Origin of the sequence: Aquimarina celericrescens, assembly GCF_042682765.1 — a bacterium.
GTDB lineage: Bacteria > Bacteroidota > Bacteroidia > Flavobacteriales > Flavobacteriaceae > Aquimarina > Aquimarina celericrescens.
This window is the reverse complement of record NZ_JBHUHY010000003.1, coordinates 346,028-403,698: the sequence shown is the minus strand read 5'-3', so window position 1 is coordinate 403,698 and position 57,671 is coordinate 346,028. Positions and strand designations below refer to the sequence as shown.

Sequence of the window (57,671 nt, the reverse complement as noted above, 5' to 3'; positions counted from 1 at the left end):
AAAGATTTAGATATTTCGAACTTGTCCTCAGGACTTTACATTGCGAAAGTGTCATATGGAAAAGATGAATATACTGCTAAATTTGTAAAACAATAATAAAAAAAAGTAAATTAGCCACTTGTTTTTATATAACAAGTGGTTTTTTATTCATTTAAAAAACATAAGAACAACCTCATTTTTTAAGAGAGTATTTCCAGTTTTTTAAAGGATATTTTGTGTATATTCTTACACTTTATCGAATAAATTTGCCATTTTTAGGTCTTTTGTTACCAGCTATTAATGCATAAATATCCATAATTTCGATAATTCTTATCGATTTGAATATCTTTTTTAGACAGAATCAAGGGGGAGATTTTAGTCTCTTAGGATAGGGGAATAAACTTTTTTACACCCTTACAAACCATTGATTAACAAAATTTTATGTATATTAAGATGCTTTTATGAACTAAAATTGAACCGGTGTAAAGACGTTAATAAACTAAAAGTCAGAAAATTATTACAAAAAAATAGTAAATTTTAGTTTGATATAAACATTTAATTTATAATTTTATGACTTGGTAAAAAATATATTAACAATATTATTAACAAGCGTCCCAAATCGCTGAGTTAGTATAAGCATATCCACCATTAATTTAAGTGTGATATCATGAGAAAAAAACTTAACCTAATATCGTCAATTGTCTGCTTGACCATTTTCCTCTTTTCTTCCATAAAGGCGAACGGTCAGTTTACTATACAAGGTCCAGAATTTTATCCATGTAATACACCCACTACTTGTAATAGTGATAATTCAAACAAGAACGCCTGTGTAAATCAAAATTCACCTAATCGAGCAGCGATCGTACGAGATATTACAAGGACTTTTCCGATTGACACAGAATTTATTTTAGAATTGTCTGATGCTGATGGTACTTTTTCGGATACTCCCTTAATACTTACGAGGTTTACGACACCTGTGGCGATTTCTCAAAATAGTGATATAGATTTTAATACTCCATTTCCAATTCCTACTAATCTTTCCAGTGATAATTATAGTATGCGTGTGCGTGCTATTATTCCGGGAGAAGACGATATTTTTAGTGGAGAAAGTACAGAAATGAGTATTGCTTATTTTGACTCTTCAAATCCCATAACGGTGAATGGAGTTAGTGCTATTGGATTGTGCTCAGGGGAAACAGTAACATTAACAGCCACCCCTTCAGACTTTCCTGAGTATCAATGGGCAATCGATACGGATTTAACCGATAATTTTGTTGTTATTCCAGGAGAAACAGGACCTACGTTATCAGATGTAAATCAAACAGGGAGATATCGGGTAAGAATTCCCTTACCAACACTCTGCGATGGTTTGGTAGATGGCAATGAAGGTTTTATAACGCTTTATGATTTTGATGAAACGACAGTGCAAATTAACGAGGGTCCAAGGGTAGAATATTGCCCTAACGACATTAAAATATTAACCGCAAGCATTATTGATAACGATTTTACATATGAGTGGTTCAAAGATGATGTATTACAACCCCAATACGCTGGAGGAGTTATCAACTTGCCTCAAAGTAATTTTGGTGGCACCTATACATTAACTATTACAGGTAGTGAAACGTGCTCTATTCCTACAGCTCCCGTAGAGGTCATTAACCTGGGATCTGATATTTTGACAAGACCCCCTCCAGAAATAATGTTATTACCTACAGAACCTACGCTCATTTTGGAGATTACGACCAACGCTCCACCAGGCAGTACCGTAGAGTGGTTTAGAAATGGCATAAGTTTTCAATCAGCGCTTCCGACAGACGTACCGGAAGCTTTGTCTATTGAAGTAACCGACACAGGGGTGTATACCGCCAGCGTTTTTGCAAATGATTCTTGCCCAGAGCCTCTTGAAGCCACTACAGAGGTTTTCGAACCTGTTCGTTTTAGAACAGAAATTGCAACCCTTTTAGATTGTGACCAAGATGCAGATACTGGTACCATTGGATTGGACAACCTTTTTGGTGTTACCAGTACAGGAAAGGAAGTTCCTATAACTGTCGATCAACTATCACTTTTTGATTTTGAATGGTTTAGGGCAGGTGTGTCTACAGGTGATACAGAAACGACAATTAGTATAACACAAGACGATGCAGGCCAAGTGTATGTGCTTGATGCCACATTACGGAATGCCACTTTTGAGACTGCAAGATCAAATGAACTTATCGCAGAAATTATTGCGCAGAACTTAGAGATTACAGCATCTTCAACCAGTATTCCACCAGGAGGTACTGTATTATTAACTGCGCCACAGAGTGGAAGTTATACTTATGAATGGTTCGTTATAGTAAATGGTGAAAATCAACTCTTGGTTGATGGTGATACCATAGTTAGAGGACAAGGTACCAGTGAAATCGAAGTAAGTATACCAGGGCAATATTTTGTAATAATTTCATTTGCCGATTGTAATATAGAGTCAAACATTCTAACGATAGGAGATATCGCAGGAGAAACAGAAATTATACCAAATATAGTTACCCCAAATAACGATGGCATTAATGATAATTGGTTGCTTCCAGAATCACTGTTTAACCAGCAGGATGTAGAGGTTACAATATTTGATGCCAGAGGCCAGGTGGATTTTATAGGAGCTAGTTATCAAAATAATTGGCCAATAGAGAATTCAAGATCATCGGGCCAAAATCCGATATATTATTATATAATCACAAGAAATAATTCCGTGATAAGAAAAGGCTCAATCACGGTAATGAGATAGTTTTATGGTCAGAAAATTACTTTTATTAACGCTGTTGTTGTCTCTTAGTCAAGTTAAGGGACAAGACGAAAACACCACAAATTTTGGTGTGCTTCCGACAGATATACCTACTCATAACCTTGTAAAATATAATCGCTTTTACTTTAATCCTACTTTTTCTCTGGTTCGCGAGAATAAAAGGTCAATTAACGTATACAACAAAACGCAATGGGCAGGATTTAACGACAATCCTCAGACATATCTAATAAACTATACTGCCAATTTTGATGAAAAAACAGGTGTTGGTATTGGTCTATACCAACAAAATGAAGGGATTTATAGGTATTTTGGGGGGGTAGCGAATTTTGCTTATAACCTAGAACTAGATGATGATATGAATTTTACCTTTGGGTTAAACCTAGGATTTTCTCAAAGTGGAATAAAATCTAATATAGATGCTGCAACCAGTACGATACTAAATAACGGAGTAGAAGTAAATGATCCTGTCATTCTTAATTTCGAAAACAGCTCTGTTTTTGTATTAACTCCTGGTGTTAATTTTAATTATGCCGAATTTGATGTTGGGGTGTCTGTGGTCAACCTGGCAGCCTATAACCTCAGTGCGAGCGAATTGCTTACTGATAATATGGCGTTTACAGGCCATCTTATGTATACTACGAGCCTAGAAAGACGATCAGACAAAACAATTAGAGGTATGGTTTATGCCAATATGCTTCCGGATTTAGGCCCGGAAGATGTTGATTCTGGCTCAAACTTAAGATATGGAGGTAACGTCATTGTTGAGTTACCGGCATTAGGTTGGGCCCAAGCAGGATATAATAGCTTCTATGGCGCATCTGTCGGAATTGGTGGTAATATAACCGAAAATGTTTCAGTAGGATACACTTATGAGATGGGAATGGGTGACACCAGCGAGTTTGGAGCTACACACGAGGTTGGATTAGCTTACAATTTTGCTACGGAAAAACCTAGAGGAAGAAGAAATACCACCAAATCAAGTACTCAAAAAGCATATGAAGAACGAGATTCTGAAATTAGAAGGCTGAAAAAAGAAATACTTGAACAAAACAAAATCATAAGAGATCTTCAAGATGAAAATGGAGAAGTTCAGAGCCAGGAACAAAGAGCAATGAGCGAATTGGAGAAATCTATTGCAGAAGCTAAAGCAAAAGAAGCCAGAGCAGCAAGCGAATTAGAGTTACAGCGAGAAGAAGAAGTAAAACTACTTAATAAAGAAGCAGAAGAGCTGGCAGCTCAGAAAGATCTTGAGCGTCAAGTCGCAGAACAAAAAGCCGAGGAAGAAAGATTAGCCGCCCAAAGAGAATTAGAACGTGAAGTAGTAGAGCAAAGAACTGAAGAAGAAAGACTTGCGGCTCAGAAACTACTAGAACGCGAAGTAACCGAGGAAGAATCTGAGGAATCTCAGATTGCTGCTGAAGAAGCTGCCAGAGAAGCCGAAGCAGCAAAACAACAGGAAGAGGAAGAAAGGTTAGCGGCTCAAAAAGAATTGGAGCGCCAGGTAGCAGAGCAAAAAGCTGAAGAAGAAAGATTGGCTGCTCAGAAGCAGTTAGAGCGCGAAGTAGCCCAGCAGAAAGCTGAAGAAGATAGAATTGCTACAGAAGCAGAAGCTGCACGTTTAGCGGAAGAACAACGCCAAATAGGAGAGCTGATTGCGGCCACCAAAGAGGTTGTCGCAAATGGAGATTTAGAAGCTCTTAGAAATCAGTCTGAAATAGTACGTGCAAGTACGATTCTTCCTGAAGCAGATACTCAAGGATTGTTAGCAGAGCTTACTACAGCGATTCAAGCCAAAGAGGCTGAGGCTGCACGCTTGGCCGAGGAGCAAAGATTAGCTGCTGAAGCAGAAGCTGCACGTCTGGCAGAGGAAGAAAGGTTGCGTCAGGAGGCAGAGGCCGCACGATTGGCCGAGGAGCAACGCCAGATACAAGAATTAATTACAACAACCAGACAAATAATAGCTACCGGAACGGTTAATGAGCTTAGAAGTCAGGCTGAAGTGGTAAGATCAAGTGAGATTCTTCCACAGGCAGATCAGCAAAGTTTATTATCAGAAATCGAGGTTGCCATAAGTGCTAAAGAAGCTGAAGCTGCCGAAGCTGCACGCTTGGCCGAGGAGCAACGCCAGATACAAGAATTAATTACAGCAACCAGACAAATAATAGCTACCGGAACGGTTAACGAGCTTAGAAGTCAGGCTGAAGTGGTAAGATCAAGTGAGATTCTTCCACAGGCAGATCAGCAAAGTTTGTTATCAGAAATCGAGGTTGCCATAAGTGCTAAAGAAGCTGAAGCTGCCGAAGCTGCACGCTTGGCCGAGGAGCAAAGATTAGCTGCCGAAGCAGAAGCTGCACGTCTGGCAGAAGAAGAAAGAAAACGTCAAGAAGCAGCCGCAGCAGTAGTGCCTGAACAAAATGAAGAAGGATTAGAAGAGATTAAGAAAGAACTGGATAATAATACCAGAGTATCAAGTAAAATATTTGCACGCAGGGATTCATTATTGACCACTACCCTTAATGTTGATAAGAGAGGGTTTAATCAGCTTTTAGAATCTCTTGTTAATATGGGTGATGATGCTAGTGAAGCGAAAAATTCTGATCCCACAAGTTCTAAACGACTTACAGCAAGCAATAGATTTGTAAAATTTGCCGATGCAACGAGGCCAGAAGCTCAATTCGCTACCAAATATATACCCGGTTATCCAGAGGGATATTATCTCATAGGTAATGTATTTAAAGGTGGTGAGTACGCTAATAAATTTACCAGTACCCTAAAAGATTTAGGATTTAATGACTCTCAAATCATAATAAATCCAGAGAATCAGTTTCAGTATGTAGCCATAGAGAGTTATACCGATAAGGATGAGGCTGCAAGAAAGTACTTAAGCAATATCGACAACCGATATTTTGGAGATATGTGGATACTTCATATTGCTAAGAGTAGAGTAGAATCATTTAAGAGATTACTACAAGAAACTAAATTAATTACGGATACTGTAAAAGACGACACAGTATTAACGGAAAGCTTATCGTATATCGGGGGTCACAATATTGAAAACGGATATTATTTGATTACTAATATTTTCAAGAGGGAGAACTATTTCGAAAGAGGGATGGAAAGACTTAAAGAACAAGGCTTACAGCCTCAATATTTTAGAAACCCTAAGGATAATTATATATATGTTTACTTAAAGAAATTTGATAGTTTGGATGAAGCAAAACAAAGTTTATTCTCTAATGTAAACAACTCATATAGCGGTGATTTATATATCTTAAAAATAGAGTAATATAATAGCCCCGAACGATGATTAGAACGACCCAAAATAAAACACTAAATACTCAGCTTATGAAACCAATGATATACCCCAGATGCATATTGGTATTATTTGCCATGCTACTACTTGGTTTTGGTGAAGTATATTCTCAGAATATAGCGACGCCAGACCCAATAGCTGTAGTTTTTGATACAGTGCCCGGTAGTGTTCAAAGAATACGTGGTGAACTTAAAATGATAGCTAACGCTATCGTCGGACCCAATGATAGGTTAGAAAATGAGTTCGGAAATGATCAAAATTACACTCCGAACGATGATTATAATGGCCCTGAAACCAACAACCGAAAGACGTTTGGGTATATCGATATTGATGGGGATCCGTCTACTTTTAGTTCGAGTAGTGCAGATTTAACCGTTAGTGACGCTAATTGTGCCGAAGTAGTATATGCGGGATTATACTGGGCGGCATCATATTATGTGGATAGAACAAACAGTACTGGCTCTCAAAGTACTGGAAGTTATCCTAGATATCGCAATCTTCCATTCCCTGACAACCGACCTGATTTCCGAACTTTAAAATTTAAACCGGCCTGGAGCGCTTCATATATAGATATCTTACCTTCCAGAACTGAAGTATTATACGATGGGTACCGTAATACTGCAACTAATCCTAGTGATATTGCTATTCGAGATATTCCTTATGCGTGTTATGCTGATGTGACCGATATATTCAATTCAAAACCTGCTGCTGCGAGTGTTGATGGCACCTATACTATCGCTGATATGAGGGCTTCAACCGGAACGGCAGGACGAAATTCTGCGGGTATCTCTGGAGGATGGGTGTTAGTGGTGATTTACGAAGACCCTGCGTTGTCGAGTAAGTTCATTAGTACAAATAAAGGATTTTTAGAAGTTTCAGCAGACAACAGTGCTCAAAGCAATAAAACATTTACATATACTGGGTTTCAAACACTACCTCCACCATTAGATGTACGTGCACGTTATGGATTAGCGACCTTAGAGGGTGACTTCGATCTTAGAGGAGATCAACTTCTTTTAAGAAGACCTAATAATGCTGAATATGCTTTACGTACTACACCGGCTAATCCATTTAATAACTTTTTCGATAGTTCGATATCGGTTGATGGAAATTATGTAGATCGCCCAGAAAGGATTCCTGCATCCAGGAACACTCTAGGTTTTGATTCAGACATATTTGATATTCCTAATCAGACTAATGGCCAAAACTGGTTGATAGGTAACGACCAAACAGAAGTTAACTTTAGAGTAACTACTAGTAGTGATAGATTTAGAATCTTTATGAATTCTTTCCAGGTAGAAATTATAGAACCTGAGCTGCGCGTCACTAAAAGAGTAATAGATCGAGCTACCGGAAACGATATTACAGAACCGCCAAATAACTCTGTTAATTTGGGGCAAGAGCTTTTTTACGAACTGACCATACAAAATATAGGAAATGAAGATATTATCAATGCCTCTATTCGTGATGTGCTTCCAGATAATATTAACTTTACAGATTTTGCTTTAATAACAGCTGATCCAGGTGTTACTTGGAATTACGATAGTACAGCTCGAGAATTCACTATTACTTTAGACGATAATGTAGTACAGCGCTTTGACGGGCCTGTTTCTATGCGTTTTGGGGTCGAAGTGGTTGCTAATTGTGCTGAATTAAGAGACGCTTGTTCTGATCAAATTTCTAATGTTGCTTTTGCCACATATACAGGTGATGAATCAGGCATAACACGTTCAGGAGAACCAAGTGGTTTGGGTCCTGATGCCTGTAATTTTGATATAGCAGAAGCTACTCTAGTACTTGCAGATTTAGGTTCTTGTACTGGAGATTTTGATCGATTTTTATGTACTGGAGATTTACCGCTTACTGCAGGTGGTGGATTTGATACATATGAGTGGAGAGATATTACATCAGGACTTCCGGGAACGGTAATCGGAACGACACAAACGATTAATGTCACCAGTGCAGGAAGATACCAGGTGACCAAGGTGTCTTCGATTTGCGCCGATGGCGTAGAAACTTATAACGTAAGTACTTTGGGTGAAATCAATCATCCGATTGTAACCGGAATCAATAATGGAAGCATACCTAACGGTCAGGTAGAGACTTGCTCTATTACAGGCGATGCTTTTCCAGAGATCTATTTATGTGGTGCATCAGCTTCAGTATTGTTAGATTCTAATTTTGGAGATAATGTCGTGTGGGAACGATTAGATCCCGCAGCTTGTCCATCGGTAACCAGAGTAGATAGTTGTCCTACTACAAACTCTGGTTGTGATTCTAGTTGGGTGCAAGTAGGAGCAGGACAAACGTTCACACTGGATCAAGCAGGTGAATATAGATTGACCGCCATTTTTGACAACAACTGTCCCAGAACGTTTTATTTTAATGCATTTCAAAATAATTTTGATCCGCAACTTCAGATTGTTCGAGAGATTATTTGTGGTACTCCAGGTACATTAACGGTGCAGAATTCATCTAGTCAATATGAATATCAATTAGTAGTTCCGGGTGGCACCATTTTACCATCAGCAGGTAACTATCAGGCCTCCCCAACATTTACTGGGCTTACAGTACAAGGAAATTATACGGTAAATGTACGTCAAAACAATGGAGAGCCTACAGCCTGTGTATTTCAGGCAAGTCAATTTATGGAAGATCAACAATCCGACATTAGAGTTGAGAAAACAGATCCGGTATGTGCTGATGACGAAGGCGAAATACGTATCACTATCATAGATGCTGAACCCACGTATATCTATAATATTTCAAGTGCTGATGCGGGAAATTCTTTTAGTGACTCATTTGGCCCCACTACTGATGTTAATCACGAATTTACGGGCTTAAATCCTGGATTATACGATATAGAAGTATTATCCTACGACGAAGATGGTGTAGGTGCAGCAGTAGGGTGTATCGATACCGATCAGATTCGAATCGAAGAGCCAGCTGATTTTGAGGCCGCAGCAGTATTGAATAGAGATTTAGCTTGTAACCCAAGGTACCAGCCAGATCCATCGTTACCATTCTTTGATGATAACGAATTCATTGCTCTTGTAGAGATCAATATCATTACAGGAGGTTCGGGTAGCTATGGCTATAGTGCTTCTTCTGATGGTGGTACTACATTTGTACCATTAGATCTTGATCCACAAACACCACCGGTAACAAATATATTTAGACTTTATGCTGCAGGAACCTATATTATACAGGTAACCGATACAAATACTGGATGTATTGTTGATGCAGGTACAGTTATTGTCACCCCTTTTGAACAATTAGACGGTAGTGCCACACCTTCAACACTCAATTGCCCCAATGATCCCGGATCTATTACAGTAAACCTTACTGCTGGTGAAGGTCCGTTTACTTATGTATTAAATGGTACTGATACCATAGGGCCAAGTAATAACACCACAGAAATATTTAATGGCGTAGATACTACCATAACCCATGAGGTAGTGGTAACCGATAACTTTGGTTGTGATATTACATTTAGCAACATACAATTCACAGCGCCTACCCCCATAACAGCTACAGCTACTCCTACTGAGGATCTTCGCTGTGATGCAGCAGGAACGGCGGTTATTTTGGGTCAAATTACAGTTACAGGTGCAGCCAATGGTAATGGTAGTTATGAATATAGTATCGATGGGTTTACCACCTTTAATACTACAGGAGTATTTAACAACCTTACTGCGGGCACATATACCGTAGAAATTCGAGATACGAATACTGCCGCATGTCCGGTTAATCTTGGTGATATTACCATTGATCCGCTACAAGAAGTAAACGGTTTAAGCTTTACAGAAGGGCCAATTACTTGTCCTTCATTAACTTCGGCCATCACCGTAGCTGCAACAGGAACTAATGGCGCTACAAGTTTTGAATATCGTGTAGCGACCCTACCACCAGCCCAACCGGGTTACGACGTGTTTAGTTCAAATGACACGTATACATTACCACAAGGGGGTACGTACACTTTTGAAGCAAGAACCACAGTTGATGGTTGTGTATATTCAGACACATACACTGTAAGTACGATTCAAAATATAGCAGTAACCGGTAATATGGTTTCACAACCTATTTGTAATGGTGACACCAACGGATCTTTACAATTTACAGTAAGTAATATCGATCTAGCCGGAGGCGATACCTATTCATACAATATTGATGGTGGAACAGAAATCACAGGTCAATCAGCCCCATCGATTACAGAAACAGGACTTGGAGCAGGAACATATCGCATTAATGTAACAGACGAGACGACCAATTGTACGAATTTTGTTGATATAGAGATTACACAACCAGACCCTCTTGGTTTTACGTTTGCAACAAGTATTGCAGACTGTAATGCAGCTAATGGTACCATTACAGTTAATGCTACTGGAGGTAGAGGTGGATATCAGTATCGATTATTAGATGATACTGGGGTAGAGTTAGTTGCTTTCCAAAATAACAATATATTTACAGGATTAGCAGGAGGAACACCGCCAACACCGATCACGTATCGCGTAGAGGTTAGAGACTCTAATGATCCTGCAACGGCTTGTGTAACTCCTTTTCAAAATGTTGATCTTTTCCAGGCACCCCCTATTGTAATTACGGCTGTGTCAGGCGGAGACCAATGTTACACCAGTGCAGATCCGGCAACGCAATGGATTGAAATTGCAGGAGGTGTAGGGCCATTCACCTATAGCCTTGATGGAGGAGCACCACAAGCAGTAACGTTATTAGGAGCGCCGCCTAATACATTCGAAATCCCTAATTTGACTCCAAGAAACGCAGGAACCGTACCACCTAATTATAGCGTAACGGTATCCGATACTAATGGTTGTAGTTCGAATACAGTTACTTTTGAGGTACAAGAAGAGTTAATTGTTACCGCCACTCGTTTAAAAAATCTTACTTGTGATGTTGGAAACGAAGCAGCAAGAATAGATTTGGCAGTTACAGGGGGTAACGGAGTTACATCGTTAGAGGTTAGTTTTAACGCTGGAATTTTTACTTCGTACACCGGACCAATTCCTTTTACTACCTTGAATCCGGGAACATATCAATTTAGAGTAACAGATTCTGCTTCACCAACAGCCTGTACAGATCTTTCAGAAATTATAACAATAGATCCAGCACCTGCACCAGCAGTATTGGCACCTACGGTTACGAATGTGTCGTGTCCAGGTCTTACTGATGGTTCTGTGACCGTAAACGTAGATACTTCTGTAGGAACGCCACCATTTCTAATATCTTTTAATGGTTCTGCCTTTACTTCTCAAACTACCTATGGTAATTTGGCAGGTTCTCCAGCGGGAACAACATATAATTATATCGTTAGAGATGATAAAAATTGTGAAGCTAACTTTAGTGCTACAGTTTTTGCTCCAGAACCCTTTAATTTCTCAAAACAAGAATTTGATATCAGTTGTAACTCTGGAGTAGGTAATATTCCAGGACGAGTTGAATATACTGCTATATCTGGTGGTACGCCTCCTTACACATATAGTTTAAGAAATTTAGATAACACATTAGCGACAACTACTTCTACCAACCCAGATGGTCCAACTGCATCAACTGCAGTTACCTTTGATGGTCTTGAATTTGGAGATTATATTTTTAGAATCGTAGATGCTAATGGATGTATTTTTGAGGATACTGTAGATATTGCCAATCCTGCAAGTTTTACAGTAACTCCTACTGCTTCACCTACTGATTGTGTGGGCGGAGTAACAATAAGCATTAATATTTCGGGAGGTACCGGGCCATTCTTTATCAGAGAAGTTACTCCAGGAGGAACCGAACCTTTTGTTGCCGTTAATACACCACCAAGAGATCATATTTTGCTTAATCAGCCATACGACACTCCGTTTACTTTTGAGATTTTGGATCAAACTACAAATTGTACAGAAATCGGGGTAATACCTATTGTTTCAAATCCATCTGGCTTGGCTATAACCGGAACCGAAACCGATGTACAATGTTTTGGTGCAAATGATGGTACTTTTCCTTATACAGTCACAGGATATTCCGGAAACGAGTTAACCTATGCTATATATAGGACTAATGACTTAACCACAGAGATTACAGGATCTTATACTTTCAATAATCCTCCTTTCAACTCTAATGTAGAGACTGGATTAACAGGAGCACCTTCAAATGGAATTGTAGAAGATTTTGGTCCAGGAGAATATTTACTACGAGTAACAGAAACAGATGGAGGTGTCGTAGGACCTTGTAATGCTGCGATTGTATTTACAATAGATGAACCTTCAGAGCTACAATTCAATGTGGGAACACCAACTATAGCTAATTGTAATGCACCTTCCCAAGTAACTGTAAGTGGAAGTGGAGGAACACCACCATATCGATATGCGGCAGTAGTCGATGGTACAGCCCCAGTCGCTGGGGACTATGGTACCAGTAATGTCCTTACATTAGATCCGGGAGCTGGCCCTGCATTCGATCTGGATTGGGATATTTATATTTTGGATGCTAATGATTGTACTGTACCTTTGATTGATGTTACTATTACTAGAACAGCAGATCCATTGTTCGAAGTACCTTTCCCAACACTGGTAGATAATTCGTGTACCACTAATAATTCACTTACCGTTCTAGCAACAGGTTCTAGCCAACTTACGTTCGGAAGAGATGACGGGGACACCAGTACTGCTGATAGTCCGGTAACAGGATTGGGTACGCCCACAGGAAATCCTAATGAATATACATTTACATATACCTTCCCTGGACCAAGTGTAGATCAATACACACTTACAGTAACTGATGTTAATGGGTGTGATGATACACAGACTATTATCGTTTATCCAGAACTAAGAATTGACGCAAACTTTATAGCACCAGATCCAACATGTCTTGACGCAGATGGTACAATTGAAGTTACCGTAACAGGAGGTTCCGATTTTAGCGCTAACCCAGGTAACTTTACATTTACCCTTACAGGTACTGATAGTAATGGAAACCCTGTAAATAGAACTCAAGGGGGTCTGGCAACTGACAATATTTTTACATTAGTGTCTGCCGGAAACTATACCGTAGAAGTACGTGATAGTGCTATTGGACCAGCGATACCTGCACCGGGAGGATGTGCTGTAACCGATGATGTGTCCAGACCAGTACCAATTGAACCAATATTAGATCCACCTATAATCTCTGGAGTACAGTGTGTAGGTGATAGTAATGGTTCTATTTTGGTGAATATACAACCAGGTACCGATACTGATGGACCATTTACATATGAATTGTGGCAAGGTCCAACGGGTACAGGTACATTGCTTTTCTCACAACCTGGTGATCCTTTGTTTGATAATCTTGCAGATATTTCTGCAGTAGCACCACCAAACAACGTGTATGGTATTAGAGTCGTATCAGATTCAGGTTGTGAAGATGCAATCGAAAACATTACTGTACCAAGTCCACCAGCTTTCACAGCATCACGAATACCGAGCAATTATAGTTGTGATCCTTCGAATAATGACGTATTTCCTGATATCACGGTAGATATCGTAGGAGGGACATCACCATATACGATTACATACACAGGTCCTGTGCCACTTGCCGGTACAAATTTACCGGTAGTAGATGCTTCAGGCACACCAACCAATCAGTTTATTATTGACGCTGATCAGCCGGGCACCTATGTAATAAGCGTGTTTGATAACAATGGTTGTAGGTTTGATTTACCCGATGTTATTATCGATCCTTTCCCGATCATGACGAATCCAACTATAGTAGAGGATACTGCGATCACATGTCCAACAGGTACAGAAATTATTACTGTATCGATTACAGGAGGTACAGACGGAGGTAGCTTCTTATTTGAAGAAGTAAACGGTGCCGTTGCTTCACAAATAGTGACTTACGAAAATGGAAATACGGCTGGCAGCACTATAACGAGTTTTGATTTTAATCTTCCTGGGGTAGGTAATTACACCTTTAGGATAACAGATCAAACCACTACGTGTTCAATAGCTACTCCTTCTTATAATGTGGCGCCATTCGATCTGATCGAGGCAGACGCCAGGGTAACTCAAAACGTTGCTTGTTTTGGTGATACCACAGGAGAGATTACCGTAGATATTACGAACTATACCTATACTGATGGTACTACGGGTATTGGTGGTTATGACTATACAGTTACTAACACCAGTACTTCTACGGTATTTACAACAGGATCAGACACAGGTTCACCATTAGTCATTCCTAATGTACCAGCGGGTACATACGTTATTAATATTGTTGAAACCGATATAAATTCTACGTTGTGTGATGATGATTCACAAGAGGTACGAATTCTTCAACCGGCTACACCAGTAACTATAGATAGCTTAACCGAAAGACGTAGTGAAACCTGTAATCCTGGTGATGATGCAGAGATTGAAGTGGTTGCTATCGGAGGAACACCACCATATCAATATCAGCTCGAAAGCGAAGATAGTGGAGGTATTATTACAGTATTAGTTCCATTCCAAACGACGACGACAGTTTTCAGCGGTTTGGATGCCAATAATGGTACTACAAGTGCACTTTACAGAGTACGTGTGTTAGATGCCAATAGCTGTCCTGTAGATCAAACGATTGTGATTAATCCACCTACACCGATAAGTGTTGCGGCACCTAGTCCGATATTATTACAGTGTGCAGATAGTAGAGATGGTAGTATCACAGCGACAGTGACAGGAGGACAAGGTCCTGGATTATATCAATTCAGAATTACATTACCAGACGGCACGCAATCAGGACCAGTAACAAGTGATCCTGCAACACCAACCGTGTATACATGGAATGATCTTGGACCTGGAAATTACATCATTACGGTTTCAGATAATCTAAATTGTGAAGACACTGCGAATGTAACTATCAACGCTCCAACACCAGTGCTGGTCAATGTTGATCCTTCGGGAGAAAGTTGCTTTACTGCAAATCCAAATCGAATTGAAGTTACAGGAAGTGGAGGAACACCAGGATATACATATTTCTATGTTAATACGAGTGGAGTAGAGATATTTGAACCTACAGGTATTTTTACAAATCTTCCACAAGGTGATTATCAGTTCTTTGCTAGGGATGCTAATGGTTGTGATTCACCAGCATCTAATAATATTCAAGTTCGAGATGTCATGCCATTAACTGTTGTGTTAGATGAAGGTAATTTTAACATAGTATGTTTTAGCGAGGCTACCGCATCTGTAGATGCTATAGTAACCGGAGGCTTAGGTGGCTATACCTATCGTGTAGAGGGAACAGATTATCTAGGAATCTTAGTAAATCTACCTGGGCCGTTAAATACAAATACACAAGACGTGAGTTTCTTTGATGGTCTTTCGGAGGGTAACTACGAATATATTGTTACTAGTGGAGATTGTAATGAAGTAAGAACACCATTTACTATTGTACAACCACCAGAGTTTTTGGCTGAAGCTTTTGAAGAGCCGATCTCTTGTAGTGGCGAAACAGATGGTAGAATTAGAGTGACGGCTACTGGTGGAACAGCACCATACTTCTATTCGCTGTATGACGGTAACGATGATCAGGTATTTTTATTTATTGAAGATGACGTAGATGGCACGCCAGGAGAGCATATTTTTGAGAATCTTGCTGCAGATAGCTATCGAGTTGAGGTTGAAGATTCATTTGGATGTCCTGTGACAATTCAACCTATAGAAATTTTAGAGCCTGATCCAATTGATGTTCTTGAGCCAATCAATACGACACCAGAAGAGTGTGCAGGAGATATGAACGGTACAGCAACTATTGCAATTATTGGAGGATTACCACCAGTTGATCCGGCAGATCCAGCATATTTCTGGAGTCGCGATGGTATATCGTATTTGCCAGTAACAAATCCTACGAATCTGTTTATAGATAACTTAGCAGGAGGAACTACTACAATCTTTATAAGAGATTCTCGTAACAATCCTGATTGTGAGTTACCTTATAATATAGAAATTGAACCAGGGCCTTTATTAGACGCTGAATTGGTAGCAAGTCTTGAGTGTCCGGTATACGATTATAGTGATCCGATGAACCCGGTGCTGACCCAGGATGAACGTTATTTTATAGATTTCAATATAGTTCCCGAATCAGAAACTCTGGATATCATTTATACATTAAATGGTATTAACGGAACACCAAATCCACCTAACAACTCAAATCTTACTGGACGCTTTGAAGTGTCACCAGGAGAATATGAAGGGGTGATGGAGTCTGCTTTATGTATTAGAACTGTAGATACCATTCAAGTAGAAGAGTATACACCATTAGATATACCTGTTTTACTGATGACCAATAATCCCCAGGATCCTAACGAATATGAGATTATAGTAACTGGTGGTACTAGATTAGATAGAGAGCCATTCTATATTTTTGAGGTCGGAAGATTAGAAGATGGACAAAGTATTACTGATGTTGTATACGATATTAATGTAGATGGCAACATATTTGTAATTCGTGAAACTGCAACCTATGTCGTTAGAGTAACAGATGCTAATGGATGTCAGGCAATAACTGTTCAGGAGCTAACCTATATTAATATTCGTATTCCGAATTACTTTACACCTAATGATCCTAATTCAACTCCAGAGGAAAGATTCTGGTATCCCAGACAGATCACACCCAATATTGATGATCCTTTCTTCTTTGAAGATATGGAAGTAAAGATATTCGACAGATACGGTAGAATGTTAGGAGAGTTTAGAGGAGATCAACAAGGATGGAGTGGTGTATATCAAGGAAAAGAGTTGCCATCTGGAGATTACTGGTTTACTATTATTCTAAATGATGTAGATAGTAGAGAGTTTACCGGCCACTTTACTTTATATAGATAATATATAAAGCATTAAAGAGTTATAAAACAATATGGATAAAGCCAAATGACAGAGAAAAAGAAAAAGGTCAATGGTCTGTAATTTTAAATGTTAGATGAAGAAATATATTGTAATATTCAGTCTATTTGCAAGTTATTGCACTTTTGCACAGGAGTTTTTCGCTCCTGTGCAAAACCAGTATATCGCAGATAACCCATATTTGATATCTTCTGCGTATGCAGGTATTGGAGATTGTTGGCAGATCAGGGCTTCAGGATTTGAACAATGGGTAAATATTGAGGATTCGCCCGGGACACAGTCGCTTTCTATCGATGGTAGGATCTCTGATCGATCAGGAGTAGGAGCAATTTTGTTTAATGATCAAAATGGTTTTACTACGCAAAAAGGGATTCAGTTATCATTTGCTCATCATTTAACGCTAAGCGAGTATAACAATCAATACTTGTCATTTGGAATAAGTTATAAGTTTACTCAATTTGGGATCGATACTTCAGAATTCAACAATGGAGATCCAAATGCCCCTGTTAATCCGGGACTGGCAGATATTACGGTTAATGATTCAAACTTTGATATAGCCATGTTATATCGTCTGGGAAGATTCTTTTTAAGTGCCAATGCGGTTAACTTATTACAAAAAGAAATCGATGATTTTAATCCAACAGAACCTTCTTCAATTCAAAATTACTACATCTACACTGGATATACGTTTTATCATAGGTTTAGTGATTTGGAAATAGAACCTTCAATTTTATATCAAAATTTTGCTGGTGACGGGCGTTCTACTACCGATATTAATATTAAGGTGCGCAAGATGTACCGTGAAGATTATCTTTGGGCAGGAATTAGTTTGAGATCCCTTGTCGATCAGGATTTTAAACCGCTATCTATATCCCCGATGGTCGGAATTAAAAAATCAAATTTTTACGTTGCTTATGGGTATCAGGTAAATGTAAATGAGGTGCTGCAACCCACCACATCTGCAGGATCTCATATGATTACATTGGGTCTTGATTTTGGATGTAGACAAAGTAAATGTGGATGTACATATTAGAGATTTAATAACGTAATAATAAGGACCCCGAGATAAAAAGGGGTTTTTTTATTTCAAATTAATAGTACTTTTACGAACTGAATAAAAAAAGCCGTCAAAACAAGGCTACGATAATACTTTTCAACAACCAGAATTTAAAACCTAAACCAATGAAAAAACAACCACGACTACAACTTTTGTTAGTATCGATACTGTTGGGTGGGATTTTTTATAGCAATGCTCAAAATATTACTACACCTGATCCAAATCCTATTCCATTTGATGTAGTCCCTAATAGCACATTTACAGTAAACGGTGAGTTAAAACTCATTGGAAACGCTATTGTTGGACCAAATCAGAGCCTAAGAGATGAAAATGGAGTAAATAGGATATATACACCAAATGATGACTATAACGGCCCAGAGAGCAATAGTAGAAAAGTATTTGGATACATAGATATTGATCAGGATCCGACAACATTCAGTTCGAGTAGTGCTGATTTTATTAGCGCAAATACCGGGTGTGCCAAAATTGCATATGCCGGATTGTATTGGTCAGCATCTTATTACACAGAAAGAACAAATAATGATGGTACAGCTGCAGATGGAGATTTTGCCAGATATCAAAATTTACAGCTTCTAGATAACAGACCAGATTTTAGAACGGTTAAATTTAAACCACCAGGGGTCTCAAATTATATAGATATCCTACCAGCTAATACGACTGTAATTTTTGATGGATATCGTAATACATCTACAAATCCAAATGATATAGCCGTACAGGATATACCATACGTATGCTACGCAGATGTTACCGATATCGTTAAAGGCTTATCTGATCCCGAGGGAACATATACGGTTGCTAACATGAGGGCGACGATCGGTCGATCAGCGAATAATTCGAGCGGGATATCGGGAGGATGGACATTGGTACTGGTTTATGAAGATTTGAATCTTCCCACCAGTTATATCAGTACAAATCAAGGATTTCTTGAAGTTTCTGCAGACAATAGTAATGAAAGCAATAAAACATTTACATATACTGGTTTTAGAACTGTTCCCGCACCATTACCGGTAAATGCCAGATATGGAGTTGCAGCCTTAGAAGGGGATTTTGATTTGAGAGGAGATCAATTACAAATTCTAAATACGAATGACATACACCAGAGCCTGAGCACTGTACCGGCTAACCCTGCTGATAATTTTTTTGATAGTTCAATCTCAGTAGATGGAAACTTTGTAACCAGCCGTGTACCAGCCTCAAGAAACACATTAGGCTTAGATATTGATATCTTCAATATAAACAACATAAATAACGAGGTTATTGGCAATGACCAGACATCTGTAGAATTTAGGATCACAACTAATCTTGATAGATATCGCTTGTTTCTGAATACTTTTCAGGTAGAAGTTATAGAGCCGAAGCTTGCAGTAGAAAAAAGAGTACTTGATACCAACGAAAATGATATTACGGGAGGTGATGTAACTCTTAATGACGTGGTAATATACGAACTAAAGGTAGAAAATATTGGAAACGAAGATCTAACAAACACTTCAATCAAAATTTCATTACCCCAGGAGGTGGATTTTACAGGCAATAATGTAACTGCTGATCCAGGTATCAACTATTTTTATGATTCCCTGGCGAGAGAATTTACGCTTACCTTAGATAATAATATTGTTGAACGTTTTGACGGACCATCATTTTTTCGCTACAGAGCTAACATTACTTCAGACTGCTTTTCTATTGTCGATTCTTGTCAAGGAGAAATAGAAAGTTTTGCGTTTAGTTCTTACACAGGCGAGGCTTCTTCCATAACAATTACAGGAGAACAAAACACTTTAGGTCGCGACAATTGTAATATTGCCATCGCGGGGTCGGTTAATGTGCTTGTTGATCTTACTTTGTGTAATGACGTAACTAGTGTATCACTTTGCAATGGATCAGTGAATCTTGTGGCACAAGATGGTTTTACGAGTTATGAATGGATAGATGTTAATAATCCTGATGTAATTCTAGGTGGTAATCAAATATTTACTACAACACAGCCTGGATTATATCAAGTAACAAAATCTGGTAATTCTGATTGCCAGAACACTACTGAAAGGTTTGAAGTGACTTCATTAGATGTAATTGATAACCCAATAATAACAATAGTAGAAAATTTGGAAAACAATCCTGTTGCCACAGGAAATATTAAAGTGTGTCCTACCACTGGAGGATCGTTACCAGAGATTTTTTTATGTGGAGCAGGAGCATCGATTGATTTAGATTCGGGATTCGTAAATGCGCTGGAGGTATCCTGGGAACGCTTAGATCCATTTGCTTGCCCATCAGTTAATCGAGACCCTAATTGTCCTACTACTGATCCAATTTGTGAAGGAGACTGGGTAACGGTAGGAAATGAAACTGTTTTTACTGCTTCTCAAGCAGGAGAATATAGAATTCAAGTCAATCTTGATGGCGGGTGTATAAGAACCTTTTATTTTGATGTATTTCAAAACAATTTTGATCCGCAATTGGTCGTGGTAGAACAAATAACCTGTGGAAACCCAGGTATATTGCAGGTCGCAAATGCCTCCAACCAATATGAATACCAATTAGAATCTCCAGATGGCTCGATTTCGCCTTATCAAACAGATAGCCTTTTTAATAATATAATCATACCAGGAACATATAATATTAATGCCAGATCAATTGGTGGTGCCGAAGATTCTTGCATTTTTTCTTCCAATACCGTGATAGTCGAAGAAATAGATATTCTTGTTGCTATTGAAAAAACTGATCCTATTTGTCTTGGTGATTTGGGAAATGTTCAAATTAATATTACAAATTCAGTACCGCCTTTTATTTATCATATTTCTAGCACAGATTCAGGAAATCCTTTTTCTGATAGTTTTGGGCCAACGACAGAGCCAAATCATGTTTTTTCTGGATTGTTTCCTGGTGTATACGATGTAGAAGTATCGTCTTTTGATGGAGATTGTTCGTATAGGCAAACCATAATCATAAATGAACCAAACTCAATTCAAAGCGACGCATATGTATTATCAGATGTTCGATGTAATGGTGAGGAGAGTGGAGAAGTTATGGTAAATGTAACAGGAGGCATACCTCCTTATGAGTACTCCTTTAAGCCAACAGGAGGAATTACGATTATTACTAATATAACAGATGAAACCCAATTTATTTTTCCAGGTTTACCGGCAGGAGCCTATCAAATAATAGTGAGAGATGGTAACTATTGTGAGAGCTTCTCAGATATTATTATTAGCGAACCTCAAGCATTAACTGCGAATACAACAGTTAATCAACAGGTAAACGGAGCCGACGGTGTCATAGAAATTACGACTACAGGTGGAACACCTCCTTATCAATATAGCTTAGACGGCAATGTTTTCAATACAACCAATACTTTTACAGGTCTTGTTGCTGGGGTGTACTCTGTAACGGTAAGAGATAGCAATGATTGTGAGATTGTAATACAAGAGACGATAGATCCTTTAATAGAACCAATTGCAGTTACACTTGACTTAGAAAACGCTAATGTTTTATGTTTTGGAGACAACTCGGCATCTGTAACTTCTACAGTAACCGGTGGAACTGGAGAATATACATATTCAATACAAGGAACAGATTATACAGGATTTTCAGTTGCATTAGGCCCTCAAAATGATGCATTATTTAGTGATTTAAGAGCAGGAACCTATGAGTATATTGTAAGTGATTCAGAATTTATTACGTTTACCGTTGCACAGGCCGAATTATTAGTGATCAATATCGAATCAACAGATAAGAGCTGTGGAGATGGTAATCCTGATGGATTAATAACGGTAACTGCTACTGGAGGCACACCTCCTTATGAGTATACGTTATCTAATTCTGGAAACATAATAGAAACTATCCTTACCAACGATCCTCAGGTTACTTTTTTGGCATTGGCATCAGGATCATATAACGTATCGACCCAAGACAGTAATGGGTGCGAACAAACAGTTAATGTCTCAATTAGTGAACCTACACCAATATCTTTGGATCTTGATGTAACACCAATCACTAATGATTCAGATGGAAAAATTGAAGTAACTGCCATGGGCGGCACACCACCATATACTTATGCGCTAAAAGACACACAGACCAATAGCGTAATAACGACGCAAACCTCAAATGTTTTCAATATAGGAACATCAGGAGATTATACTGTTACTGTAACTGATACGGGTAATTGTGTAATTGAACAATTTGTAAGGATTGAGTCTACAGCACAAAACCCAATTCTAGAATATGCTGATGAGATTTTCTTTTGTGCAATAACTGGGCAAGTATATCCTACCATTGCTATCGAAGATGTTAATGGAGAAGCCATTGACCTTGCGTTTACAGATGTAGTTTCAGTTGTTTGGCAAAAGCTTAATGATATTAATTGTGATATCGAGCTTGAGGATAATTGTCCCACTACAGATTCAAGCTGTACCTCAGATTGGTTTAATTTATGTACAACCCTCAATTGTGATATTACCGATCCTGGAGAATATAGGATAGTCATTGAATTTGCTGCAAAATCAGTAGACAGAATTCAAACATATTATTTTAAAACTGAAAAGAAGACTCCAGACGTTGCACAGTCATTTAAGATGTATCCTAATCCGACCAGAGGGATCGTAAAATTAAACAAAGAACCTAAAATCGTAAAGGTGTTTGATACCATGGGTAAAATGGTGTTACAAACCACAGAATCTTCTTATGATATAAGTTCGTTACGCAATGGAGTATACTTTGTGGAAGTAATCACTATAACCGATGAAAAAATCATTAGTAAGTTGATCAAGAAATAAGAGAATCAAGAAACAACAACAAAAAGAACACACCATTGTGCTTTTTTTAGTCTTTATACCAAATAAATCCCAAGCACATGATATTATTAGGCTTCGTTGTGGTAAAACATAGTTAGGCAATGTATGTTAAAGTGAAATATTGTCTTAGAATCTGGATTTGCTTTGGTTTTCGTTAGTGCTAATTAATATGTCCTCTAGGTTTAGCAAACTTTTCTTAAAATTATGAACGACTATAAATGAAAATTATCGGTTAATTTTATTAAAATATATAAAATCTTTAGAATTGTGGAGGCTACAAAACATTTTTTAATTGATGAAAAAGCAAAAAATGAGTTGATCCCTGATTATACATTAAAACTTCTTCGTAAATGTTTAAAATGCGATTGGATAGAAATATAAAAAAAATGATTTGTCCTTACGTCCAAAAACTGGCTAAATGTTTACTCTTAGCAGATGTTTTCTCTGAAAATAAATGCCTTTAACAATTCGAAGATATTTGTGAAGCTTAATTCTTTTAGGCCTGCGTTGAAATCAAAGAACCATGTTTCCGCTGGATGCCTCAAGGGTTCGCTTCAAGAGAGTTGACTTTTGCAAAGAGAATTAGATTTCATCTAAAAATTGAATAAGGCTAAACTTTTCGTTTCTTTTTGTGGCAATAAGAAAAGGAAAAAGTTTAAACCCCTTTTAGTTAAAAATAAATGGCCCAATATAAGTTAGGAGAAATTAAGCGGTAATCACATACAATCCAAATATGGCAACTATAAAGTAACAGGTGATGGTTAAAGCTCCCTGATAGTCTTTTGCTACTCTTTGCCCAAAAAGTAACATGAGAAGCGTTAAACAAGCTAAAAACATAGCCAATACCCCAAAATAGGTGTTATCATCCACAAACAAATGATAAATACCCGTGATACAACATATAGCCGTTATCATTTCAACAATCAAAATAGTGGCCAGAAGAAATGGAACCATTTTACCCATAAAGGTTTCGGCAAAATGTCCTTTTAACCAATCCAGATTCCCTTTCCAATCCACTAATTTATCGATACCCGATTGTAAAAATGTGATTAAAAGAAACAATAAGATGGTAATGGAGACAATGTGAGTCATAAAATTATCCATAGCATAATTAGTTTTACACCAAATATAGAATAATAATGGAGTACGCTAACTAATAGGAACTAACTACTATTGACTTTTTTTATGAAGCAATCGGGTAAGTTTTATAGAAAGATCGGTAAGAATAATTTTTGCATTCCCATTACGTTCGATATGGTAAGCCGCGTCTTGTAGCTCTGTACAAATATCTATAATGTTGGCTCCGTGTACGAAGGGAGCAAACTTCTCCAGCTTAAAACCATCGGTATTTGGTTCTAGAAACACCAATTCTTCAGCTCCATAATTTAACAACATGGCTTGTCTGAAAAAATCAAGACAATATTTCAAAAATCGTTTTTGTGTTTCTCTACCTGTTCCGGCAATAGATTCGCTCCAAGTGATCAGGTCATTTATGGCAGATTTATTTCCTTTGGCCCTAAAAGCTGTTCTTACCCATTGTACAAACCAATCTTCAAACTGGTCATCACCACCATCATGATGTAGTAGGTGTAACGCTTTGCTATAGTCACCATTGGCCTGGTGTGCTATTTTTAATGCATCATTATCTGGTACATTTTCATTTTTTTGCAAGGCTTCCTTGATCACTTGTTCTCCCAGAGGTGGAAAGTGCAATACCTGACACCTTGAACGTATGGTCTGTATAAGCTGTTCTTCATCTTCTGTGATGAGAATAAATATAGTTTTATCAGGAGGTTCTTCAATTAATTTAAGCAGTTTATTCGAGGCGGCGATATTCATTTTATCGGCCATCCAGATAAGCATTACTTTGTATCCTCCCTCATAACTTTTAAGTGAAAGTTTTTTTACAATTTGCAAGGCTTCGTCTACCCCTATTTGGCCTTGTTTTTTTTCGATACCCAAAGAGAGGTACCAATCAAAAATACTTCCGTAAGGATTTTCTTTTACAAAAGCTCTCCATTCTTCGGCAAATTGATCGGATGTTGGATGCTTTTTTACTTTATCATTGACCGCAACAGGATATACAAAGTGAAGGTCTGGATGGGCGAGATGATCAAATTTTAGGTTACAGGAGTGCATGCCTTCAATGTTTTCCCCATTTTGGTTCTGACATAGAATATACTGTGCATAAGCTATAGCCATGGGCAAGGTTCCACTTCCATTAGGACCTGCAAAAAGTTGTGCATGAGGGATTCTTTTGCGATCTGCACTAGTGGTTAAATAACTCTTAACATGTTTGAGCCCTAAAATTTCCGAAAAAAGCATAAGCAAATATAAAAAGAAGTGTGAGGTACGAGGTATGAATTGATTATAATTTCTTAATGGCCTTGGGTCTTACTTCTTAAATTTTAGGTTATTATTTTTTTATCAAAGAAGCGCTTTTCATAAAAAATTGATAAAAGTGAAAAATTACTATCGTTTTCGTAGATTTTTTTCATCAGAATTCGATGTTTCTAATGAAATAAAATTATTTTCGTTTGCTCAATAGTAATCCTGCAACATGAAGACGATCAACGATTTTAATTTTGAAGAAAAAAAGGCATTAATTCGAGTAGATTTTAATGTGCCACTTAATGAAAAATTTGAAGTAACAGATGATACCAGAATACAAGCAGCTAAATCAACAATAATTAAAGTATTAGAAGATGGAGGAAGCGCTATTTTGATGTCTCATTTAGGAAGGCCTAAGGGAGTACAAGACGAGTTTTCTTTACGTCATATCGTTGAAAAGGTGTCAGAAGTGCTTGGTGTTCAGGTAAAGTTTGTGGCTAATTGCGTAGGGCAAGAAGTCGAAGATGCTGCGGCAAACTTAGAACCGGGAGAAGTGTTGTTGCTAGAAAACTTGCGATTTCATCCACAAGAAACAGCAGGAGATTTTGGGTTTGCTCAACAATTGTCAAAACTGGGAGATATCTATGTAAATGATGCTTTTGGTACCGCACACAGAGCACATGCTTCTACCACTATTATAGCTCAGTTTTTTCCTGAAAAGAAATGCTTCGGAAGCTTATTGGCCAAAGAAATTGAAAGTATAGATAAGGTTTTGAGTAGCGGAGAAAAACCGATTACTGCAGTTTTGGGAGGATCAAAAGTATCTTCTAAGATCACTATTATTGAAAATATTTTAGATAAAGTGGATCACTTGATTATTGGAGGAGGCATGACCTATACCTTTATCAAAGCAAAGGGAGGTCAAATAGGAGATTCTATTTGTGAAGATGACAAGCAGGAATTAGCGTTGGAAATTCTTAAAAAAGCTAAAGAAAAAGGCGTAGAGATTCATTTGCCAGTCGATGTAATAGGAGCAGATGCCTTTGATAACGATGCAAATACCGATGTTATAGATGTAGATATGATTCCTAACGGATGGCAAGGATTAGATGCCGGACCAAAAACCCTTAAAAACTTTCATGATGTAATTTTAAAATCAAAAACAATCCTTTGGAACGGACCGTTGGGTGTTTTTGAAATGGAAAACTTTGCTAACGGAACCATAACACTAGGACATTCTATTGCCGAAGCAACAGAAAATGGAGCATTTTCTCTAGTGGGAGGCGGCGATTCTGTAGCGGCAGTAAAACAATTTGGTTTTGGTGATAAAGTGAGTTACGTATCTACAGGAGGAGGTGCTATGTTAGAAAGCCTTGAAGGAAAAACATTACCAGGGATTGCGGCCATTGAAAACTAAAAACGATAAGAATTTTGTAAGAAAATGAATATTTTTTGTAAGAATATAGAAAAATCAGTCTTTTTGACTGATTTTTTTGTGTTTTTAACCTCTTGATCTTTTGTGTTTTAGAAAAAAAATACGATTTTCGCTACTGTATTATAATAGTATTGTTTTTTACCCCCAAAATTCCCAAATATTAACAGTAAAGTAAACCACTCGTGAGATGAAAAACCGGTATTCATTCATTTTTTCTTTTTTCTTTTTTTCGGCTTCGATTATAGCCCAGGAAGTAACAATCCCAAAAACCTCAGAAGAGAATAGTTCTAAAGAAATTTTGTTAAAAGAAAATCTGGATCTCAAACAAGATACAGTCCAAGTAATCGACACTACAAAAGTAATCAGAACTACGGGTACAGAACTACAAATTGCAACTGTTACTTCTACAAGTGTAAAAGACAGCTTAGTTTACATTGCTCAGGATCACCCAAGGATGTCTACCTTAGATTCGATCTGGAAACAAGAACTGTATAATTCTAGTCTTTTCGATACAATTTATAAATCTGTTACCAATTTGGCTTATGAACCTGTAGAGTATATAGATCTTCCTACAGATACGCTCAAAGCAAGATTAGAAGAATTAAATGCTCGTACTCCGTTTAATGTAGAATATAACCCTTCACTGGAAAGTGTAATCAAAAACTATTTAAAAAACCGCCATGAACATCTCGAAAGATTAATGGCGTTAAGTGAGTTTTATTTTCCGATGTTCGAACAAGAATTAGATAATTACAACATCCCATTAGAAATAAAATATCTGGCGATTGTAGAATCTGCACTAAAACCCAGAGCAAAATCAAGAGTAGGTGCCACGGGATTATGGCAATTTATGTTTGGCACTGGTAAAATGTTTGGACTAGAAGTGAGCTCTTATGTAGACGAGCGTATGGACCCGATTATGGCCACAAAAGCGGCATGCGAATATCTCTCTAATTTGTATAAAGTATTTGGAGATTGGGATCTGGCCTTAGCCTCTTATAATTCTGGTCCCGGAAATGTTACTAAAGCCATAAGGCGTAGTGGTGGATATACTAATTATTGGAATATAAGACATAATCTTCCCAGAGAAACAGCAGGCTACTTACCGGCATTTTTAGCAACCATGTACATATTCGAATATGCAGATAAGCATAATCTTAAACCCAGAAAACCAGAGTTTGTATATTTTGAAACAGATACGATCAAGGTAAAGCAAATGATAACCTTAGATCAGGTTTCAGAATACATGAATATCGATATAGAGGAATTACAATTTTTAAATCCGTCTTATAAATTAGATATTATTCCGTACATCAAAGATGAAGATTATGTACTGCGATTACCTTTGGATAAGATAGGTCTGTTTGTGGCTAATGAAGATAAGATCTACGCGTTGGCACAAGCAGAGTTTGATAAACGGGAAAAGCCGTTACCAAAATACTTCGAAGCCAGTGATAGAATCAGATATCGAGTACGCAGTGGTGATTATTTAGGTAAAATCGCCAGAAGATATGGTGTAAGAGTAAGTAGCATTAAAAAATGGAATGGTTTACGAACTAATAATCTAAGAATTGGACAACGACTTACCATATATCCACGAAGGCCTGTGGCAGACCGTCCACAAAAGATTAGTACAGCATCAAAGCCCTCTAAACCTTTAGCTGTAACAAGCACTTCAGAAATGTATACCGTAAAACCTGGAGATACTCTATGGAGTATTTCACAAAAATTTAAAGGCATTTCTGTCGAAAATCTTAAAAATTGGAACGATATTAGCGGTAGTGGTATAAAACCAGGTATGAAACTGAAGCTTTCAAAATCATAACCGCAAATCATAATCTTATGAAAAAATTATCACTTGTCATCATTTGCGTGCTTTGCATTGTAAGTTGTACAGAGACAAAGAGGAATAAAAATAAAGCGCAAAAAGGTGCTATGGCACATTCTGTTGGCAAAATAAACGAACTTTCTGTGGTTATAGATAATGATCTTTGGAAAGGAAAAATTGGGGACACCATTCGTAAATACTTTGGCGCAGAAGTACCTGGATTACCGCAAGAGGAACCATTATTTTCTATGCGGCAAATGCCCGTAGAAGCCTTTTCTGGGTTAGCAAGAAAAAATCGAACTTTCCTTTGGATTAAAAACGGAGAAAAAAGCGGGTATACTGTATTAAATAATAAATATGCAACTCCTCAAGTGGGCGCAGTAATTTCTGGAACCGGAAATGAGATTATTGATTTGATTCGAAAGCATCATGAAACGATCATTTCAAAATATAAAGTAACTGAAACAAAAGAAAAGCAGAAACGAATCCGAAAATCACTTGAAAAGATACCACAACTGCCTGAAAAACTTGGTATTACTCTAAAAATCCCCACGGCGTATCGTGTTGCGATCGAAGAGGATTCGTTCTTTTGGATACGAAAAGATATTCCCCAAGGAAGTATGAATCTTATGATTTATGAGCTTCCTCTAGGAACGGTTACCAAAGATTCTAATACGGTTTCTAGTATTATAAAAATGAGAGATTCTATCGGTGCCAAAAAAATCCCCACAGAAGTTGGTAATTTTGTTACAGAAGAAGCATATGCACCTTATCTCTATGAAACTACCCTTGATGGTCGTTTTACTTTTGAAACTAAAGGCACATGGGAAATCAAAGATAGGTTTATGGCTGGTCCTTTTGTAAATTATGTAATCGAAGACACACCTAATAATCGACTAGTGGTATTAGAAGGCTTCGTATTTGCACCATCTGTAAATAAAAGAGACAATATGTTTGAGCTTGAAGCTATTATGAAGAGCATCAAGTTTGAGTAATGAGTAAAATTTTTAGTATGCAATAGGTATAAACCGGAATAATTCTCTTAAAATTTTAGTTAAAATGTTAACTAGAAATTACATTTAGAAGATAGGATTCTTATTTTTAGTACAAAAGTACAAGGGCCATGAAAAGTATTTTCTTATTTTCCTTATTCCTATTTATCGATACATTATTATATTCCCAAAGTTCTGTTATTCCTGCCAAAGCTAATGCAGATTATTTTGATATACCTAGAGAAAGTTTATTTCTACATTTAAATAAGAGTACCTACATAAATGGTGAAGAGATTTGGTTCAAGGGCTATTCATATGATCGTAAAGAATCTCTTCCATCTAATGGTTCTACCAATTTCAACATTCAACTTTTTAATGAAAAGGGCCAAGAGTTGTATAAGGGTTTATTTTTTGGTTCGAGAGGTAGTTTTAGAGGAAACATCAAGATAGATTCTAGTTGGAGCAGTGGTTCTTATTATTTAAAAGCTTCTACCAATTGGATGAACAATTTTATAGAGGATGAGTCGTATACCAAAAAAATCGAGTTGATCAAAGACCGTGTTATCGATGCTGTTGTAGTAGATCAGGCGTTAGACTATGATTTTCAGTTACTTCCCGAAGGGGGTCATTTAATAGCCGATACAGATAATAGCATTGGTTTTAAGTTGATCAATGACCGTGGTTATGGTGTTTCTTTTGAGGAGGGTTATGTAGAGGATGAAAAAGGCAAGAAAGTCATGTCTTTTGTGTCGAATCGTTTTGGTATGGGCAAGTTTGGTTTTCGTCCTGTTAAGGGTAAGCGGTTCACAGCTGTTGCAAGGTTCACTAATGGAGACGAGGTAAGAAAGGTATTTCCAAAAGTGGAGGCTACAGGTGTTGCTATTAGCATCAATAATATGATTGAGGACGAGGTGATGATCGAGTTAAACACGAATAAAAAAACGATAGGGCATCTGATGGGGAAAGATCATTATCTACTGATTCGGCAGAACCACTTATCAAAGAAGCTTCCAGTTACTTTTAGGGATAATGAGACCAAGAAGCTTATTTCTATAGAAAGAGATAATTTGTTTAAAGGGATCAACGTCCTTACTTTGTTTCAAGACGATATTCCTATTCTCGAACGCTTATTGATGAATCCATATGATAATATAATGAAGGATATAATGATATCTGAAGGCTTAACGGTTAAGGATTCAATATCTTTTGAGGTCAAAGTCCCACAAAAAGACGGGGTTCGTTATGATATTAGTATTTCGGTACTTCCTGAGGAGACCAAGTCTTATGTTCCCAATGATAATATCTATTCTGCGATGCTATTACGCCCTTATATCAGAGGTTTTATAGAGGATGAGAAGTATTATTTTACTGATATAGATAGAAAAAGAAAATATAACTTGGACATATTGTTAGTGACCCAAGGTTGGAGCAAGTATAGCTGGAATGATATTTTTACCACTCTCCCAAAATCTTTATATGGTATCAACAAAGGGTTTAGATTAAAAGGAAAGATACAGGGTAGAAGCAAAGAAAATGTAGCCAAAGTATATATGCACTCTACAACCTTCCAGGGAGGTCAATTAATGGATATTGACGAAACAGGAGCTTTTGAGCTTCCTAATTTTTTTCCGGAGAAAGGAGAAACGATAAGACTTTCTGGGGTAGCGCCTGATGATTCTTTTGTTAAGCCCACATTGTATGTTCAGACTCAATTGGATCAACGAACAACATTCTTAAGTAAGGAAGTAATAAGGAAAGAAAATATAATAGAGAACAAAGAAATACACAAAGATGTAGAAATTCCGGAGGGGTTTATTACAGATCAGACTCAAGTTTTAGATGAAGTTGATCTACAAACGAATATAAAAGACGAAAATACGAGTGCGATACGGATACTTCCACATTTCAAACTTAATTCACAAAAGATCACACAGCGTATGGCAGATGACTTTCCAACGATATTGGATTATATTAGATCCACAGGAAGATTTAGGATTAGGGATTTAGCTCCATTTTATTCGAATGTAACTATTATGGCTCCAGTTCCTAATGCTATTAATAACTTGGCTGATGTGCCTGTGTTTTTGAACGACCAAGAATTAAGGATTGATTTAAGTATTCTAAGTATTATGGCCACTGCAGAAGTTGATCGAGTGTATATCGATAGGATAGGTTTTGGCATAGGAGGCATAGGAGGCAGAGGAGGGGCAGGTGCATCGATAAGAATATATACCCGAAAAACTCCATTGTATCAAGAAAGACCGACTGCAAATAGTTTTATTGAATATGAGATGAAGAGAGGTTACGAACCAGTAAAAGAATTTTATAACCCGGGGTATACAAATTATTCAGATGCTATATTTATAGATTATGGCATAATTCACTGGCAACCTTGGATAAATTTTAGCAACAATGGTACAGGAAAATTTATGATTAAAAAGACAGGATTAGAAAACATTACTTTTTTTATTGAAGGCCTAGGTAGCGATGGAAGTCTTATTTCTAAGACCATCACAAAAAAGATAAGCCCCAATAATTAGGGTGAACTATAAATAGTATTTTTAAAATTGTAAAAAACTTTCTCGGGTTATAAAATAATCTTTCGTTTTTGACATTATATTTAGCGATTCTAAAAATAAGTTCATGAATTCCGTTTCTTATATCGCTAAGCACCTACCTGTTTCAGAAAAACAGATTATCAAAACCGTTGCTCTTCTAGATGAAGGAGCAACCATTCCTTTTATTTCTCGTTATCGTAAAGAAATGACAGGAGACCTTGATGAGGTAGCCATTGGAGAGATTGTAAAATATAAAACAGCTTTTGAAACACTTGAGAAAAGAAAAGAGAGTGTTCTTGCGTCTATCAAAGAGCAAGAAGCGCTTACACCAGAGCTCGAAAAGAAAATTCTTACCGCCGAAACACTTACACAAGTTGAAGACCTTTATCTCCCTTATAAAAAGAAAAGAAAAACCAAAGCTACTGTTGCCAAAGAGCAAGGGTTAGAGCCGCTGGCAAAAATTATCATGCAGCAAAAAGAAGAAGAAATTCTTTTTGTAGCTTCAAAATATCTTAATGCTAATGTGCTTAACGAAGAACAAGCTTTGCAAGGAGCTAGGGACATTATTGCCGAATGGATTAATGAAGATGAAAAAATAAGAACTCGCTTGCGACGATTATATCAAAGAAAAGCGAGCATAGCTTCAAAGGTCATTAAAACTAAAAAAGATAAAGAAGAAGCACAAAAATACCAGCAATATTTTGATTGGGAAGAACCACTTCATAAATGTCCTTCGCACCGATTACTGGCAATTCTAAGAGCAGAAAACGAAAAGATAGTTCGTGTAAAAATTACTGTACCAGAAGATAATGCATTAGATATTATCGATGAGATTATGATCAAAACCAACGTAGAAGCATGTACCGACCATATGTTTCTAGCAATTTCTGATGCATACAAACGATTATTAGCTCCTGCCATGGCTACCGAAGTTCTTAATCAAGCTAAGGAAAAAGCCGATGATAATGCGATTAAGGTCTTTGCACAAAATTTAAAACAGCTATTGTTGGCATCACCTCTTGGACAAAAGAGAATATTAGCATTGGATCCTGGTTTTAAATCGGGCTGCAAAGTGGTCTGCCTTGATGAACAAGGTGATTTATTGTATAATGAAAACATTTATCCTCATCCGCCACAACGAGAAACTTCCAATGCGATCAAAAAAATACGTTCTTTGGTAAATGCGTATAAGATTGAAGCCATAGCTATCGGTAATGGTACGGCAGCAAGAGAAACCGAAGCTTTTATTAAAAAAATTCCTTTTGAAAACCCTATTCAAGTATTTATGGTTAATGAAAGTGGGGCTTCGGTATATTCGGCATCCAAAATTGCAAGAGCAGAGTTCCCAAATTATGATGTTACTGTACGTGGTGCGGTATCTATAGGAAGACGATTGGCAGATCCACTGGCAGAACTGGTAAAAATAGACCCAAAAGCTATCGGCGTGGGACAATATCAGCATGATGTGGATCAAACCAAACTAAAAAACGAATTGGATACCGTGGTCATGAGCTGTGTAAATAGTGTTGGGATTAACGTAAATACCGCTAGCGTACCGCTACTAAGCTATGTATCAGGAATTGGTGAAAAATTGGCCGAGAACATTGTCGCCTACCGATCAGAGAATGGAGCACTACAATCAAGAGAAGAACTTAAAAAAGTACCACGGTTAGGAGGAAAGGCATTTGAGCAGGCTGCAGCGTTTTTGCGAATTACGAGTCCAAAAAATCCGCTGGATAATTCTGCGGTGCATCCAGAACGCTATCCATTAGTATCAAAAATGGCAAAAGAAGCCGGAGTGCCATTAACAGACCTTATTGGGAATGCATCAGCTATTAAAAAAATCAAACTTCAGAATTATGTAACAGACGATGTGGGATTACCTACGCTAACTGATATCGTTAAAGAACTAGAGAAACCCGGAGTAGACCCCAGAAAAAAGGTAACTATTTTCGAATTTGATCCTAATGTTAAAAAGATTGAGGATGTTAAAATAGGTATGAAATTACCAGGAATCGTAAACAATATCACCAATTTTGGTTGTTTTGTAGATATAGGCATCAAAGAAAGTGGATTGATCCATATTTCAAAACTGGCTAATGAATACGTTAGTGATGTGAATGCAGTGGTTCAATTACACCAGCATTTGATGGTTACGGTTATAGATGTTGATGTACCTAGAAAGAGAATTCAACTGTCACTTATTGATTAACCTGAGTTCGATCCAAGAAGGACTTAGGTATAAAACTAATACCATATTTATAAGCATTTTAAGTCTCCTCTCCCTCTGGGCTACCGTGTGTAAACATCCTTTATGAGTGTCATTTTATATGCTATCCTCCCTCAATCCCTCCTAAGGAGAGAAGCTTAAAGTCCTTTTCCCCTTTTGGGAGAGCCTGCCTTGCCGTCAGGCAGGGATTTAGGAGAGGGGAAATACTATGAAAAGCACTCATACTAGCCTTCTCCCAGAGGGAGAAGGAACCATAGATAACATAATTACATGAATATCAGTTAGTTTTATATCGAGTCAGGTTGATTAAATCCTTTTAGTATCCTTGGACCAGAGATTATTCTTTCTAAAGTGAACTGATTTTAGCCTGCGCCGAAATGATCATCAAACGATAGTAGCTATATCATAAAAAACCCCATCTACCTTTGGGCAGATGGGGTTGCATATACATTTGATTCTAAAAAATTACTTTTTCTCGTCAATTTTTGGATCTTCCTCTTCTTTAGAGGCATCCTTAAATTCTTTTATTCCACTACCAAGACCTCTCATAAGTTCAGGGATTTTCTTTCCTCCAAACAATAGTAATACGATGACTACAATTAAGGCAATTTGCCAAGGGCCTATCATTCCTAAAAATATACTTGATGATACCATGATCTAAATTATTAGAATACAAAGTTAGCAAGAAATGATGAAATATAAGTTTTATGCTGTTAAAAAACAGTTATAATACTATTTTTTGTAATATACCAGACGAATTATGTATAGAAAAACGTTGTATTTTAATATTGGTATATTACGTATATTTGTGTCTTAGATCTATGGCAAAAAAGAATAAAGAACCGAAGAAGATTACCAAGAAGCTATTGAATAAATATCGCTTGGTGATTCTTAACGAAGATACTTTTGAGGAACGTATATCGTTTAAACTCAATAGGCTCAATGTGTTTGTAATGGTCACTATTACCGGAATTGTCTTGGTAGCCGGAACCACTTTTTTAATTGCATTTACCCCTCTTAGAGAATATATACCCGGGTATTCTTCTACGTCACTCAATCTAAAAGCAACGCAACTAGCTACAACCACAGACTCACTAGAATCTGTAATTAATATAAATCAAGAATATTATAAGTCAATTAAAAAAGTACTAACCGGAGACGTAAAGACAGTAGAATTTGATATAGACTCTGCAATACAGTCTCAAAAATTGAACCCGGAAGAGGTTGATCTTGCACCTTCAGAGCAAGATATAAAACTTCGTGAAGAAGTATCAAAAGAGGATAAGTATAGTTTATTCGAAAGTGAAAAATCAAGTACCGACTTTTCATTGTTTCCTCCGGTAAAAGGCAATATTACGTCTGGGTATAATGTGAACGAAAAACATTACGGTGTAGATGTAGCAGTACCCAAAGATACTCCGGTAAAAGCAGCATCTTCTGGAACCGTAATTTTTGCAGAATGGACTGCAGAAACGGGGCATGTAATTATTTTAAAACATAACAACAACTTGCTAACGGTTTATAAACATAACGCCTCTCTTACAAAACAACAAGGAGAACAGGTAAAATCAGGCGAAGTAATTGCAACGGCAGGTTCAACAGGTGAACTGTCTACGGGACCTCACTTACATTTTGAATTATGGAGAGATGGATTTCCTACAGATCCATTGAACTTCATCGATTTTGAACAATAATAATCATTGTTAAAATAGTAAAGATGTCTTTAAAAGCACTAGGAGCTAAGATATTTGCCAAATACATTAGAAAAAAAATCAATAAATGGGCTTCAAATCCTCTAGAAACTCAGGAAAGGGTCTTTAAAAGTTTATTAGATCAGGCGAAGCATACACAATTTGGTAAAGATCACGGTTTTCAGAATATAGAAACATATTCAGATTTTGCTAAGTATGTTCCCATACGAGATTATGAGGAATTAAAATCTTATGTAAATCGCGTAGTAGATGGAGAGAAAGATATTCTTTGGCCGGGCAAACCACTCTACTTAGCAAAGACCTCAGGAACTACAAGTGGCGCAAAATACATTCCGCTTACCGCAGCGTCAATGCCTACACATATTAATGCAGCACGCAATGCAATTTTGTGCTATATTGAAGAAACAGGAAATACGGGTTTTGTTGATGGTAAAATGATTTTCCTGCAGGGAAGCCCGGAAATGGAAGAAAAGAATGGAATACTGCTAGGCAGACTATCGGGTATTGTAGCGCATTATGTTCCTAAATATCTTCAAAGAAATAGAATGCCGAGTTGGGAAACCAATTGTATTGAAGATTGGGAAGAAAAGGTAGATGCAATTGTCAAAGAGACTGTAGACCAGAATATGACCATAATTAGTGGTATTCCGCCTTGGGTACAGATGTACTTTGAAAGACTTCACAAAAAAACAAACAAGAAAATAGGAGAACTCTTCAAAAATTTTGAACTATTCATTTATGGGGGCGTAAACTTTGAACCCTATAAAAGTACTTTCGAAAAATTGATTGGCAGAAAAGTAGCAGGGATAGAACTGTATCCCGCTTCTGAAGGCTTTTTTGCTTTTCAGGATAGCCAGAAAGAAAAGGGGATGCTATTACAGCTAGACTCAGGAATGTTCTATGAATTCGTAAAAGCCGACGAATTTTTTGAAGAAAACCCAAAAAGATTAACCATAGGCGAAGTTGAGGTGGGAGTAAATTATGTAATGCTTGTTTCTACCAACGCAGGATTATGGGCATATAACATAGGAGATACAGTACAATTTACGAACACTTCACCATATAGAGTAGTGGTTTCAGGAAGAATCAAACATTTTATCTCGGCTTTTGGTGAACATGTAATTGGAAAAGAAGTAGACCAGGCACTTAAAGAAGGTGCAGATGCCATAGGAGTAATGATTAACGATTTTACAGTAGCTCCTCAAGTAAATCCAGAGGGCAATGAGCTGCCCTATCATGAATGGTTTATAGAATTTCAAGATTCACAAAATGATGTAGAACAATTGGCAGTAGAAATTGATAATGCATTAAGAAAACAAAATTCATACTATAATGATCTAATCGAAGGAAAGATTCTAAAAAGGCTACAAATAACGATCGTTCCAAAAGATGGATTTAAAAACTACATGAAATCTATCGGTAAATTAGGAGGTCAAAACAAACTACCAAGACTATCTAACGATAGAAAAATTGCAGATAGACTCACCACTATGATCAACAAATAGCTATATTTGCTACGAAAAATTTATGGCAAATCTTATATTACAAGGAAGAACACGGGCCCAAGAAAGCTCGAGCGCAATAGAACGCATGTATATTACCATGCGTCATCTTTTCAATAGAGGCTTTTATAAACCAATGGGAGTTTCGGGAGAAACACTTAGAGAGGCTCTGCTAACCTTACGTCCAGAAATTTACGGTTCGGTTGCAGAGGAAAAAGTTGAGCTAAACGGATTACTTTACGTAATAGATCGGTTACCGTTTGGTATTGAGGAGTGTCGTTATATTAATCTAACAAGTGAAGAAGGATATAAAAACTCTCATTTCACAGCTATAGTTCCTCCAAAACGGCGAAGAAATTGTTATCGTATCGATGAGGAGCAGATGAATATAGAAATCACTCGTGGGCGATCTGAGATTTATGACATACTTACCCATTTGACTTTTCTTTTTATCGAATCTCATAAAATCATGAATCGTGTCGTGATTAACGAAGAAGGGAACGTAATTCGGGATTGGGAAAAGTTAGAAAGAGCTGTTTTATCTAAGAAAGAATTAACTCAGGCCGAAAAAGAAGTCGCACTAACTCATACCGCAAATATTTTAGGAAGGACTTTTGAAGAAGTATCTACTATCTATAATGACTTTTCATGTCCAGAAAATAAGGAACGCTTTTTGCATATTATCTACTGGCTCGGTAAATTGGCGATAGAAGAATCGATAGAAGATAAAAAACGTATTGTCACCTTCAGTCCTGTTTTAAGAGAAAGACTAGGACATCACATACATGGCGAGAAATGGGCAAATAATATCAAGAAAAAATTAGAAGAGCTTCATTTACTGGATCGACCGATACATATTATTAGTGCAAACATGCATAGTGTAATGAATACCCTATATGCATCTTTAGCATTGAAAACAGAATTAAAAAATAAAACCATTTTTGATGTTTATGAAGCACTGAGTAACAATAAAAATGATAAACTAAGAGCACGAGTAGAAAAATTGGCTTTGCAAGAAGGAATGACGTATATCGAAGATCAAAGTGGGGCCAATATTAATGTACAGGTGTTTGATACAGCAAAATATACTAAAGGTGAATATCAAAGTTTAATTTCTGATGTTAACAATAGTGACAAACCAGTAATTATCGTTATGGACTATGCATTTGGTGAGCAGGCCTATGAGACCATGGACGAACTTTTAAAACCATATGTTACTATTACTGGAAGCAAAATCCATATCAACGTAAAGTCTATTTCTATAATGGGTAAAGCAGGCATTCTTGAAGGAGGGAAAGGAGATATTATGATTCCTACTGCTCATGTTTTTGAAGGCACGGCAGATAATTATCCTTTTGAAAATCAGTTGAAAAAGAAAGATTTAGCAGGTAATGGAATTGACATCTACGATGGTGCAATGATTACAGTATTAGGAACTTCATTACAGAACAGAGATATCTTGAAGTTTTTTCATGATTCTACCTGGAATGTAATAGGATTAGAAATGGAAGGAGCGCATTATCAAAAAGCGATACAATCGGCATCCAGACTTAGAGGGAGTATTAGTCCAGAAGTAAAAGTGAGATACGCGTATTATGCTTCAGATAACCCTTTAGAAACAGGAAGTACGTTGGCATCAGGCGGATTGGGAACTACTGGGGTAAAACCCACATATCTTATTACCGAAAAAATTATAGAGCAAATATTTAAAGAAAAATAAAGAATGAGTCACGAAAATCAGAACGAAGAAATTGATTTGATGCAACTTTTTGGGATGGTAAAGGAGTTTTTTAGGAAAATCTTGAGATTGATTATTTCGGTGATAGATTTTTATAAAAAAAAGTGGTTGCTATTTTTTGTGGTAGTTATTGTTGGGTTTGGAGTGGGATATTTTATGGATCAGTATCAAGATCTAAAAGATAGATATGTTCAAGAAATTATCATAGAACCAAAATATGATTCCACAGAATATATTTATGATTTTATTGAAGATTTAGACGATAATTTTGCCGACAGTCTTTATGTGAAAAAACTTGGTTTGGAAATAGAGCAGGCAAAAAATATAAAGAAAATTTCTTTAGAACCAATTATCAAGCCTGAGGATGTTTTAAATCAACTTCAAAATAAATATGGAGGCAAAGAGTCTTTTATTGAAGCCTATGATGAAAATACGCTAAAAGAGAAAAAATTCCGTAATTTTTACAAACAACATAAACTAACAATAATATTTAAAAACAAAGAAGACATCAACAGCGGTGTTTCCAAAAGCATTCTTAATTATATAAAGTCAAATGATTATTTCAATGAACTTTTAGAACTAGAGCTTAAACAAGTTAATGTTAGTATCACCCAAAATAAAAAATCATTAGAATTTATAAATGATTATTTAACTAATTTGAGTCAAAACCCTGCAAAAAACGATGAAAAATTTATTTATGCATCAGAATCCGAAACGCCTACAATTTCCTCTTTGCTAAAAAGAAAACAGGATCTAATTGAAAGAGTTAAAAACGATGAAAAATTAGTTACACTCGATAAAGAAGTTTTTACAGTCGTGCATTATGGTAATATTGTTTCTAAACGTAAGATTCTGGTAAACAGAAGATTTTTCTTGATGCCATTGATTCTGGTAGGTTTGGTATCGCTAATTTATCTGTTAAGATTTTTGAAGAAGGCTGCAAACAACTTTGTTAATAACGAGTAAATTAGTTAGGGCTACTTTTTCAAAAATTAATAAATAAAGAACTACTTTTTTATGTTGTATCCATTAAAATTTTACCCTATTTTAAAGGAAAAAATTTGGGGTGGGGATAAACTAAAAACAATTCTTAACAAACCTGCTTTCAGTACTAAAGTAGGCGAGAGTTGGGAAGTCTCTGCCATAGATAACGACGTCTCTATAGTTTCTAATGGAACTCTTGAGGGTAAAAGTTTGATTCAACTCATTAATGAGTTCAAAGATGAATTATTGGGTGAAAAAGTATATCAGAAGTTTGGCAATAAGTTTCCATTACTCATAAAATTTATTGATGCAAAAGAAGATTTGTCGGTACAACTTCATCCTGAAGATAAGCTAGCCAGAGAAAGACATGATTCTTTTGGAAAAACAGAGATGTGGTATGTAGTTCAGGCTGATCAAGAGGCCAAACTTATTATAGATTTCAATAAAAAGACAACAAAAGAAGAGTATCAATTGAATTTAAGTGAAGGTCGATTAATGGATTTACTCAATTTTGAAAATATATACAAGGGTGATAGTTTCATTATCAAGGCAGGTACAATTCATGCTATAGGCAAGGGCACACTAATTGCAGAAATCCAACAAACTTCAGATATTACATATAGAGTATATGATTGGGACCGTAAAGACAATAAAGGAAATAAGCGAGAATTGCATACAGACCTTGCACTAGAAGCACTAAATTTTGAGAATGATCATAAATTTAAACTATCATATTCAAAAAAACCAAATCACGTAAATGAAATAATTTCAGCACAATATTTTACGACAAACTTTATTTATATTAACAAGAATATTGAAAGAAACTACAAAAGTTTGGATACTTTTATTATTTTAATATGTGTTGAGGGTAAAGGTGAAATAATTGTGAATGATCAGGCCACGCCTATTTCGATTGGCGAAACAGTGTTAATACCTTCAGTAATTGATGAACTAACTTTGCAAATTAGTACCGAAATCATGAAAGTACTGGAAGTTTATATTAAATAAGCTATGATCAATATTTTAATAACAGGAGGAGCTGGATTTATTGGATCTAATTTTATACCGTATTTTCTTGAAAAAAATCCTGAAATTGCTGTTATAAATATAGATAAACTTACTTATGCAGGAGATCTTAAAAATCTAGCTGAAGTAGAAAACCATAATAACTATACCTTTATTAAAGGTGATATCTGTGATCGATCTTTGATAGAATCTCTTTTTAGGCAATATGATTTTAAAGGAGTAATTCATTTTGCTGCAGAATCACATGTAGATAATTCGATTACAAACCCCGATGAGTTTATTAAAACCAATGTTTTTGGGACGTTTACCTTAATCGATGTAGCAAAAAATTACTGGATGAATTCCCCTTATGTTTATAAAGAAGAATACAAAGGCTGTCGATTTCATCACATATCAACTGATGAGGTCTACGGTACATTAGGCGAAACGGGTTTGTTTTCTGAAACCACACCTTATGCTCCTAACAGCCCCTACAGTGCATCCAAGGCATCATCTGATTTTATAGTAAGAAGTTATTTTCATACTTATGGTATAAATGTAGTTACTACTAACTGTTCCAATAATTATGGACCCAAACAGCATGACGAAAAATTGATCCCTACTATTATCAGAAAAGCGTTGGCAGAAGAAAATATTCCTATTTATGGAGACGGCAAAAATATTAGAGATTGGCTATATGTTTTGGACCATTGCACAGGGATTGATTTGGCGTTTAAAAAGGGAAAACCGGGAGAAACTTATAATATTGGAGGAAGAAATGAAAGAGATAATAACTATGTAGCGACAAAGGTTTGTGAATTATTAGATGACATGGTGCCAAGAAAAAAGAATAAATCTTATAATGAATTAATTACTTATGTAAAAGATAGACCAGGCCATGACTTAAGATACGCCATTGACGCGACTAAAATTGAAAAAGAGTTGGGTTGGAAGGCAGATGAAAATTTTGAAACCGGAATAAAAAAGACACTTTCCTGGTATTTGAAAAAATACAGTAAGTTATGAAGGGAATTATATTAGCAGGAGGTTCGGGAAAAAGGCTATATCCCTTAACATTGGCGGTTAGTAAACAATTAATGCCAGTGTACGATAAACCAATGATTTATTACCCAATTTCTACATTGATGTCTGCAGGAATTCGTGAAATTCTGATCATCTCAACTCCTAGAGATTTACCACTCTTCAAGCAACTTCTTGGAGACGGAACAAAATATGGCTGTAGATTTGAGTATGCAGCACAAGATAAGCCTAATGGATTGGCGGAAGCTTTTATTATAGGAGAGCAATTTATAGGTAATGACAAAGTTGCTCTCATATTAGGCGACAATATATTTTATGGATCGGGTTTAGAAACACTATTAGAGAGTAATAATGACCCAGATGGAGGAATAATTTATGCATATCATGTTCAGGATCCAGAAAGGTACGGCGTTGTAGATTTTGATAAAACAGGAAAAGTATTATCTATCGAAGAAAAACCAAAAGAACCAAAATCTAATTATGCGGTTCCTGGAATTTATTTTTATGATAATGATGTCGTTAGAATTGCCAAATCAATACAACCGAGCACAAGAGGAGAATTGGAAATTACAGACGTCAATAATGTATATCTCAAAAAGGGAAAGTTAAAAGTAAGCATACTGGATAAAGGTACTGCATGGCTTGACACAGGTACGTTTAATTCACTTATGCAAGCATCTCAATTTGTGCAGGTCATTGAGGAGAGACAAGGGCTTAAGATAGGTGCTATAGAAGAGACAGCCTATAAAAAAGCCTTTATTAATAAAGAACAACTCAATACACTGGCCAAGCCTCTTTTAAAAAGTGGTTATGGCAAATACTTATTACAGTTAGACTAAAAATGGAAATTCAACCAACGTTTCTTGAAGGGTGTTTTGTCATTAAGCCCAAAATTTTTAACGATACTCGAGGATCTTTTGTTGAAACCTTTAGCCAACGAGTTTTTAAAAAAATCACAGGGCTAAATGTTAATTTTGTTCAGGATAATCAGTCCATTTCTAAAAAAGGAACGCTTAGAGGTTTACATTTTCAGACAGGAAAACATGCTCAAGCCAAATTAGTAAGAGTTATTCAAGGAGAGGTGCTGGATGTAGTGGTAGATTTGCGACCAGAATCCAAAACCTATAAAAAGCATTTTTCTATGGTGTTAAATGATCATAATAACTTCCAGTTATTTATCCCAAGAGGTTTTGCTCATGGTTTTTTGACTTTAAGTGATAAAGCTATTTTTGTATATAAATGCGATAACTATTATCACAAAACTTCAGAATCTGGAATTATATTTGACGATCCCGATCTGGCCATAGATTGGAAGTTAAATACTGCCGAGATCCTGTTATCTGAAAAAGATAAAAAGTTGCTACGTATAAAAGATATACAAGATGCAGGAAAAACCTAATAAAACAAAAGTTTTAATAACAGGATCAAGTGGTCAGCTAGGACAATGCCTGAAAAAGATTGAAAAAGACTATCCTGCTTTTGATATATACTTTACTGATTCTAAAACTTTGGATATCACCCAAAAAGACCAGCTAAATAATTTATTGTCTGAAATAAAATTCGATTATATAATCAATTGTGCGGCATATACCAATGTCGAACAAGCAGAAAAGGAACCTGAAAGAGCCTTTATGGTGAATGCTCAAGGGGTCAAAAATATAGCCGAAATATGTAAAGATCATCACGTAGTGCTTATTCACATCTCAACAGACTATGTGTTTGATGGTAAAAAGAAAACACCATATACAGAAGAAGATATTCCTAATCCTATAAACGTATATGGAAAATCTAAATTGGAAGGAGAAAAATATATTCAGGAGATTCTCGAGAATTACTTTATTATAAGAACATCATGGTTATATTCAGAATTTGGGCATAATTTTTTTAAAACCATTCAAAAAAAATCAAAAACCGAAAAAGAACTTACTATTACAACTTCTGAAACGGGCACCCCTACAAATGCTAATAATTTGGCTCGATTTATTTTTGATTTGGTTGGATTAAGAACTTCAAAATATGGTATTTATCATTATGGTAATCAAGGCGAAGCCACCTGGTATGATTTTGCAAGAGAGATTTTGAGCGTATTAGGTAAACTTGATACCATAAAACTTAAAAAAACAGATAATTATCCTACTTTTGCACAAAGACCAAAATTCAGTATTTTGAATAATACTAAAATAAAAAAGACGTTCTTAATTCACCCAATAGAATGGAGAAATAGTTTAAAAAAACTGATTGATGATCTCTAGTAATATAAAAGAAAATAAAATCGCCATAATAGGACTGGGTTATGTAGGATTGCCTCTGGCTGTTGAATTTGGTAAACACAAGTTCAATGTTATTGGTTACGATATTAATTCTTCAAGAATAGAAGAGTTACAAAAGGGAATCGACATTACTAATGAAGTAACTGAAAAAGAACTTAAAAGTGTTGATTCGGTTTATTATACTTCGAATGAAAAAGAATTATCTACAGTAAACATTTATATTGTTACCGTTCCTACACCAATAGATGCCTTTAAACAACCAGATTTAAGGCCTCTTGAGTCCGCTAGTGAGCTTGTGGGCAGGTACTTGACTAAAGGAAATATAGTGATATATGAATCCACTGTTTTTCCCGGATGTACTGAAGAAATCTGCGTTCCATTATTAGAGCAATTCAGTGGGCTGAAATTTAATACAGATTTTTTCTGTGGGTATTCTCCTGAAAGAATAAATCCAGGTGATAAAGTTAGAAGAGTTCACAATATTGTGAAAGTGACTTCAGGAAGTAATGAGAAAATTGCAGAACTGGTTGATGAATTATATGGAACCATTGTTACTGTGGGGACTCATAAAGCATCTTCTATCAAAGTGGCCGAAGCTGCCAAAATCATAGAAAACACCCAAAGGGATTTAAACATTTCATTTGTCAATGAATTGGCTCTAATTTTTGACAAAATGAATATTGACACACTCGAAGTATTGGAGGCGGCCGGAACTAAATGGAATTTTCTGCCATTTAGACCAGGTCTCGTTGGAGGTCATTGTATAGGTGTAGATCCATTCTATTTGACTCATAAAGCAGAGAGTTTGGGATATCATCCTCAGGTAATTTTATCTGGAAGAAAGATCAATGATGAAATGGGAGTACATATTGCCAATAAGATTGTGAAGCTAATGGTACGGGAAGGGCATCGCGTAAAAAATGCTAAAGCTTTGATGTTAGGCATCACGTTTAAAGAGAATTGCCCCGATATTAGGAATTCAAAAGTGATAGATGTGATAGATGAACTCAAGGAATTTGGAATTTCTGTCGATGTGTACGATCCTCATGCTGATTCAAAAGAGGTGAAACATGAGTATGATATTGATTTGATTGAAACACCCAACCGCAAGTATAATGTCATTGTTTTAACTGTTGGACATGATGAATTCAAAAGCCTAAATATTTCTGAATTGGGAAACTCTGACTCTGTAATCTATGACGTAAAAAGTTTTTTGCCCAAAGAGCTTACTACTGATAGGTTATAATGAAAAGCCAAAGAAATAATATTAAATGTCAATGGACAATCAATCAAATCAATTAAGAAAACACTTAAAATTTACGCTGAAAAATCATTTACGAGCTGTTTATCAACGTTTTCGTGGTGGTAATTTTGGAAATAAAGTATTTATAGACAAGAATGTCTCTATTTTACGATTTCCAAAAAACATTTATTTCGGGGATTATTCAGTGATTAAAGAAGGAGCAAATATTTGTGCCTGTAATAAGAACTCAACAATTAGTATTGGAAATAGAACCACTGTGGGTTTTTATACCTTTATATATGCTTCAGAACAAATAGAGATAGGAAATGATTGTCTTATAGCTCCTTTTGTTTATATTGTCGATAGTGATCATTCTATAGCAAAGGACAAATTGATTAACATGCAACCTAATACGACTTCAAAAATTACTATTGAGGACGATGTTTGGATTGCAACAGGAGCAAAGATATTAAAAGGTGTTACTGTTGGAAAAGGAGCTGTGATAGCAGCTGGTTCAGTAGTAAAAGATGATGTGCCTCCATATACTATTGTAGGAGGAATTCCAGCAAAAACAATAAGTAAAAGAGAATGACAGGTATAATAATCTTATGTAGATATAATTCTTCAAGACTTCCAGGCAAAATCTTAAAAACGATCAACGAAAAACCGATATTAGATTATATTCTTGAAAGACTCGAAAGGTTAAAAAATGATTTTCCAATTATTGTTTGTACGTCTATTGAAAAAACAGACGATCCAATTGTTGAGTTTTGCCAAAAAAACAATATAAAACATTATAGAGGAAGTCTTGATAATGTTGCTGCTCGTTTCTTAAAATGCGCCAGAACATTTGGCTTAAGTCATGCAGTTAGAATTAATGGAGATAATTTATTTTTGGATGTAGATCTAATACAATCTATGATTTCTATGTTGGAAGAAAAAGAGCTCCACTTTATTTCGAATGTCGAAAAAAGGACTTTTCCCAGAGGGATGAGTGTAGAAATTGTTAATGTAGATTACTACGAAAATTCTTTTTCAGATTTCGATGATAGTGATCTTGAACATGTAATGACATATTTTTATAGAAATAAGTCTGAAAGAATGAAGTTTGTGTATAATGAGAGCAAGAATAATCTTGCAAAACTAAATTTGGCAATCGATACACAAGAAGACTTTGAGAATGCCAAACAAATTATAGCACATATGGATAAAGACCATAGGCTCTATAATTATAATGAAGTTATCAATTTACATAGAAAAATAAGAAATGAATAATACTTGGCAAGGAAAACATGGACCCTTATTAATTGCTGAAATTGGAGGAAATCATGAAGGTAATTTTGAATATGCTTTGAAGTTAACACAGCTTGCTATTGAAGCAAAGGTGGATTTCATCAAGTTTCAACTATATAGTGGTGATACCCTGGTAAGTAAGATGGAATCTCCGACAAGAAATAAACATTTCAAAAAATTCGAACTAAGCAAAGAGCAGTATATTCAACTTGCCGAATTGTGTGAGTCCAACGGAGTTGGTTTTATGGCTTCTGTTTGGGATGAGAGTTATTTGGAATGGATCGATCAGTATATTCCTGTTTATAAAATTGGATCTGGAGACTTAACTGCATATCCTTTACTTAAAGCGATTGCCAATATCGGCAAACCCATCATTTTATCAACAGGGCTTTCCACTATTGAGGATGTAGCAGGAGCAGTGGATTTTGTGCAAAAACAAAATCCACTATATAAGGACCCTAATTTTCTTTCTATACTCCAGTGTACATCTATGTATCCTATTCCTTTTAATGATGCACATCTCTCAACAATGGACACTTTTAAAAACTTGTTTAATTTACCGGTTGGATATTCGGATCATACCGAAGGTAAAAAAGCATTAGAAATAGCTGTAGCCAAGGGCGCACAGATATTAGAGTTTCATTTTACAGACGACAGAAAGAACAAAGAATTTAGAGACCATAAAGTATCTTTAATAAAATCCGAAGTTTTAGAATTAATTGAAGATATCCGAAAAATTTATGATCTAGAAGGCAATAAAGTGAAAAGACCATTGCCCGTAGAAGGGGATCATGTGGTGACTTTCAGAAGGGCCGTTTATCCTTTAAAAGATCTTAAAGCCGGAACTTTATTAACTGAAGAAAACCTTACTATACTTAGACCAAATCATGGTATCGACGCCAGAGAGTTTTATGACGTAATAGGAAAAAGACTTAAAGAGGATGTTGTAATGCATCAAAAATTAAGCTGGAAAATATTAGAATAGTAGATGTTATTTTTTTTATTGAGATATTATTATCGTATTAAGCCCCAAATATCAGGCTTCATTTTTAAATTACTTTTTAGCCATAAAAAGCTAAAAATTGGTAAGAATTTTCAATGTGATACTTTTCCCAAAGTTTTACTCGATAAAACAGCTTCTATAGAAATAGGTAACAATGTAATTTTCAGAAGAAATGTTGAATTAAGGGCACATGGCACTTCAAAAGTTAATATCGGTGATAATTGTAGAATTGATCGGGGAGTTAGAATACTTGGCGCGAATAAAGCTCAAATAGTCTTCGAAGAAGGTGTTAGAATGGGATTGTATACCGTATTAAATGGAGGAGACTCTATAAGAATTGGAAAAAAATCATTAGTTTCAGGATATGTTTATTTGCAAACAAGTATGCATAATTATGAAGGAAATAGTAGTATCCAAAAACAAGGATATACTCATGCTCCAATTGATCTAGGAAATGATATTTGGTTAGGAACTCATGTTGTTATATTTCCAGGAACCACCCTAGGAGATAAAAGTATAGTAGGTAGTAGCTCGGTAGTAAATCAGTCTTTTGACCAAAACTCTATCGTAGCGGGAATTCCTGCAAAATTAATAAAGAAAAGAAGCTAAGTTATGGTAAGTACACCTTTAATTACGGTATATATTACAAATTATAATTATGGTAAATTTATAAAAAAGGCCATAGACAGTGTTTTAGAACAAACACTACAAGATTTCGAATTGATAATAATAGACGACGGCTCTGTAGATAACTCCAAGGAGATAATAGAAGACTATACTAATAAACAGGATATAAAGGTCGTTTATCAACAGAATAAAGGGCTTAATATTAGTAATAATATTGCCCTAAAAGTTGCCAGAGGTAAGTATATAATGCGATTGGATGCAGATGATTATCTGGCGCCTACAGCATTGGAAGAAATGTCTGGTGCTCTTGAAAATAATCCCGATCTTGGACTGGTATTTCCTAACTATTATAATGTGGATAGTAAGGCAAATATCATGAACGAAATTCAGAGGCATGATTTCAACTCAGAGGTAAATCTATACGATCAACCTGCGCATGGTGCCTGTACAATGATAAGAGTTAAAAATCTAATAGAAGTTGGAGGATACGACGAAAGTTATACATGTCAAGATGGATACGATTTATGGGTGAAGTTCGTAAACAGGTTTCAGGTTACCAATGTCAACAAACCACTGTTTTATTATCGACAGCATGGTAGTAATTTGACAAAAAATGAGGACCGTTTACTCAAAACAAGACTATTGATTAAACAGGCACATATTGAAAAAAACAACTATAAACTTCCTGTAACAGTTGGGGTCATACCCATAAGAGCCGATTATGATCCGACTTACGAAGTCATTAACAACCAAACATTGCTTGAAATAAAGATTGAGGCGCTTCAGAAATCTAAAAACGTAAAAAAAGTTATAGTAACAAGCTCCGATGAAGAAATAGCTTCGTTTATTCAGGAAAAACAGATTCCTGATGTAACCTTTATTAGGAGGCCCAAGGAAATAGAACGATTTAACATATCTTTGATTGAAACCTTAAAATTCTTTCGAGATAATACGGATGATATAAAAGAGTATGACTCTGTACTTTTTTCTTCTATATCCTATCCTTTTATAGATGAAAACGTAATCGATGATGCAATAAACACACTTTCAATTTTTAAGGCAGACTCTTTAATAAGTGTAAGGCCAGAGGATCATAAGTTTTACCACCATACAGGAGAAGGTATGGTACCTGTTTTTAATCAAAGTTTTACCAGATTAGAACGTGAATCTATTTATAAGTTTTCTGGAGGATTATTGGTTGCAAATATTGAATCTGCTCTATCTGAGAATAAGATTATTCATAAAAAGGTTGGTCATGTTGTAATTAGTAAGCAGGCCAGTTTGGATATTAAATCTGATTTTGAACTAAAGCTTTCCGAATTAATTTTAAAAGATAAGGAAACAAAATCTCATGTTTAAATTCCTTTCTGCGGCTTCTTTTTTTAATCTCTTATTAAGAGGACTTTCCATGGGGGCAAAGTTTTTGCTTTCAATTTATATCATTAAATTTCTGGGAATAAAAGAATTAGGGGTTTTTGGAGTTTTTCAATCAACGGTTACTATTCTCTTAATAATAGTGGGATTAGATTTTTATTCCTTTAATACTAGAAAAATAATAGAACATCCTTCTCTTCTAAGTGATTATATAAGAAATCAAGCGGTTTTGCATTTGGTTACTTATTGTATAATATTACCCTTCACGGTTATCATTTTTTATCAAGATATAATAGCTTTTAAGTATCTCCGGTATTTCTTTTTTATTCTGGTTTTTGAACACTTATCCCAAGAAATGTTTCGACTATTGGTCGCTTTGAGAAGATCGATTATAGCAAATATTGTTTTTTTTATAAGAACAGGTATATGGGTTTTTATATTGGTTTGCTTGGGTTATCTATCACCCTCTTACAATACATTAGAATTAGTTTTTAAATTTTGGCTATCTGGTTCAATACTATCATTATTAATAGGAGTTATTTATTTGCAGAAAGAATATGCTTTAAAATGGTTTGGCAAAATTGATTTAGAGTTAATTAAAAATGGGGTGACAATAGCTTTTCCTTTTTTTTTGGGAAGTATTTGCTATAAAATAATAGAGTTTTCGGGCAGATATTTCATAGACTTTTGGTTTTCAAAAGAAGAAGTAGGGGTATATACGTTTTTTAGCGGTATAGCGAATACACTTTTTGTTGCACTTTATTCTTCGTTTATAATCATAGAAGCACCAAAGCTCATTAAAAGTAAAACAGAAGGTTATGAGGCCTTTCAGACGAAGCTTAAATTTTTTAAGAAAGGAGTTATCAGGATTGCCCTATTGCTTTTGGTGTTGGCAAACATAGCTATATATCCGTTACTTATTTTCTTGGATAAACAGAAGTTATTTGACTCAATAGAGGTTTTCTGGATTATGTCTGTATCTATTACTATGTGGAGTTTTTCATACGTTTATCATTATGCTTTGTATACCTATCATTTCGATAAAAGAATATTAATTGCTACGTTAGTAGCTTGTATAGCTAATATTGGGTTAAGTTTTATTTTGATTCCAAGATTTTTGCTTGTTGGTGCCGCTTTAGCACATTTGCTTAGCTTTTTATTAGTTTATGCTGTTAAGTATTTTTTATGGAACAAAACACAGAAAGAAATATAAAATGAGATTATTTTAAAATGGTTTAATCAACCAGAAACCATAATTTTTAATAAACAGACACTGTTTATAATTGTAAAGGATAACTTTGTAAATATTCTTTTTTGAAATGAAAAAATTATTATTTGCTGCATATAATCGAGAGCATCTAGAAAATTTTGTGGAACTTGAAAAGTTTCTTCAGGATAAATTCGAAATATATTATCTGGATGTTAATGACATTGTAAAACAAAGAATTGATTTTACAGGAAAAAAAACTGTAAAATTCGATGTTGATTATCCTTTTCCCGAATCCTTTTTTTTACTCTCATCGCTTCAAAAATTAAAGTTTGCTTTTAAAAACCGAAAAAGAATGGCTAATCTTGCCAAAGGATATGATGCCTTTGTAATTGGAAGTGATTCTTTGTTTAATCGAATACTTTTGAATAGTGCAAGAAGAAAGAATAAAAAGACATTTTTATTATTGGATTCTATAGTTTATGATGCATACAAGTATAGGTATAGTAAGGATGCCAATAACAAAGTATTAAGACATAAGTTTTTTAAACAATTGCTTAATGTTGGCCCATTAAACGAGATATTTCCTGTCCTAATAGGCTCAACAAAAGTTAATGCGATATTTGTTTCGGGTAATTATTCTAAGGAAAGTGTAGAAAAGTACAATAAAAATTCGCTAGTCTATGCTACAGGAATTCCCAGATTCTCAAAGTTTCAGATTTTAAAAAGTGATGAGGCACTAAAGCCTAGTGATGTAATAAATATCGCTTATTTTACGGGAGCATATCAATGGCATAAAAATTATAAATCTATTGATGCCCAAGAAAAAAATATTGCTGCGTTAGTGAAACTTATAGAGGATCTACGAAAGGAAACGGGCAAAGATGTTCGATTTATAATTAAGATTCATCCAAGAGATGATGCAAAGTATTATGAACAATATAAGGATCGCAACTTTATTGATATTATTGAAGGTGGAAATAATCTTGAATTATATAAAAGATTAGATTGCTTATTGGCTATTTCTTGCACAACTATGATCGAAAGCTTAAGAATTGTCAATAAAGTAGGAGCCATGGTGCTGTATACCGATCAAGATGACATAAAACAAAATGAATATTTAAATTCGGGAATGTTTTTGCTTATAAAATCTGAAGAAGAATTAAGAGCAGAAATATTAGATTTACTGTCTTCAAATGATCAGTTTGATGAAAATCGATTACAAACAGTAAATCGTTTTGTTTCAGAATCTACAATAGATTCTGCAAAAATAATATCTGAAATTATAGAAACCATTGTGTTTAATAAAACCTAATGTCTTTAAAACAAACAAACAATTTAGCAATAACATTATACTTTATACTTTTAATAATCGGGAGTATAAACTATTTCTTTTGGCACCTGATTTTAGAGGTACATGACGATTTTTTCCCAAAAGTTTTGAATAATGTTATTGTGCTTAGTCTTCTTGTAGTATCACTGGTTCCAAATCTTTTATCCAGAAAGATTAGTAAAGAAGGTTATTTTTTTGCATTCCTTTTTTTAATTATATACTGCTTCATAATCTCTTTTCTTTCAACTAGTCCGAAAAATTATATTCCTTCTTTACTTAGATATTTAAATTATATCTCTGTAGGATTTTTTACATACAATTACATAAAAATAAATGGGCTTGATAACTTTAAAAGGAAATTGAATCAGTTTATTTCATGGTCGGGTTACTTGATTATTGTAACATCGGCATACGAGATTATTAATGGAAAAGTCTTGTTCATGAATGGAGCCTATAGGTTATCAGGAGGATTTTACAAGCATCCGCTTGCATATGGTTTGTATACTCTTGCGATTTTTATTTTATGGACTGAACTTAAAACCGTAAAGGCAAAAGGAATAAAAAAATATTATAATGCAGTTATTTCGATTCTTTTGTTCGCGATTTTTATGAATACACATTCGAGGATGTTGCAAGTAGCATTGATATTATCATATAGTACATATTTCTTATTAAAACAGAGGCATGTTTTAAAAATTATGTATACTATTTTGGGTGTTATTGCTTTAGGAGTGATAAGTTATAATGTGGTCATGCATACCAATATTTCTCCTAGATTGAGATACGCATTTAAATCTATAGACGATCCATCCTCTAATGAGAGGGTAAGGATTATTAATAATTCGATAAAAAATTTGGACACATTTGATTTAACCTTTGGTATTGGTTTAGGAAAGTTTAGCTCATTTTATATGGAGGCAACAAATGAAACCAAGAAAAAAGGTGTTGCTGCCCATAATAACTATCTATTGTTTCTTGTAGAAAGCGGTATACTGGGACTTTTACTATTTCTTTTTTATCAATTTCTTCTAATGCTAAAATCCATTATTAAAATAAGAGCATATCCCAAAGATAGTTTAATACGCTTAAGTTTTATTTTTATCTTCATTTATGAGATCCTTTCATTCCTGTTAAATAATTATTATTTCTATCAAATAGAGTCTTTGGTTTGGATTTTTATGGCCGTTATTTTATACAAAAACGAAAAAGGGGATCTGATAAAAAGCGGAGCCTAAAGTCTTTTTATAGGCTAATTAAGATGTATAAAAGTATAGCCTAGATCAATTCGTTAAAATCCCCTAGATTTGTATATGAATATAAAAGATACCTTTTTCTAAATTGTAATAGGACCAGAATACCAAAAACAAAATCATGAAACTATCCATTGTAAGCCCTGTATATAAAGCAGAGAATGTAGTTCAGTTATTAGTTGGAAGGATTGAAAAAAGCATACAAAAAATTACAGAAGATTATGAAATTATTCTAGTTGACGATGGAAGCCCGGATAACTCTTGGGGGGTTGTTCGAGAAATAGCTAAGATAAATCCAAAAGTTATTGGAATAAAGCTTAGCAGAAATTTTGGACAACATTATGCCATAACTGCAGGATTAGAAAAGACTCAAGGCGAGTGGGTGGTCGTAATGGATTGCGATTTGCAAGATCAACCCGAAGAGATAGAGAAACTTTATGCCAAGACCAAAGAAGGGTATGATGTAGTTTTGGCAAGAAGAAAAGAACGGAAAGATAATTTTCTAAAAAAATTATCTTCTATCATCTTTTATAAACTGTTGTCATTTTTCACTGACACAAGGCAAGATAGATTGGTTGCGAATTTTGGGATATACCACAATAAAGTTATCGAATCAATCTTAAACATGGGTGATATTATAAGGGTATTTCCAATAATGGTTCAATGGGTCGGCTTTTGCCAAACTTCGATAGATGTAGCCCACTCCAAAAGAACTATAGGCAAATCAACATATAACTTTTCTAAGTTGTTCAAACTTGCAATAAATATCTTTTTAACATTTTCTAATAAACCATTGATACTTACTGTACGTTTTGGATTATTAATTTCTTTTTTTTCTGTTATAGTTGGCTTTGTATACTTATATCGTTATTTTACCTATGGAGTTTCTGTTCCAGGTTATACCAGTCTTATATTATCAATTTGGTTTTTGGCTGGAATAATTATTTTCTCGATTGGAATTCTTGGACTATACGTAGGTAAAGTGTTCGATACGAGCAAAAAAAGACCTACTTTCATAATTGACGAAATAATAAAATGAAAAATTACAAAAATATTGATGCCGAATATATAGAAATCGGTAAAAATACTGTTATAGAGCCAACAGCGATTATTAGAGGACTTAATGGTAAGGCAAACAAAATAATCATAGGTGATAATTGTTATATAGGAGAACATGTTCAAATTATTATCGACGAGTTCAACTTAGGTGATTACTCGAAAATCCATCATCATACAAACATACACGGTTCTCAACCTTGCAATATAGGCCATAATGCTTGGATAGGACAATACACAATAATTGATTCAATTGGAGGAGTATTGATAGGAAACAATTGTGGAATAGGAGCTCATTCTCAGTTATGGAGTCATATAAAATATGGAGACACCTTAGAAGGATGTCGTTTTAAATCAGAACAAAAACTTGAAATAGGAAATGATGTATGGTTAGTAGGGCATTGTATTGTTTCCCCAGTAAAAGTAGAAGATAAATCTCTAGCCCTTGTGGGATCAGTTATTACTTCAGACATGAAATTTAATCGAATTTATGGAGGATCTCCTGCAAAAGATCTTACCAATAAAATTGGACATCAGTTTGAAGAAGTTTCTTTATCCCAAAAGATGAAAAAGATGGAAGAGTATCTGGATACTGTAGGAATAAAAAAGGATAGTATTAAAATTATAGAATTCGAGAATGAAATAGAAAGTGATGAGATTACATATTTTATCGTTTCTTCAAGAAAGTATACAAAAAGAAGAACACGTGAAGAAATCGAGTTTATGAAATTTTTGCTCCCTGAAAAAGCTAAATTTGTTCCTCTTTAAAATCGATTATGATTCCCTTCAATAAACCTCACCTTACAGGTAAAGAAACACATTATATTTATGATGCCGTTAATAGTGGTAAGATTTCGGGGAATGGAAAGTACACAAAATTATGCCAGAGGCTACTGAAAGAGAAATATGATTTTGGAAAATGCCTTTTGACAACCTCATGTACTGATGCTTTGGAGATGGCAGCAATTCTTATTGACATTAAAGAAGGAGATGAGGTAATAGTGCCTTCATATACTTTTGTTAGTACCGCAAATGCATTTGTTTTAAGAGGTGCAAAAATTGTTTTTGCAGATAGTAGAAATGATCACCCTGGTATAGATGAGCATAGCATTGAGAGTTTAATTACATCAAAAACCAAGGCTATTGTTCCTGTACACTACGCCGGAGTAGCATGCAATATGGATAAGATCATGCAGATTGCTCAAAAACATGATCTTTTCGTTGTTGAAGATGCCGCTCAGGGGATAGATAGCTACTATATTAATAACCATGGCAAAAAGCAAGCACTAGGATCTATTGGTCACTTAGCAACATTTTCTTTTCATGAAACTAAAAATGTTATTTCGGGAGAAGGTGGAATGTTGGTAATAAATGATTCCCAATTTGAAAAAAGAGCAGAAATTATTTGGGAAAAAGGCACAAATCGATCTGCATTTTTTCGCAATGAAGTGGATAAGTATCAGTGGGTAGATATCGGCTCTTCTTTCTTACCTTCCGAAATTATTGCTGCATTTCTATACGCCCAAGTCGAAAATATTACCAATATTCAACAAAAACGAAAATCAATTTGGGAAAGATATTACAATCAGCTTATAGATTGGGCGGCCCAAAATAATGTAGGCTTACCTCATGTGCCTTCATATGCTACCAATAATGCACATATGTTTTACATGGTTTGTAAGGACTCTTCTCAAAGAGATAAGATTATTAATCATCTGAGTAAGAATAACATACTTGCTGTATTTCATTATCTAAGTCTTTATAAAAGTCCATTCTATGAATTAGACTATAGTGGTGGTCGTTTAAAAGAGAGTGATCGATTTACTGAAACATTAGTAAGATTACCATTGTATTATGATTTGACAGATGATGAGTTGACCAAAATTATATACACCATAATTTCTACACCATTTTAATCTTAAAACCTTACAACATGACCACGAAACTCAAATCTATATTTGGTAAACCGAAATGGATTACAGGACTGTCATTGGTGATTATACTTTTATATTTTTTACCATTTTTATATCAAGGTAAAGATTCACATATTTTGGTTCACGATAACCTCGACTCCAATGTAACCTGGGTTAAGACCTTATTAAACAGTGGCGAGTTTTTTTCTTCACCAGATACCAAAATACAAAATGTTTTTAATGGTATTCCTCGATCATCCCTTTATGGAACCTATGATATTAGCCTGATTTGGTTCAAACTTTTTGGGATGTATTATGGCTACATTTTTAATAAATTATTGATGAGTGTTATTGCTTTTTTTGGGATGTGTTTTTTATTAAGAAAAATTATTGAACCAGAGAAGGACATAGAGTTTATTAGCATTAGTGTAGCACTACTATTTGCACTTTTACCTTTTTGGTCTTTCACTATGAGTGTTTGTGGGTTACCCATAGTTTTGTATGCTTTTCTCAATATAAGAGATGGAGAAAAACACTACAAGAATTGGCTCATCATAGGTATATTTGCTTTTTACTCTTCATTGTTTTTATCGGGTGTATTCTTTATTCTTATTTTACTATGCCTTTTAGTATACGATATATATCGCAACAAAAAAATTAATAAACCATTTGTTTTGGCAATAGGAACTCTTGGAATTTTGTACTTGATAAGTCATTTTCAAATATTTTATTCCTTTTTATTTAATTCAGATTACACGTCTCATAGGGTCGAAATGGTGGTCAGAGAACTAACCTTTGACGAAAGTTATAAAAGAGCCTTCTCTATGTTTACAAAAGGTCAATACCACGCACATAGTTTACATAACTATATTTTGTATCCGGTTATATTGGTAGGTATTCTTCAATTTTTCTTCAAAAAAAGGAGTATGAAATATCTTTTAATATTAA

Annotated in this window: 36 protein-coding genes (2 of these 36 running past the window's edge); 33 read left to right on the top strand and 3 right to left on the bottom strand. The window is 35.5% G+C overall.

Annotation, left to right across the window (positions count from 1 at the left end; all coding sequences use genetic code 11):
• The 6 genes from ACFSJT_RS05605 to ACFSJT_RS05580 all read left to right on the top strand — a co-directional run.
• Nucleotides 1–96 carry the 3' end of a T9SS type A sorting domain-containing protein gene (locus ACFSJT_RS05605; RefSeq protein WP_378319237.1) on the top strand. Its footprint begins 1,857 nt before the window's first position, so only the last 96 of its 1,953 coding nucleotides appear in the window; the start codon falls outside the window, past its left edge; the stop codon is at nt 94–96.
• Nucleotides 97–646: 550 nt separating this feature from the next.
• The gene (locus tag ACFSJT_RS05600) at nt 647–2,746 is read left to right on the top strand and encodes a T9SS type B sorting domain-containing protein (RefSeq protein WP_378319236.1); all 2,100 of its coding nucleotides are present in this window, start codon (nt 647–649) and stop codon (nt 2,744–2,746) included.
• Nucleotides 2,747–2,750: 4 nt separating this feature from the next.
• Nucleotides 2,751–6,050, top strand: coding sequence for a PorP/SprF family type IX secretion system membrane protein (locus ACFSJT_RS05595; RefSeq protein WP_378319235.1), 3,300 nt, complete (start codon nt 2,751–2,753; stop codon nt 6,048–6,050).
• Between the two features lie 59 nt (nt 6,051–6,109).
• Nucleotides 6,110–16,915 (top strand): T9SS type B sorting domain-containing protein, encoded by a 10,806-nt coding sequence (locus tag ACFSJT_RS05590; RefSeq protein WP_378319234.1) that lies wholly within the window; start codon nt 6,110–6,112, stop codon nt 16,913–16,915.
• Between the two features lie 94 nt (nt 16,916–17,009).
• Nucleotides 17,010–17,966 (top strand): PorP/SprF family type IX secretion system membrane protein, encoded by a 957-nt coding sequence (locus tag ACFSJT_RS05585; protein ID WP_378319233.1) that lies wholly within the window; start codon nt 17,010–17,012, stop codon nt 17,964–17,966.
• Between the two features lie 149 nt (nt 17,967–18,115).
• On the top strand, nt 18,116–22,780 hold the full coding sequence (locus ACFSJT_RS05580; RefSeq protein ID WP_378319232.1) for a T9SS type A sorting domain-containing protein: 4,665 nt from the start codon (nt 18,116–18,118) through the stop codon (nt 22,778–22,780).
• A 723-nt stretch (nt 22,781–23,503) separates the two neighbouring features.
• Here ACFSJT_RS05580 and ACFSJT_RS05575 read toward each other — a convergent pair.
• Nucleotides 23,504–23,902 carry a DoxX family protein gene (locus tag ACFSJT_RS05575; protein WP_378319231.1) on the bottom strand — a complete coding sequence of 133 codons (399 nt, stop codon included), beginning with the start codon at nt 23,900–23,902 and terminating at the stop codon, nt 23,504–23,506.
• 66 nt (nt 23,903–23,968) lie between these two features.
• Nucleotides 23,969–25,123, bottom strand: a complete 1,155-nt coding sequence (locus ACFSJT_RS05570; protein WP_378319230.1) for a DNA polymerase III subunit — start codon at nt 25,121–25,123, stop codon at nt 23,969–23,971.
• Between the two features lie 235 nt (nt 25,124–25,358).
• On the opposite strand from ACFSJT_RS05570, the gene ACFSJT_RS05565 reads away from it, so the two are divergent.
• The 5 genes from ACFSJT_RS05565 to ACFSJT_RS05545 all read left to right on the top strand — a co-directional run bounded on the left by ACFSJT_RS05565 (nt 25,359) and on the right by ACFSJT_RS05545 (nt 34,154).
• On the top strand, nt 25,359–26,546 hold the full coding sequence (locus tag ACFSJT_RS05565) for a phosphoglycerate kinase (RefSeq protein WP_378319229.1): 1,188 nt from the start codon (nt 25,359–25,361) through the stop codon (nt 26,544–26,546).
• Between the two features lie 205 nt (nt 26,547–26,751).
• On the top strand, nt 26,752–28,389 hold the full coding sequence (locus ACFSJT_RS05560) for a lytic transglycosylase domain-containing protein (RefSeq protein ID WP_378319228.1): 1,638 nt from the start codon (nt 26,752–26,754) through the stop codon (nt 28,387–28,389).
• Nucleotides 28,390–28,406: 17 nt separating this feature from the next.
• A complete protein-coding gene (locus tag ACFSJT_RS05555) occupies nt 28,407–29,387 on the top strand; it encodes a DUF4837 family protein (RefSeq protein ID WP_378319227.1) in 981 nt (326 codons plus the stop codon).
• A 128-nt stretch (nt 29,388–29,515) separates the two neighbouring features.
• Nucleotides 29,516–31,924, top strand: a complete 2,409-nt coding sequence (locus ACFSJT_RS05550) for a hypothetical protein (protein ID WP_378319226.1) — start codon at nt 29,516–29,518, stop codon at nt 31,922–31,924.
• Between the two features lie 103 nt (nt 31,925–32,027).
• Nucleotides 32,028–34,154 (top strand): Tex family protein, encoded by a 2,127-nt coding sequence (locus ACFSJT_RS05545; RefSeq protein ID WP_378319225.1) that lies wholly within the window; start codon nt 32,028–32,030, stop codon nt 34,152–34,154.
• A gap of 483 nt (nt 34,155–34,637) precedes the next feature.
• On the opposite strand, the gene ACFSJT_RS05540 is transcribed toward ACFSJT_RS05545, so the two are convergent.
• Nucleotides 34,638–34,826 (bottom strand): Sec-independent protein translocase subunit TatA/TatB, encoded by a 189-nt coding sequence (locus tag ACFSJT_RS05540; RefSeq protein ID WP_378319224.1) that lies wholly within the window; start codon nt 34,824–34,826, stop codon nt 34,638–34,640.
• A gap of 167 nt (nt 34,827–34,993) precedes the next feature.
• On the opposite strand from ACFSJT_RS05540, the gene ACFSJT_RS05535 reads away from it, so the two are divergent.
• From ACFSJT_RS05535 to ACFSJT_RS05430, 22 genes are all read left to right on the top strand, one after another.
• A complete protein-coding gene (locus ACFSJT_RS05535; protein ID WP_378319223.1) occupies nt 34,994–35,866 on the top strand; it encodes a M23 family metallopeptidase in 873 nt (290 codons plus the stop codon).
• A gap of 23 nt (nt 35,867–35,889) precedes the next feature.
• Nucleotides 35,890–37,389 (top strand): GH3 auxin-responsive promoter family protein, encoded by a 1,500-nt coding sequence (locus ACFSJT_RS05530; protein ID WP_378319222.1) that lies wholly within the window; start codon nt 35,890–35,892, stop codon nt 37,387–37,389.
• A 22-nt stretch (nt 37,390–37,411) separates the two neighbouring features.
• Nucleotides 37,412–39,106 carry a DUF6909 family protein gene (locus tag ACFSJT_RS05525; protein WP_378319221.1) on the top strand — a complete coding sequence of 565 codons (1,695 nt, stop codon included), beginning with the start codon at nt 37,412–37,414 and terminating at the stop codon, nt 39,104–39,106.
• Nucleotides 39,107–39,109: 3 nt separating this feature from the next.
• Entirely contained in the window at nt 39,110–40,090 is a 981-nt protein-coding gene (locus tag ACFSJT_RS05520; RefSeq protein WP_378319220.1) for a hypothetical protein, read from the top strand.
• A 54-nt stretch (nt 40,091–40,144) separates the two neighbouring features.
• Nucleotides 40,145–41,116 (top strand): type I phosphomannose isomerase catalytic subunit, encoded by a 972-nt coding sequence (locus ACFSJT_RS05515; protein ID WP_378319545.1) that lies wholly within the window; start codon nt 40,145–40,147, stop codon nt 41,114–41,116.
• Between the two features lie 3 nt (nt 41,117–41,119).
• Nucleotides 41,120–42,139 carry a dTDP-glucose 4,6-dehydratase gene (gene rfbB, locus ACFSJT_RS05510; protein WP_378319219.1) on the top strand — a complete coding sequence of 340 codons (1,020 nt, stop codon included), beginning with the start codon at nt 41,120–41,122 and terminating at the stop codon, nt 42,137–42,139.
• On the top strand, nt 42,136–42,993 hold the full coding sequence (gene rfbA, locus ACFSJT_RS05505) for a glucose-1-phosphate thymidylyltransferase RfbA (protein WP_378319218.1): 858 nt from the start codon (nt 42,136–42,138) through the stop codon (nt 42,991–42,993). The genes rfbB and rfbA overlap by 4 nt, the downstream gene beginning before the upstream one ends.
• Nucleotides 42,994–42,995: 2 nt before the next feature.
• Nucleotides 42,996–43,553 carry a dTDP-4-dehydrorhamnose 3,5-epimerase gene (gene rfbC, locus ACFSJT_RS05500; protein WP_378319217.1) on the top strand — a complete coding sequence of 186 codons (558 nt, stop codon included), beginning with the start codon at nt 42,996–42,998 and terminating at the stop codon, nt 43,551–43,553.
• On the top strand, nt 43,537–44,406 hold the full coding sequence (rfbD, locus tag ACFSJT_RS05495; protein ID WP_378319216.1) for a dTDP-4-dehydrorhamnose reductase: 870 nt from the start codon (nt 43,537–43,539) through the stop codon (nt 44,404–44,406). The genes rfbC and rfbD overlap by 17 nt, the downstream gene beginning before the upstream one ends.
• Complete coding sequence (locus ACFSJT_RS05490) at nt 44,396–45,670, top strand: nucleotide sugar dehydrogenase (RefSeq protein WP_378319215.1); 1,275 nt, start codon at nt 44,396–44,398, stop codon at nt 45,668–45,670. Before rfbD ends, ACFSJT_RS05490 begins: the two co-directional genes overlap by 11 nt.
• A 31-nt stretch (nt 45,671–45,701) precedes the next feature.
• Nucleotides 45,702–46,259: an acyltransferase gene (locus ACFSJT_RS05485; RefSeq protein WP_378319214.1), complete on the top strand. Its 558-nt coding sequence runs from the start codon at nt 45,702–45,704 to the stop codon at nt 46,257–46,259.
• Nucleotides 46,256–46,942: a cytidylyltransferase domain-containing protein gene (locus ACFSJT_RS05480; protein WP_378319213.1), complete on the top strand. Its 687-nt coding sequence runs from the start codon at nt 46,256–46,258 to the stop codon at nt 46,940–46,942. Before ACFSJT_RS05485 ends, ACFSJT_RS05480 begins: the two co-directional genes overlap by 4 nt.
• Nucleotides 46,935–47,945: an N-acetylneuraminate synthase family protein gene (locus tag ACFSJT_RS05475; protein ID WP_378319212.1), complete on the top strand. Its 1,011-nt coding sequence runs from the start codon at nt 46,935–46,937 to the stop codon at nt 47,943–47,945. The genes ACFSJT_RS05480 and ACFSJT_RS05475 overlap by 8 nt, the downstream gene beginning before the upstream one ends.
• A gap of 3 nt (nt 47,946–47,948) precedes the next feature.
• The gene (locus ACFSJT_RS05470) at nt 47,949–48,572 is read left to right on the top strand and encodes a hypothetical protein (protein WP_378319211.1); all 624 of its coding nucleotides are present in this window, start codon (nt 47,949–47,951) and stop codon (nt 48,570–48,572) included.
• Between the two features lie 3 nt (nt 48,573–48,575).
• Complete coding sequence (locus ACFSJT_RS05465) at nt 48,576–49,949, top strand: glycosyltransferase family 2 protein (protein WP_378319210.1); 1,374 nt, start codon at nt 48,576–48,578, stop codon at nt 49,947–49,949.
• Entirely contained in the window at nt 49,942–51,177 is a 1,236-nt protein-coding gene (locus tag ACFSJT_RS05460; protein WP_378319209.1) for an oligosaccharide flippase family protein, read from the top strand. Before ACFSJT_RS05465 ends, ACFSJT_RS05460 begins: the two co-directional genes overlap by 8 nt.
• Before the next feature lie 106 nt (nt 51,178–51,283).
• The gene (locus ACFSJT_RS05455; RefSeq protein WP_378319208.1) at nt 51,284–52,486 is read left to right on the top strand and encodes a glycosyltransferase family protein; all 1,203 of its coding nucleotides are present in this window, start codon (nt 51,284–51,286) and stop codon (nt 52,484–52,486) included.
• 377 nt (nt 52,487–52,863) lie between these two features.
• Complete coding sequence (locus tag ACFSJT_RS05450) at nt 52,864–53,739, top strand: O-antigen ligase family protein (RefSeq protein WP_378319207.1); 876 nt, start codon at nt 52,864–52,866, stop codon at nt 53,737–53,739.
• 136 nt (nt 53,740–53,875) lie between these two features.
• Nucleotides 53,876–54,793: a glycosyltransferase family 2 protein gene (locus ACFSJT_RS05445; protein WP_378319206.1), complete on the top strand. Its 918-nt coding sequence runs from the start codon at nt 53,876–53,878 to the stop codon at nt 54,791–54,793.
• A complete protein-coding gene (locus ACFSJT_RS05440; protein ID WP_378319205.1) occupies nt 54,790–55,578 on the top strand; it encodes an acyltransferase in 789 nt (262 codons plus the stop codon). The genes ACFSJT_RS05445 and ACFSJT_RS05440 overlap by 4 nt, the downstream gene beginning before the upstream one ends.
• A gap of 8 nt (nt 55,579–55,586) precedes the next feature.
• Complete coding sequence (gene rffA / locus ACFSJT_RS05435; protein ID WP_378319204.1) at nt 55,587–56,726, top strand: dTDP-4-amino-4,6-dideoxygalactose transaminase; 1,140 nt, start codon at nt 55,587–55,589, stop codon at nt 56,724–56,726.
• Between the two features lie 17 nt (nt 56,727–56,743).
• A protein-coding gene (locus ACFSJT_RS05430; protein WP_378319203.1) for a DUF6044 family protein crosses the window boundary here: on the top strand, nt 56,744–57,671 show its 5' portion. 749 nt of this gene lie beyond the right edge of the window; the window shows 928 of its 1,677 coding nt (coding positions 1–928); its start codon is at nt 56,744–56,746; its stop codon lies off the right edge, out of view.

Excerpts from the sequence above, each read along its gene's own strand:
- ACFSJT_RS05600 (WP_378319236.1), top strand. The coding sequence starts at position 647 with ATGAGAAAAAAACTTAACCTAATATCGTCAATTGTCTGCTTGACCATT.
- ACFSJT_RS05595 (WP_378319235.1), top strand. The coding sequence starts at position 2,751 with ATGGTCAGAAAATTACTTTTATTAACGCTGTTGTTGTCTCTTAGTCAA.
- ACFSJT_RS05590 (WP_378319234.1), top strand. The coding sequence starts at position 6,110 with ATGAAACCAATGATATACCCCAGATGCATATTGGTATTATTTGCCATG.
- ACFSJT_RS05585 (WP_378319233.1), top strand. The coding sequence starts at position 17,010 with ATGAAGAAATATATTGTAATATTCAGTCTATTTGCAAGTTATTGCACT.
- ACFSJT_RS05580 (WP_378319232.1), top strand. The coding sequence starts at position 18,116 with ATGAAAAAACAACCACGACTACAACTTTTGTTAGTATCGATACTGTTG.
- ACFSJT_RS05575 (WP_378319231.1), bottom strand. The coding sequence starts at position 23,902 with ATGGATAATTTTATGACTCACATTGTCTCCATTACCATCTTATTGTTT.
- ACFSJT_RS05570 (WP_378319230.1), bottom strand. The coding sequence starts at position 25,123 with ATGCTTTTTTCGGAAATTTTAGGGCTCAAACATGTTAAGAGTTATTTA.
- ACFSJT_RS05565 (WP_378319229.1), top strand. The coding sequence starts at position 25,359 with ATGAAGACGATCAACGATTTTAATTTTGAAGAAAAAAAGGCATTAATT.
- ACFSJT_RS05560 (WP_378319228.1), top strand. The coding sequence starts at position 26,752 with ATGAAAAACCGGTATTCATTCATTTTTTCTTTTTTCTTTTTTTCGGCT.
- ACFSJT_RS05555 (WP_378319227.1), top strand. The coding sequence starts at position 28,407 with ATGAAAAAATTATCACTTGTCATCATTTGCGTGCTTTGCATTGTAAGT.
- ACFSJT_RS05550 (WP_378319226.1), top strand. The coding sequence starts at position 29,516 with ATGAAAAGTATTTTCTTATTTTCCTTATTCCTATTTATCGATACATTA.
- ACFSJT_RS05545 (WP_378319225.1), top strand. The coding sequence starts at position 32,028 with ATGAATTCCGTTTCTTATATCGCTAAGCACCTACCTGTTTCAGAAAAA.
- ACFSJT_RS05540 (WP_378319224.1), bottom strand. The coding sequence starts at position 34,826 with ATGGTATCATCAAGTATATTTTTAGGAATGATAGGCCCTTGGCAAATT.
- ACFSJT_RS05535 (WP_378319223.1), top strand. The coding sequence starts at position 34,994 with ATGGCAAAAAAGAATAAAGAACCGAAGAAGATTACCAAGAAGCTATTG.
- ACFSJT_RS05530 (WP_378319222.1), top strand. The coding sequence starts at position 35,890 with ATGTCTTTAAAAGCACTAGGAGCTAAGATATTTGCCAAATACATTAGA.
- ACFSJT_RS05525 (WP_378319221.1), top strand. The coding sequence starts at position 37,412 with ATGGCAAATCTTATATTACAAGGAAGAACACGGGCCCAAGAAAGCTCG.
- ACFSJT_RS05520 (WP_378319220.1), top strand. The coding sequence starts at position 39,110 with ATGAGTCACGAAAATCAGAACGAAGAAATTGATTTGATGCAACTTTTT.
- rfbB (WP_378319219.1), top strand. The coding sequence starts at position 41,120 with ATGATCAATATTTTAATAACAGGAGGAGCTGGATTTATTGGATCTAAT.
- rfbA (WP_378319218.1), top strand. The coding sequence starts at position 42,136 with ATGAAGGGAATTATATTAGCAGGAGGTTCGGGAAAAAGGCTATATCCC.
- rfbC (WP_378319217.1), top strand. The coding sequence starts at position 42,996 with ATGGAAATTCAACCAACGTTTCTTGAAGGGTGTTTTGTCATTAAGCCC.
- rfbD (WP_378319216.1), top strand. The coding sequence starts at position 43,537 with ATGCAGGAAAAACCTAATAAAACAAAAGTTTTAATAACAGGATCAAGT.
- ACFSJT_RS05490 (WP_378319215.1), top strand. The coding sequence starts at position 44,396 with ATGATCTCTAGTAATATAAAAGAAAATAAAATCGCCATAATAGGACTG.
- ACFSJT_RS05485 (WP_378319214.1), top strand. The coding sequence starts at position 45,702 with ATGGACAATCAATCAAATCAATTAAGAAAACACTTAAAATTTACGCTG.
- ACFSJT_RS05480 (WP_378319213.1), top strand. The coding sequence starts at position 46,256 with ATGACAGGTATAATAATCTTATGTAGATATAATTCTTCAAGACTTCCA.
- ACFSJT_RS05475 (WP_378319212.1), top strand. The coding sequence starts at position 46,935 with ATGAATAATACTTGGCAAGGAAAACATGGACCCTTATTAATTGCTGAA.
- ACFSJT_RS05470 (WP_378319211.1), top strand. The coding sequence starts at position 47,949 with ATGTTATTTTTTTTATTGAGATATTATTATCGTATTAAGCCCCAAATA.
- ACFSJT_RS05465 (WP_378319210.1), top strand. The coding sequence starts at position 48,576 with ATGGTAAGTACACCTTTAATTACGGTATATATTACAAATTATAATTAT.
- ACFSJT_RS05460 (WP_378319209.1), top strand. The coding sequence starts at position 49,942 with ATGTTTAAATTCCTTTCTGCGGCTTCTTTTTTTAATCTCTTATTAAGA.
- ACFSJT_RS05455 (WP_378319208.1), top strand. The coding sequence starts at position 51,284 with ATGAAAAAATTATTATTTGCTGCATATAATCGAGAGCATCTAGAAAAT.
- ACFSJT_RS05445 (WP_378319206.1), top strand. The coding sequence starts at position 53,876 with ATGAAACTATCCATTGTAAGCCCTGTATATAAAGCAGAGAATGTAGTT.
- ACFSJT_RS05440 (WP_378319205.1), top strand. The coding sequence starts at position 54,790 with ATGAAAAATTACAAAAATATTGATGCCGAATATATAGAAATCGGTAAA.
- rffA (WP_378319204.1), top strand. The coding sequence starts at position 55,587 with ATGATTCCCTTCAATAAACCTCACCTTACAGGTAAAGAAACACATTAT.